Annotated in this window: 56 protein-coding genes and 1 pseudogene (1 of these 57 running past the window's edge); 25 read left to right on the top strand and 32 right to left on the bottom strand. The window is 71.9% G+C overall.

Going from position 1 to position 56,170, the window contains the following annotated elements:
• Positions 1–39 precede the first annotated feature (39 nt).
• The gene (locus tag ABGB21_RS24390) at positions 40–1,458 is read left to right on the top strand and encodes a glycosyl hydrolase family 18 protein (RefSeq protein ID WP_347654972.1); all 1,419 of its coding nucleotides are present in this window, start codon (positions 40–42) and stop codon (positions 1,456–1,458) included.
• A 56-nt stretch (positions 1,459–1,514) separates the two neighbouring features.
• Here ABGB21_RS24390 and ABGB21_RS24385 read toward each other — a convergent pair whose 3' ends face one another.
• On the bottom strand, positions 1,515–1,760 hold the full coding sequence (locus ABGB21_RS24385; protein WP_347654973.1) for a hypothetical protein: 246 nt from the start codon (positions 1,758–1,760) through the stop codon (positions 1,515–1,517).
• A 559-nt stretch (positions 1,761–2,319) separates the two neighbouring features.
• Here ABGB21_RS24385 and ABGB21_RS24380 point away from each other — a divergent pair.
• Positions 2,320–3,900 (top strand): alkaline phosphatase D family protein, encoded by a 1,581-nt coding sequence (locus ABGB21_RS24380; protein ID WP_347654974.1) that lies wholly within the window; start codon positions 2,320–2,322, stop codon positions 3,898–3,900.
• Positions 3,901–3,945: 45 nt separating this feature from the next.
• Here the strand turns inward: ABGB21_RS24380 and ABGB21_RS24375 are convergent, their stop codons facing one another.
• The 9 genes and pseudogenes from ABGB21_RS24375 to ABGB21_RS24335 all read right to left on the bottom strand — a co-directional run bounded on the left by ABGB21_RS24375 (position 3,946) and on the right by ABGB21_RS24335 (position 12,331).
• A complete protein-coding gene (locus tag ABGB21_RS24375) occupies positions 3,946–4,260 on the bottom strand; it encodes an antibiotic biosynthesis monooxygenase family protein (protein WP_347654975.1) in 315 nt (104 codons plus the stop codon).
• A gap of 20 nt (positions 4,261–4,280) precedes the next feature.
• Positions 4,281–5,498, bottom strand: a complete 1,218-nt coding sequence (locus ABGB21_RS24370; RefSeq protein WP_347654976.1) for a beta-ketoacyl synthase N-terminal-like domain-containing protein — start codon at positions 5,496–5,498, stop codon at positions 4,281–4,283.
• A 62-nt stretch (positions 5,499–5,560) separates the two neighbouring features.
• Positions 5,561–6,832 carry a beta-ketoacyl-[acyl-carrier-protein] synthase family protein gene (locus tag ABGB21_RS24365; RefSeq protein WP_347654977.1) on the bottom strand — a complete coding sequence of 424 codons (1,272 nt, stop codon included), beginning with the start codon at positions 6,830–6,832 and terminating at the stop codon, positions 5,561–5,563.
• A complete protein-coding gene (locus tag ABGB21_RS24360) occupies positions 6,829–7,269 on the bottom strand; it encodes a cupin domain-containing protein (RefSeq protein ID WP_347654978.1) in 441 nt (146 codons plus the stop codon). Before ABGB21_RS24360 ends, ABGB21_RS24365 begins: the two co-directional genes overlap by 4 nt.
• On the bottom strand, positions 7,262–8,149 hold the full coding sequence (locus tag ABGB21_RS24355) for an SRPBCC family protein (RefSeq protein ID WP_347679726.1): 888 nt from the start codon (positions 8,147–8,149) through the stop codon (positions 7,262–7,264). Before ABGB21_RS24355 ends, ABGB21_RS24360 begins: the two co-directional genes overlap by 8 nt.
• Complete coding sequence (locus ABGB21_RS24350) at positions 8,146–9,558, bottom strand: acetyl-CoA carboxylase biotin carboxylase subunit (RefSeq protein ID WP_347654980.1); 1,413 nt, start codon at positions 9,556–9,558, stop codon at positions 8,146–8,148. Before ABGB21_RS24350 ends, ABGB21_RS24355 begins: the two co-directional genes overlap by 4 nt.
• 18 nt (positions 9,559–9,576) lie before the next feature.
• On the bottom strand, positions 9,577–10,104 hold the full coding sequence (gene accB / locus ABGB21_RS24345; RefSeq protein WP_347654981.1) for an acetyl-CoA carboxylase biotin carboxyl carrier protein: 528 nt from the start codon (positions 10,102–10,104) through the stop codon (positions 9,577–9,579).
• Positions 10,105–10,268: 164 nt separating this feature from the next.
• Positions 10,269–11,981, bottom strand: a pseudogene (locus ABGB21_RS24340) (acetyl-CoA carboxylase carboxyltransferase subunit alpha); the annotation flags it as partial.
• Complete coding sequence (locus ABGB21_RS24335) at positions 11,978–12,331, bottom strand: TcmI family type II polyketide cyclase (RefSeq protein WP_347654982.1); 354 nt, start codon at positions 12,329–12,331, stop codon at positions 11,978–11,980. The gene ABGB21_RS24335 and the pseudogene ABGB21_RS24340, both read right to left, overlap by 4 nt.
• Positions 12,332–12,928: 597 nt before the next feature.
• Here ABGB21_RS24335 and ABGB21_RS24330 point away from each other — a divergent pair.
• From ABGB21_RS24330 to ABGB21_RS24320, 3 genes are all read left to right on the top strand, one after another.
• The gene (locus ABGB21_RS24330) at positions 12,929–13,792 is read left to right on the top strand and encodes a bacterial transcriptional activator domain-containing protein (protein WP_347655029.1); all 864 of its coding nucleotides are present in this window, start codon (positions 12,929–12,931) and stop codon (positions 13,790–13,792) included.
• Between the two features lie 173 nt (positions 13,793–13,965).
• The gene (locus ABGB21_RS24325; RefSeq protein WP_347654983.1) at positions 13,966–14,310 is read left to right on the top strand and encodes a TcmI family type II polyketide cyclase; all 345 of its coding nucleotides are present in this window, start codon (positions 13,966–13,968) and stop codon (positions 14,308–14,310) included.
• A gap of 22 nt (positions 14,311–14,332) precedes the next feature.
• Positions 14,333–15,679: an NAD(P)/FAD-dependent oxidoreductase gene (locus tag ABGB21_RS24320; protein ID WP_347679724.1), complete on the top strand. Its 1,347-nt coding sequence runs from the start codon at positions 14,333–14,335 to the stop codon at positions 15,677–15,679.
• 90 nt (positions 15,680–15,769) lie between these two features.
• Here ABGB21_RS24320 and ABGB21_RS24315 read toward each other — a convergent pair whose 3' ends face one another.
• Positions 15,770–16,708, bottom strand: a complete 939-nt coding sequence (locus ABGB21_RS24315; protein WP_347679722.1) for an oxidoreductase — start codon at positions 16,706–16,708, stop codon at positions 15,770–15,772.
• Between the two features lie 109 nt (positions 16,709–16,817).
• Between ABGB21_RS24315 and ABGB21_RS24310 the strand changes: the two genes are divergently transcribed.
• Positions 16,818–17,252 carry a MarR family transcriptional regulator gene (locus ABGB21_RS24310; protein WP_347679720.1) on the top strand — a complete coding sequence of 145 codons (435 nt, stop codon included), beginning with the start codon at positions 16,818–16,820 and terminating at the stop codon, positions 17,250–17,252.
• 291 nt (positions 17,253–17,543) lie between these two features.
• On the opposite strand, the gene ABGB21_RS24305 is transcribed toward ABGB21_RS24310, so the two are convergent.
• The 3 genes from ABGB21_RS24305 to ABGB21_RS24295 form a co-directional block, all read right to left on the bottom strand.
• The gene (locus ABGB21_RS24305) at positions 17,544–18,458 is read right to left on the bottom strand and encodes an oxidoreductase (protein ID WP_347654987.1); all 915 of its coding nucleotides are present in this window, start codon (positions 18,456–18,458) and stop codon (positions 17,544–17,546) included.
• 55 nt (positions 18,459–18,513) lie between these two features.
• A complete protein-coding gene (locus tag ABGB21_RS24300; protein WP_347679718.1) occupies positions 18,514–19,023 on the bottom strand; it encodes a GNAT family N-acetyltransferase in 510 nt (169 codons plus the stop codon).
• 121 nt (positions 19,024–19,144) lie between these two features.
• Complete coding sequence (locus ABGB21_RS24295; RefSeq protein ID WP_347654989.1) at positions 19,145–19,603, bottom strand: SRPBCC family protein; 459 nt, start codon at positions 19,601–19,603, stop codon at positions 19,145–19,147.
• Between the two features lie 302 nt (positions 19,604–19,905).
• Here ABGB21_RS24295 and ABGB21_RS24290 point away from each other — a divergent pair, with 302 nt between their 5' ends.
• The 11 genes from ABGB21_RS24290 to ABGB21_RS24240 all read left to right on the top strand — a co-directional run bounded on the left by ABGB21_RS24290 (position 19,906) and on the right by ABGB21_RS24240 (position 30,605).
• A complete protein-coding gene (locus ABGB21_RS24290; RefSeq protein ID WP_347654990.1) occupies positions 19,906–20,136 on the top strand; it encodes a hypothetical protein in 231 nt (76 codons plus the stop codon).
• 45 nt (positions 20,137–20,181) lie between these two features.
• Entirely contained in the window at positions 20,182–20,613 is a 432-nt protein-coding gene (locus tag ABGB21_RS24285; protein ID WP_347654991.1) for a hypothetical protein, read from the top strand.
• A 457-nt stretch (positions 20,614–21,070) separates the two neighbouring features.
• Positions 21,071–22,009, top strand: coding sequence for a PmoA family protein (locus ABGB21_RS24280; protein WP_347679716.1), 939 nt, complete (start codon positions 21,071–21,073; stop codon positions 22,007–22,009).
• On the top strand, positions 22,006–22,764 hold the full coding sequence (locus ABGB21_RS24275; protein ID WP_347654993.1) for a cupin domain-containing protein: 759 nt from the start codon (positions 22,006–22,008) through the stop codon (positions 22,762–22,764). The genes ABGB21_RS24280 and ABGB21_RS24275 overlap by 4 nt, the downstream gene beginning before the upstream one ends.
• Positions 22,765–22,792: 28 nt before the next feature.
• Positions 22,793–23,872: a Gfo/Idh/MocA family oxidoreductase gene (locus ABGB21_RS24270; RefSeq protein WP_347654994.1), complete on the top strand. Its 1,080-nt coding sequence runs from the start codon at positions 22,793–22,795 to the stop codon at positions 23,870–23,872.
• Positions 23,866–24,921 (top strand): PmoA family protein, encoded by a 1,056-nt coding sequence (locus ABGB21_RS24265; RefSeq protein ID WP_347654995.1) that lies wholly within the window; start codon positions 23,866–23,868, stop codon positions 24,919–24,921. Before ABGB21_RS24270 ends, ABGB21_RS24265 begins: the two co-directional genes overlap by 7 nt.
• Positions 24,914–26,332 carry a glycoside hydrolase family 5 protein gene (locus tag ABGB21_RS24260; RefSeq protein ID WP_347654996.1) on the top strand — a complete coding sequence of 473 codons (1,419 nt, stop codon included), beginning with the start codon at positions 24,914–24,916 and terminating at the stop codon, positions 26,330–26,332. The genes ABGB21_RS24265 and ABGB21_RS24260 overlap by 8 nt, the downstream gene beginning before the upstream one ends.
• Positions 26,319–27,251 (top strand): sugar phosphate isomerase/epimerase family protein, encoded by a 933-nt coding sequence (locus tag ABGB21_RS24255; protein WP_347654997.1) that lies wholly within the window; start codon positions 26,319–26,321, stop codon positions 27,249–27,251. The genes ABGB21_RS24260 and ABGB21_RS24255 overlap by 14 nt, the downstream gene beginning before the upstream one ends.
• Positions 27,248–28,240: an NAD(P)-dependent oxidoreductase gene (locus ABGB21_RS24250; RefSeq protein ID WP_347679714.1), complete on the top strand. Its 993-nt coding sequence runs from the start codon at positions 27,248–27,250 to the stop codon at positions 28,238–28,240. The genes ABGB21_RS24255 and ABGB21_RS24250 overlap by 4 nt, the downstream gene beginning before the upstream one ends.
• Positions 28,237–30,093 carry a dihydroxyacetone kinase family protein gene (locus ABGB21_RS24245; RefSeq protein ID WP_347679712.1) on the top strand — a complete coding sequence of 619 codons (1,857 nt, stop codon included), beginning with the start codon at positions 28,237–28,239 and terminating at the stop codon, positions 30,091–30,093. The genes ABGB21_RS24250 and ABGB21_RS24245 overlap by 4 nt, the downstream gene beginning before the upstream one ends.
• A complete protein-coding gene (locus ABGB21_RS24240; protein WP_347655000.1) occupies positions 30,090–30,605 on the top strand; it encodes a ribose-5-phosphate isomerase in 516 nt (171 codons plus the stop codon). Before ABGB21_RS24245 ends, ABGB21_RS24240 begins: the two co-directional genes overlap by 4 nt.
• Before the next feature lie 19 nt (positions 30,606–30,624).
• Here ABGB21_RS24240 and ABGB21_RS24235 read toward each other — a convergent pair whose 3' ends face one another.
• Both ABGB21_RS24235 and ABGB21_RS24230 read right to left on the bottom strand, forming a co-directional pair.
• Positions 30,625–31,869 carry a sigma-70 family RNA polymerase sigma factor gene (locus ABGB21_RS24235; protein WP_347655031.1) on the bottom strand — a complete coding sequence of 415 codons (1,245 nt, stop codon included), beginning with the start codon at positions 31,867–31,869 and terminating at the stop codon, positions 30,625–30,627.
• Positions 31,870–31,904: 35 nt separating this feature from the next.
• Positions 31,905–32,306: a YciI family protein gene (locus ABGB21_RS24230; protein WP_347655001.1), complete on the bottom strand. Its 402-nt coding sequence runs from the start codon at positions 32,304–32,306 to the stop codon at positions 31,905–31,907.
• Between the two features lie 217 nt (positions 32,307–32,523).
• Here ABGB21_RS24230 and ABGB21_RS24225 point away from each other — a divergent pair, with 217 nt between their 5' ends.
• On the top strand, positions 32,524–33,099 hold the full coding sequence (locus ABGB21_RS24225; protein ID WP_347655002.1) for a TetR/AcrR family transcriptional regulator: 576 nt from the start codon (positions 32,524–32,526) through the stop codon (positions 33,097–33,099).
• On the opposite strand, the gene ABGB21_RS24220 is transcribed toward ABGB21_RS24225, so the two are convergent.
• The 12 genes from ABGB21_RS24220 to ABGB21_RS24165 all read right to left on the bottom strand — a co-directional run bounded on the left by ABGB21_RS24220 (position 33,071) and on the right by ABGB21_RS24165 (position 43,875).
• Positions 33,071–33,985: an NAD(P)-dependent oxidoreductase gene (locus ABGB21_RS24220; RefSeq protein WP_347679710.1), complete on the bottom strand. Its 915-nt coding sequence runs from the start codon at positions 33,983–33,985 to the stop codon at positions 33,071–33,073. The two genes, ABGB21_RS24225 and ABGB21_RS24220, sit on opposite strands and share 29 nt — an antisense overlap.
• 86 nt (positions 33,986–34,071) lie before the next feature.
• Positions 34,072–34,497, bottom strand: a complete 426-nt coding sequence (locus ABGB21_RS24215) for a VOC family protein (protein WP_347655004.1) — start codon at positions 34,495–34,497, stop codon at positions 34,072–34,074.
• 126 nt (positions 34,498–34,623) lie between these two features.
• Positions 34,624–35,118 (bottom strand): hypothetical protein, encoded by a 495-nt coding sequence (locus ABGB21_RS24210; RefSeq protein ID WP_347655005.1) that lies wholly within the window; start codon positions 35,116–35,118, stop codon positions 34,624–34,626.
• Between the two features lie 117 nt (positions 35,119–35,235).
• Positions 35,236–36,096, bottom strand: coding sequence for a biotin-dependent carboxyltransferase family protein (locus ABGB21_RS24205; protein ID WP_347679708.1), 861 nt, complete (start codon positions 36,094–36,096; stop codon positions 35,236–35,238).
• The gene (gene pxpB / locus ABGB21_RS24200) at positions 36,093–36,716 is read right to left on the bottom strand and encodes a 5-oxoprolinase subunit PxpB (RefSeq protein ID WP_347679706.1); all 624 of its coding nucleotides are present in this window, start codon (positions 36,714–36,716) and stop codon (positions 36,093–36,095) included. Before pxpB ends, ABGB21_RS24205 begins: the two co-directional genes overlap by 4 nt.
• Positions 36,717–36,735: 19 nt before the next feature.
• Positions 36,736–37,437 (bottom strand): ABC transporter ATP-binding protein, encoded by a 702-nt coding sequence (locus ABGB21_RS24195; RefSeq protein WP_347655008.1) that lies wholly within the window; start codon positions 37,435–37,437, stop codon positions 36,736–36,738.
• Entirely contained in the window at positions 37,438–38,157 is a 720-nt protein-coding gene (locus ABGB21_RS24190; RefSeq protein ID WP_347655009.1) for an ABC transporter ATP-binding protein, read from the bottom strand.
• The gene (locus tag ABGB21_RS24185) at positions 38,154–39,242 is read right to left on the bottom strand and encodes a branched-chain amino acid ABC transporter permease (protein ID WP_347655010.1); all 1,089 of its coding nucleotides are present in this window, start codon (positions 39,240–39,242) and stop codon (positions 38,154–38,156) included. The genes ABGB21_RS24190 and ABGB21_RS24185 overlap by 4 nt, the downstream gene beginning before the upstream one ends.
• A complete protein-coding gene (locus ABGB21_RS24180; RefSeq protein WP_347679703.1) occupies positions 39,239–40,099 on the bottom strand; it encodes a branched-chain amino acid ABC transporter permease in 861 nt (286 codons plus the stop codon). The genes ABGB21_RS24185 and ABGB21_RS24180 overlap by 4 nt, the downstream gene beginning before the upstream one ends.
• 13 nt (positions 40,100–40,112) lie before the next feature.
• Positions 40,113–41,375, bottom strand: a complete 1,263-nt coding sequence (locus ABGB21_RS24175; protein WP_347655012.1) for an ABC transporter substrate-binding protein — start codon at positions 41,373–41,375, stop codon at positions 40,113–40,115.
• 139 nt (positions 41,376–41,514) lie between these two features.
• A complete protein-coding gene (locus tag ABGB21_RS24170) occupies positions 41,515–42,831 on the bottom strand; it encodes a hypothetical protein (RefSeq protein ID WP_347679701.1) in 1,317 nt (438 codons plus the stop codon).
• A gap of 282 nt (positions 42,832–43,113) precedes the next feature.
• Positions 43,114–43,875: a 5-oxoprolinase subunit PxpA gene (locus tag ABGB21_RS24165; protein WP_347655014.1), complete on the bottom strand. Its 762-nt coding sequence runs from the start codon at positions 43,873–43,875 to the stop codon at positions 43,114–43,116.
• Between the two features lie 151 nt (positions 43,876–44,026).
• On the opposite strand from ABGB21_RS24165, the gene ABGB21_RS24160 reads away from it, so the two are divergent.
• Complete coding sequence (locus ABGB21_RS24160; RefSeq protein ID WP_347655015.1) at positions 44,027–44,734, top strand: GntR family transcriptional regulator; 708 nt, start codon at positions 44,027–44,029, stop codon at positions 44,732–44,734.
• A 99-nt stretch (positions 44,735–44,833) separates the two neighbouring features.
• Here ABGB21_RS24160 and ABGB21_RS24155 read toward each other — a convergent pair whose 3' ends face one another.
• From ABGB21_RS24155 to ABGB21_RS24145, 3 genes are all read right to left on the bottom strand, one after another.
• Positions 44,834–46,027 (bottom strand): hypothetical protein, encoded by a 1,194-nt coding sequence (locus ABGB21_RS24155; protein WP_347679699.1) that lies wholly within the window; start codon positions 46,025–46,027, stop codon positions 44,834–44,836.
• Positions 46,028–46,122: 95 nt separating this feature from the next.
• Positions 46,123–46,524, bottom strand: a complete 402-nt coding sequence (locus tag ABGB21_RS24150) for a ChaB family protein (protein ID WP_347679697.1) — start codon at positions 46,522–46,524, stop codon at positions 46,123–46,125.
• A gap of 136 nt (positions 46,525–46,660) precedes the next feature.
• Positions 46,661–47,038, bottom strand: a complete 378-nt coding sequence (locus ABGB21_RS24145; protein ID WP_347655018.1) for a VOC family protein — start codon at positions 47,036–47,038, stop codon at positions 46,661–46,663.
• A gap of 247 nt (positions 47,039–47,285) precedes the next feature.
• On the opposite strand from ABGB21_RS24145, the gene ABGB21_RS24140 reads away from it, so the two are divergent.
• The 6 genes from ABGB21_RS24140 (at position 47,286) to ABGB21_RS24115 (ending at position 54,643) form a co-directional block, all read left to right on the top strand.
• Positions 47,286–48,002, top strand: a complete 717-nt coding sequence (locus tag ABGB21_RS24140) for a DUF6766 family protein (RefSeq protein ID WP_347679695.1) — start codon at positions 47,286–47,288, stop codon at positions 48,000–48,002.
• A gap of 193 nt (positions 48,003–48,195) precedes the next feature.
• Positions 48,196–48,600, top strand: a complete 405-nt coding sequence (locus ABGB21_RS24135; RefSeq protein ID WP_347655020.1) for a DUF1992 domain-containing protein — start codon at positions 48,196–48,198, stop codon at positions 48,598–48,600.
• 531 nt (positions 48,601–49,131) lie between these two features.
• Positions 49,132–50,412, top strand: a complete 1,281-nt coding sequence (locus ABGB21_RS24130) for an ABC transporter substrate-binding protein (RefSeq protein WP_347655021.1) — start codon at positions 49,132–49,134, stop codon at positions 50,410–50,412.
• A gap of 67 nt (positions 50,413–50,479) precedes the next feature.
• Positions 50,480–51,493 carry a sugar ABC transporter permease gene (locus ABGB21_RS24125; RefSeq protein ID WP_347679693.1) on the top strand — a complete coding sequence of 338 codons (1,014 nt, stop codon included), beginning with the start codon at positions 50,480–50,482 and terminating at the stop codon, positions 51,491–51,493.
• A complete protein-coding gene (locus tag ABGB21_RS24120) occupies positions 51,490–52,440 on the top strand; it encodes a carbohydrate ABC transporter permease (RefSeq protein ID WP_347657732.1) in 951 nt (316 codons plus the stop codon). The genes ABGB21_RS24125 and ABGB21_RS24120 overlap by 4 nt, the downstream gene beginning before the upstream one ends.
• A 121-nt stretch (positions 52,441–52,561) precedes the next feature.
• A complete protein-coding gene (locus ABGB21_RS24115; protein ID WP_347679691.1) occupies positions 52,562–54,643 on the top strand; it encodes an arabinofuranosyltransferase in 2,082 nt (693 codons plus the stop codon).
• A gap of 17 nt (positions 54,644–54,660) precedes the next feature.
• On the opposite strand, the gene ABGB21_RS24110 is transcribed toward ABGB21_RS24115, so the two are convergent.
• A protein-coding gene (locus tag ABGB21_RS24110; RefSeq protein ID WP_347679689.1) for a copper resistance protein CopC crosses the window boundary here: on the bottom strand, positions 54,661–56,170 show its 3' portion. The gene runs 731 nt beyond the window's last position; the window shows 1,510 of its 2,241 coding nt (coding positions 732–2,241); its start codon lies off the right edge, out of view; it ends in the stop codon at positions 54,661–54,663.

Here is a 56,170-nt window from a genome sequence, read left to right as displayed (position 1 = left end):
GCGCGTGCTGACGTGCCTCCCCCGCAGAAGGGACCGACCATGTCACCCACCGCAAGCCCGGACCGGCCGTACCCGTCACGCGGTCGCCGCCTCCGGTCCGTTCTCGCCGCCGGCGGACTGGCCCTGGCCACCACCGTCGCCGGCACCGCCGTCGCCCTCGCCCCCCAGTCCCCGGCAGCGGCCGTCGTGCTGCCGAACAACTTCAAGAACGTCGGATACCTGCCGTCCTGGGCCGGCGACGTCAACGCCATCCAGTACAACAAGCTGACCCACATCAACTACGCGTTCGTGCTGCCGAACTCGAACGGCACGCTGCGCGCGGTGGAGAACCCGGGCAAACTCTCCACCCTGGTGTCCCGCGCGCACAGCAGCAACGTCAAGGTGTCGATCGCGATCGGCGGCTGGAACGACGGCGACGACTCGGCGTTCGAGGCGCTGGCCGCCAACGCCTCGACCCGGACCACGTTCGTGAACAGCGTGGTCAACTTCGTCAACCAGTACGGCCTCGACGGGGTCGACATGGACTGGGAGTACCCGGACGCGGGTACGTCGGCCAACAACTTCACCGCGCTGATGCAGCAGCTCAGCAACGCCCTACGCCCGCAGGGCAAACTGCTGACCGCGGCGGTCGTCTCCGAGGGCGGCACGGTCAACGGCGTACAACCGGCGGTCTTCGGTTACGTCGACTGGCTGAACATCATGGCGTACGACGGCGGCAGCCCGCACGCCAACTACGACTGGTCGGTCAACAGCGTGAACCTCTGGAAGTCACGGGGCCTGCCGGCCAGCAAGGCGGTGTTCGGCCTGCCGTTCTACAGCCGCCCCGGCTACTACACCTACAGCCAGCTCGTCGGGATGGACCCGGCGAACGCCAACCGGGACTGCGTCACCGTCGGCGGCGCGCAGCAGTGCTACAACGGCATCCCGACGATCAAGCGAAAGACCCAGTGGGCGATGGCCAACGCCGGCGGTGTGATGATCTGGGAGTTGTCCCAGGACCGTAACGACTCCTACTCGCTGGTCAGCGCCATCTACGACACGGTGATGGGCGGCGGCACTCCCCCGCCGGGTGGCCGGACCGGCCAGATCACCGGCATCGGCGGCAAGTGCGTCGACGTGGCCGGCGCCGCCACCGCCAACGGCACGCCGATCCAGCTCTGGACCTGCAACGGCACCGCCGCCCAGCAGTGGACGGTCGGCACCGACGGCACGCTGCGGGCGCTCGGCAAGTGCGCCGACATCACCGCGGCCGCCACCACCAACGGCGCGAAGGTGCAGCTGTACGACTGCAACGGCACCGGTGCGCAGGTCTGGCAGGCGCAGAGCAACGGGACGCTGCGCAACCCGGCGTCGAACAAGTGCCTGGACGCCACCGACAACAGCTCGGCCGACGGCACCCGGCTGCAGATCTGGGACTGCTTCGCCGGCGCCAACCAGCGCTGGCAGCTGCCCGCCTGATCGCACTGTTTCCGGAGGGGCCTTCCGCGAAGCGGCGGAGGGCCCCTCCGCACCCCTCAGCCGAGGCGGAGGTCGAGGATCCGGATCGGTGACGGCGTGGTACCGGTCGAGGCGCGCTGGTACATGATCGAGAGAATGCCGCCGCTCTCCACCCGGGTCCGGTCGACCAGCACCTCGCCGAAGGCGCCCAGCCCGGCCGCGTCGAACCGCAGCATCCAGTCCCTGTAGCCGCTGGCCCGGCTGGCCCCGAGGATCCGCCCGTACGGCAGCACGACGTAGGCGTTGTCGGCCGAGTCCAGCACCAGGCCGGCGCGGAGAGCAGGCCGGCCTCGGACCTCACGTAGTGGATGTCGCTGTCGTGGGTGTCCATCGCGACGTGCAGCCGGCCGTCGTTGGGGGAAACGCCCAGGGAGGTGGAGTTGTGCGAGTCGTTCGTGCTCAGTTGGTGCGGTAGCCGCAGCGTCTGCCAGGCGCCGCCGGGCAACTGCCGACGGGTCAGCCGCGTGCCGGGACGAGGTGTACCAGGCCGCGTACTGGTATCCGGCATGGCTGATGATGCCGTCGGCGTACGAGGCGTTGTTGACCAGCCCGTCGTAGGAGACGAAGTAGAGCGCGGCCGGGCCGGGCCGGCGGCCCGGCCGCAGCGGATCGTCAGGGCGGACACGTTCTCTCCCCTGCGCCGGGCGCCACCGGGCGAGGCCAGCTGAACGAGACCACGATACATCCACGATTTTCGATTAAAAAGCCGCGGGTACCGGCCCCGTCGTGTGGCGACTGTGTTCACCACACGTTCCGACGGGTGTCATGTCGGACCGTTGGGATGAGGGCGACCATCCGCACCACCGACCTCGGAAGGCCCCCATGTCGTCGTCCCCGCTGATGCTGCCCCGCCGTCGCTTCCTCGCCCTCGGCGGCGTCGCCGCGGGCGCGGCCGTACTCGCCGCCGACCCCGCCTCGGCGACGTCCGCCGCCGGCAGGGACCGGACCACCCTGCCGGGCTACGCGTTCACCCTCGGCGTCGCGTCCGGCGACCCGACCCCCGACGGGGTGGTGCTCTGGACCCGGCTGGCCCCGGACCCGCTGGCCCCGGACGGACTCGGCGGCATGCCCGACCGCCCGGTCACCGTCCGCTGGGAGGTGGCCGAGGACGAACGGTTCCGCCGGGTGGTACGCCACGGCGTCGAACGGGCCGGCGCCCGGTGGGCGCACTCGGTGCACGCCGAGGTGCACGGCCTACGGCCGGACCACGTCTACTTCTACCGGTTCCGGGTCGCCGACCAGGTCAGCCCGGTGGGCCGGACCCGTACCGCACCCCGGGCCGGAGCGGCGCTGACGTCCCTGAGTTTCGCCTTCGCGAGCTGCCAGGCGTACACCGACGGGTACTTCACCGCGTACGAGCACCTGGCCCGGGAGGACCTGGACCTGGTCGTACACCTCGGCGACTACATCTACGAGGGCGGGGGCGCCGGCTCGATCGGCCGCGCCCACCTGCCGGCCACCGAGACGTTCTCGCTCACCGACTACCGGATCCGGTACGCCCAGTACAAACTCGACCCGGCACTGCAGGCGGCACACGCCGCCGCCCCCTGGGTCGTCGCACCGGACGACCACGACGTGGAGAACAACTGGGCCGGTGACCACTCGCAGCCGGACAGCGAGCCGGACCAGGACCCGGCGGTGTTCCGGCTCCGCCGGGCCGCCGCCTACCAGGCGTACTACGAGAACCTGCCGCTGCGCGCGTCGTCCATGCCACAGGGCCCGGAGATGCAGGTCTACCGGCGGTTGGCCTTCGGCGACCTGCTGCAGCTCGACGTGCTCGACACCCGCCGGTTCCGCGACCAGCAGCTCAGCGACCCGTCACAGCGCTGGGAGCCGACGCGCCAGATGCTCGGCGCCAAGCAGGAGGCGTGGCTGCTGGCCGGACTCGGCGCGTCGCACGCCCGGTGGAACGTGCTCGCCAACCAGGTCTTCGCGATGGAGGCCGACCACACCGCCGGCCCGGCCGAGTCGTTCGGCATGGACACCTGGGACGGGTACGCCGCCGCACGTCAGCGGCTCTTCGACGGCGTGGCGGAGCGGCGCCTCGACAACTTCCTCATCGTCACCGGCGACGCGCACCGCAGCGTGGCCGCCGACCTGAAACTCGACTTCGCCGACCCGGACTCGCGGACCGTCGGCACCGAGTTCCTCGGCACCTCGATCAGCTCCGGCGGCAACGGCACCGACCTGGACACCCTCGGCACCACCTGGCTGGCCGAGAACCCGCACATGCGGTTCCACAACTCCCAGCGCGGCTACCAGGTCTGCCACCTCGGGCGTGACGAGATGCGCACCGACTACCGGGTGGTGCCGTTCGTCGACGCACCGGGCGCTCCGGTCACCACCCGGGCCAGCGTCCACGTACAGAGTGGCCGGCCCGGGGTGGCGCACGTGTCGGCGTGACGTCCGCGCCGGGGGAACGGGTCGGCCCGCCGACCGCGTCGGCGGTCAGCCACGCACCGCCGACGTCTCCTCCCGGACGACAAACCGGATCGACCGCGCCTCGGTCATACACGCCCGCATCGGCGCGACCAGCTCACGATGCTCCGGGCTGCGTTCCCACGCCTCGAAGTGGTTGAGCGACACCCACTCGCTGGTGATCAACCACTGTTCCGGGTCGGTGGTCGACTCGCAGACCTGGTCCACCAGATGCCCCGGCACCCCCTCGGCGACCTGGTAGCGGATCTGCTCGTACGCCTTCAGGAAGTCCTCGGTGCGGTCACGCGGGACCCGCATCAGGAACAGCACCCTGGCCTTGGCCATCGTCGATCCTCCTTGCCGTGTCAGGCCGGGACCCGGCGCAACAGCACCGCGCTGTTGAAGCCGTCGAAACCGCGGGCGCCGACCAGTGCGGTGGCGACCCGCCTCGGGTTGACGTCCCGGACGAAGTCGAGGTCACAGCCGACCGCCGGCCGGTCCAGGCCGGCGGTCGGCGGCAGCACGCCGTGTCGCATGGCGAGCAGCGCGGTCGCCACGTCCAACGCCGCACCGCCCTGGTGCGCCCGGCCGGTCAACGCCTTCTGGCTGCTGATCGGCGGCGGACGGGTGCCGAAGACGGTACGCAGCGCGTCCGCCTCGCTCCGGTCGTAGCGGGGCACCCCGAGTGCGTCCGGCACCACCACGTCCACCGCCGCCGGATCGACCGAGGCCCGGTCCAACGCCAGCCGCATCGCCCGGGCGTACTGGGCACTGTCCACCCCGTCCGGGGAGCCGGTGTGCCGGGCGTCGTGGCTGGCCCCCCAGCCGGCCACCTCGGCGTAGACGGTGTCGACACCCCGGGCCCGGGCATGTGCCAACTCCTCCACCACGAAGACGGCGCCGCCCTCGGCGGGTACGTACCCGCTCGCCGCCACGTCGAACGGCCGGTACGCCCGCTCCGGATCGGGACAGGTGCTCAGCAGTCCACTCCGGAGCTGGCAGGTCAGCGCGTACGGGCTCAGCGGGCACTCGGTGCCGCCGGCCAGCACCACCGGGGTGCCCCGCCGGACCAGCCGTACGGCGTGCGCCAGGCTGTCCAGACCACCGGCGGTCTCGGCGGCGAGCACCCCGCACGGGCCCTTGAACTGGTGCCGGATCGACAGTTGCCCGACGCTGGCCGCGTAGAACCAGGCGATCGACTGGTACGCCCCGACGGTGCGCCCCGGTCCCCGCCAGAGCCGCTGCAGCTCCCGCTGGCCGAACAGGTTGCCACCGGAGGCGCTGGCCAGGGTGACCGCGTAACCGTACGGGTCGTCGGCGAGTTCGGGCAGGCCGGCGTCGGCGAGCGCGAGCCGGGTGGCGGCGAAACCGAGATGGGTCCACCGGTCGGTCTGCACCATCCGCCGGTTGTCGACGTGCTGCAGGGCGTCGAAGTCGGCGACCTCGCCGGCCAGGGTCACCGGGTAGCTGCTCGGGTCGAAGAGGCTGATCCGGCCGATCCGGTTCTGCCCGGCGAGCAGACACTTCCAGTGCGCGTCCGCGCCGATGCCGCTCGGTGCCACCACCCCGATCCCGGTGATCACCGCCCGACGTTCGGATCCGTCGCCGACCGGCCCGTACGGTGCTCCGGCATCCGCCGGCCCGGTCACCGTCGGCCCCCGTCGTGGCGGGTGAAGACCATGGCCGACTGGAAGCCGCCGAAGCCGCTGCCGACCGAGAGTGCCACGTCGACCTGGGCCTCCCGGGCCACGTTCGGGACGTAGTCCAGGTCGCACTCCTCGTCGCGGTTGGCCCAGTTCGCGGTCGGCGGCACGACCCCGTGCTCGATCGCGAGCGCGCAGGCGGCCATCTCGATCGCGCCGATCGCGCCGAGCGAGTGCCCGATCATCGACTTGATCGAGCTGATCGGCACGTCGTACGCGGCGCCGCCCAGTGCCCGCTTGAACGCCGCCGTCTCGTGCCGGTCGTTCTGCCGGGTTCCCGAGCCGTGGGCGCTGATGTACGACACCTCCCCCGGGTCCCGCCGGGCCTGCGCCATCGCGTCCCCGATCGCCAGCCCCATCTCCACCCCGTCCGGTCGCAGTCCGGTCATGTGGTAGCCGTTGCTCCGGTTGGCGTAGCCGGCGACCTCGCAGTAGATCCGCGCCCCACGCCGCCGGGCCTGCTCCGCCTCCTCCAGGACGAGCACCGCGGCCCCCTCGGCCAGCACGAATCCCTGCCGGTTTCGGTCGAACGGTCGGGAGGCGTGCGCCGGGTCGTCGTTGCACGGCGTGGTCGCCTTGATCGCGTCGAAGGAGGCGACGGTGACCGGCGAGATCGGACTGTCCGACGCGCCGGCGAGCACCACGTCCGCCTCGCCATCCTCGATCAACTGGTGGGCGTAGCCGATCGCGTCGATGCCGGAGGTGCAGCCCGTGGAGACGACCTGGGCCGGACCGTGCAGCCCGTGCCGGCAGGCGACGTCGGCGGCCAGGCTGCTCGGCATCAGCGCCTGGTACAGGAACGGGCCGGCCCGCTCCGGGTCGACCAACCACCGCGCGCCGCCGTCGCTGACCCGGACGTACTCCTGCTCCAGCAGCATGGTGCCGCCGACCGCCGAGCCGAGTACCACCCCGGTCCGGTCCCGCAGCGCGTCGGTGAAGTCCAGTCCGCTGTCGGCGAGTGCCTCGATCGAGGCGGCCAGCGCGAACTGGACGTACCGGTCGGCGCGCCGTTGCTCGGGCACGGTGAGCCCGGCGCGGACCGGGTCGAAGTCGCACTCGGCGGCGATCTGGGACCGGAACGGCGACGGGTCGAAGAAGGTGATCCGCCGGGTCGCCGTCCGGCCGGCGGTGATGGTGGCCCAGAACTCGTCGCGGGTGACCCCGCCGGGGGCCACCACCCCGATCCCGGTCACCACCGTACGCCGCCGGTTCATGGCGCGGCTCCCGCCGGCGCGTTGGTCGGGCCGGGCCCGAGCACCGGGGCGGCGCCCGGCTCGGTGTCGACGTGGCCGAGTTCCGGGCGCGGGGCGAGCGGGCCGAGGTGGAACACCACCTCCGCCGGTTCGCTGGCGACGTTGCGCAACCGGTGCCGGACGTTCACCGGGACGTAGAGGGCCTCGCCGGCGGCCACCGGCACCGGTTCGTCGTCGAGGTCGACCACCAGCGCGCCCCGGGCCACGTACAGGAACTCCTCGCTGTACGGGTGGTAGTGCTCGGCGATCCGTTCGCCCGGGTCGAGGTGCGCCACCCCCATGAAACCGGAGCTGCTGCCCACGGTGCGCGGGCCGAGCAGGACCCGGAGTTCGGCGCCGCGCCGCCGGTCCGGCGGTACGTCGCCGGTCGCGACCAGGCGGCGTCCCGGCTCACTCATCGCCGGATCCGTCGGCCGGGGTGGCGGCGAGTTCGACCGCGATCCGCTCGATCTTGTCGCGGATGATGTCGAGCTGGATCCGGCTGTTCGCGTTGATCCGGTCGGTCATCTGGGCGGTGTTGACCGGAGCGGTCGGTCGCATCTCGAAGTCCTGGGTCCAGGTCATCCGGGTGCCGCCCGGCACCTCGTGGTAGCGCCAGTGGATCCGCATGTACTCGAAGGGCCCGGTCTCCACCCGGTGGGCGTTCACCTCGCGCCGGACCGGGTCGGCGGTACGTTCGCTGACCCAGCTCCACACCACGCCGTTGTCGTCCGGGTACATGGTGAGCCGGAACCGAACGGTGTCGCCGTGCTGCTCGAGGATCTGCACCGACTGGTACTCGGTGAACAGCCCGGTCCAGCCGGCGACATCGTTGGTCAGGTCCCAGACCAGATCCAGCGGCGCGGCGATCAGCACGCTGTTCTCGGTGTGGCCGGGCCGACCGGTGGCGCCGGACCGTGGGGCCGGCGCCGCCGTACCCGCCGGGCCGGAGCCGCCGAGCGCACCGGCGTCCGACGAGCCGGCGCGCGGGCGTTCGGCGGCGTCGAGTTGCCCGGCGACCAGCTCGGCGATCTCGGTGATGCTGAGTCGGGTGGCCTGTTCCGGGATGTCCGCACGGTAGCGGTCCGCGACCACGGCCTGGAGTTCGAGCAGGGCCAGCGAGTCCATGCCGAGTTCCTCCAGGGAGGCGGTCGGCGCGGAGGCCGCCGCCTCGGCGTCCAGCCCGCAGTGCCGGACCAGGATGTCGGTGATCTCCACGGCGGTGACCGTGGAGCCGCCGTCGTGCGTGGTGCTGGGTTCCGGCCCGGTGGCTACCGGATCCTCGTGCCTGACGGTCATCTGGTTCTCCTCATGGGAATCGCGGAACTCGACGGTGACGGTTCCCCGCCGGGTGGATCGGCTGTGCCCAGCAGGCGGTCGACCAGGCCGGTCGTGTACCGCCCCTTGCGGAATCCCGGGTCCTCGAGGACCCGCCGGGCGAACGGGATGGTGGTGTGCACGCCGGGACCGGCCACCTCGAACTCGCGCAGTGCCCGTTCCATCCGGCCCAGCGCCAGGTCCCGGTCGGGTGCCCAGACGACGACCTTGGCCAGCAGCGAGTCGTAGTACGGGCCGACCAGGTATCCGGGATGGCCGTGGGTGTCGACCCGGGTGAACGGCCCGGTCGGCGGCACGAACCGGGTCAGCCGGCCCGGGGTCGGTACGAAGCCCCGCGCCGGGTCCTCGACGTTGATCCGGCACTCGATCGCGACTCCGGAGGCGCGGACGTCCTCCTGCCGCAGCCGCAGCGGCACCCCGCCGGCGATGTGCAGCTGCTCGTGCACCAGGTCGACACCCGTGATCATCTCGGTGACCGGGTGCTCGACCTGGATCCGACAGTTGATCTCGATGAAGTGGAAGCGTTCCGCCTCGTCGACCAGGAACTCGAAGGTCCCCGCACCGGTGTAACCGACCCGCAGCGCGCCGCGCAGCGCGGTCGTGGCCAACGCGTCGAGGGTCGCGCTGGAGAGCGCGGGCGCCGGCCCCTCCTCGACCAGTTTCTGGTGCCGCCGCTGCACCGAGCAGTCCCGGGTGCCGAGGTGCACCCCGTTGCCGTACCCGTCGCAGAGGACCTGCACCTCGACGTGTCGGGCCTGGGTGAGGTAGCGCTCGACGTAGACGCGGTCGTCGCCGAACGCGGCCTGCGCCGCGATCCGGGTCCGCTCGTACGCCGGCACGAACTCCGCGGCGGACCAGACCACGGTCATCCCCCGGCCACCGCCGCCGGCCGCCCCCTTGATGATCACCGGGTAGCCGATCTCGTCGGCGACCGCCCTGGCCTGGGCGGCCGTACCGACGGTCGCCAGGCTGCCGGGGGACAGTGGCAGGCCGGCCTCGGCCATCAGCGCCTTCGCCCGCGACTTGTCGCCGAGGGCCGACATCACCTCGGGCCGGGGGCCGACGAAGACCAGGCCGTTGTCGGCGCAGATCTCGGCGAAGTCCGGATCCTCGGAGAGGAAACCGTAGCCGGGGTGCACCGCCTCCGCACCGGTCTGCCGGGCCGCCTCGACGATCGCCGCCGCGTTCAGGTAACTGTGCCGGCTGTCCGGCGGTCCGATGCAGACCGCCTCGTCGGCCAGCCGTACCACCGCCGAGTCCCGGTCCGCGGCCGAGTACACGGCGACGCTGCGGATGCCCAGTTCCCGGCAGGCCCGCGCGACCCGGACCGCGATCTCGCCCCGGTTGGCGATCAGGACCTTCTCGAACACCGTCGCACCGTCCTCGACTCACGCCGGTACCAGGGCGAGCAGCGGCTGTCCGAACTCCACCGGATCGCCGTCGCCGACGAGCACCTCGACGACCCTTCCGGCCTGTTCGGCCACCACCTCGTTCATCAGCTTCATCGCCTCGACGATGCAGACCACCTGTCCGGCCTCGACCCTGTCGCCGACCTCGACGAACGGCGGTCCGCCGGGCTCCGGCGACCGGTAGAAGGTGCCGACCAACGGCGCCGGCAGGATCCGGCGTACGTCGGTGACGTCCTCCTCCCGGACCGTTCCGTTCGACGGCGGCACGGCGGGCACCGGCGCGACGTCGAACGGCGACGTTCCGACCCCATCCCCCGGCGTCACCGGTTCGGCCTGCCATTCGATCTCCAGCACCGCGTCACCCCGGCGCAGGTGGATCCGGCGCAGTGGACCGGACGTCTCGGCGAGCAGCCGGGACGCCTGTCGACGCAGTTCGGCGAGTTCCGTCCGGTCGCCCTCGGCGCCGGCGTCGACGCCGTTGACGGCGTCGGGCGACACGGTGACCATCAGGACCTCGTTCCGGTCGGCAGCACAACCACCTCGGTCCGGGACGTCCCGGACCACAGCCCCGCGGGTACGACGGCCGGAGCGGCACCCGGTACGGCAGCCGGTACGACGCCCGAGGCGGCAGCCGGTATGACGCTCGAGGCGGCAGCCGGTATGACGCTCGAGGCGGCTCCGTACCGGCGGAACCGGCGGCGCCGACGCCGGACCAGTTCGTCGGCGGGCACCTCGGACAGGGGGGCCAGGGTCTCCAGCAGGGCCTGGCGGAGCAGCGCGGCGGCACCGGCCGGATCCCGGTGCGCGCCCTCGGCCGGCTCCGCGACGATCCCGTCGGCGACGCCGAGCCGGAGCAGGTCGGGTGCGGTGAGCCGGAGGGCGTTGGCGGCCCGGGGTACCGCCGCCCGGTCGTTCCAGAGGATCGCCGCACAGCCCTCGGGGCTGATCACCGAGTAGACCGCGTTGCGCAGCATCAGTACCCGGTCGGCGACAGCCAGGGCGAGGGCCCCGCCGCTGCCGCCCTCGCCGATGATCACCGCGACGACCGGGGTCCGCAGGCCGGTCATGGTCAGGATGCTCTGGGCGATCGCCGCCGCCTGGCCCTGCCGTTCGGCCTCGACCCCCGGGTACGCCCCGGGCGTGTCGATCAGGGTGACCACCGGCAGCCGCAGGCCGGCCGCGAGCCGCATCACCCGCATCGCCTTGCGGTAGCCGGCCGGACTCGCCATGCCGAAATTACGTTCCCGCAACTCCCGGGGATGGTGGCCCTTCTGGTGTCCGACCACGGCGACGTACCGGTCGCCGAGCCGGGCCAGGCCGGCGACGATCGCCGGGCAGTCGACGCCGAGCCGGTCGCCGTGCAGTTCGACGAAGCCGTCGAACGCGGTGGCCAGATAGTCCAGGGTGGTCGGCCGGTCGGTATGCCGGGCGGAACGGACGATCCGCCAGGCCTCCGGCTCCGTCGCCGGACCAACCGGGCCGGAGCCGCCTGCGGTCAGCGTCGATCCGACCGCCGGCGGTCCGGCCGGGCCCGCGGGGACGGCGGGGACGGCGGGGACGGCGTTCCCGGCCCGTCCGGTACCGGTGGCGGCGAGCAGCCACCGCAGCCGCGCCGGCAGGTTCCGGCGCTGCACCACCATGTCGACCTGACCGTGCCGCAGCAGGAAGTCGCTGCGCTGGAAGCCGTCCGGCAACGTCTGGTGGATGGTCTGCCGGATGACCCGGGGACCGGCGAATCCGAGTCGGGAACCGCTCTCGGCCACCACGACGTCGGTGCAGGTGGCGAAGGAGGCGGCCACTCCCCCGTACGTCGGGTCGGTGATCAGGCTGATGGTCGGCAGGCCCGCCTCGCGCAGGGCCGCGATCGCCTGACTGATCGTGGCCATCTGCATCAGCGCGAGCACCCCCTCCTGCATCCGCGCGCCGCCGGAGGCGGTGACGAGCAGGAGTGGCAGACGCTCGGCCAGCGCCCGCTCCGCGGCCCGGGTGATCAGTTCCCCGGTCACCGAGCCGAGACTGCCGCCGAGGAACCGGAAGTCCATCACCGCCAGGACGAGCCGGTGACCGCCGAGCGTGGCGGTACCGCAGAGCACCGCCTCGGCCAGCCCGGTCGCGGCCCGCGCGGCGGCCAGCCGCTGCGGGTACGGCACGGAGTCGACAAATCCGATCGGGTCGACCTGGACCGCCGGATCGGGCAGCGGGTCGAAGCTGCCCGGGTCGACCAGCTGACGGATCCGCTCCGGCGCGTCGAGCCGCCGGTGGTCCCCACACTCCGGACAGACGTCGAGGTTGCGCCGCAGCCGCTTGCGGTAGAGCAGGGCCGGGCAGGCCTGGCACCTGATCCACGACGGCCGGTCGGGGTCGGTGAACGCCTCCGGGGTCATCGCCCACCTCCGGTCGAGCCGGCGGTCCCGGCCGGGGCGTCCCAGCGGTAGAAGCAGCGGGCCATCGCGTCCGCCGGACCGCGCCAGGTCGCCAGGTACGGCGTGACGTGCGGAGACAGCCGCTCGCTCACCCGGACGAACTCCGGGTGCCGGCGTACGCTCTCCACCGCGGCGGCGCCCGGATGCTCGGTCTCGATCAGGTGGACGTACAGGTCGTGCAACCGGAAGAGCGAGCGGTGCCGTACGCCGACGAGGCGCGGCAACTCGGTCCGGTCCGACTCGGCGAAGATCCGCGCCACCTGTTGTTCCGCGGCCGGAACGACCTTCGCGACGATCAGTGAGCGATCCATGGGGCAGCCTCCCTGGGCCCAAGTCCCGCACTCCGGGATCACTGGCAAGCGGATCCGGGCCGCACGGCGAGGACTGCCCTGGTGGCGGTCCCCCGACTGCGGCCTCGTCCGGACGACTGGGAACCACCCTGCTGGTGGCCTGTCACCGCGTCGTCACCCGAGCAGGTCCCCGGATGAATTCCACTGGTGACGCTCTGGTGACGGAAGACCGGCACAATACGCCCGCTCGGGCGCTCCGAGCTCTGCCGAACGGACCGGTCGACGCGGGCTTATTAGCAGCTCAGCCGGGATGTCATCGGATCACCCGAGCGGGTCGGATTGCTGACCAGCCAGTTGACCGAGCGTAACGACGATTGATAGCGTTCGTCACGCTCTGAAATATCCGGCTGGCCGAATCCGACGCCGGCCGGCCGGGCGGCGTCCGGAGCGCCGCCGGCGGGGCAGGACGGCGGAACGCGGCGCCGTCCAGCGGAGCGGGCTCCGGGACGCTGACTTCCGGGTGCAGGAGGGTGGGCCGTGACCTCTCGGCAGAGCACGCGGCACGGCGATGCGCACGGGCCACCGGCCCGTCAGTCCGACCCGTCGTCGCCCCGCTCGATCCAGCTGCTGCTGCTCGACGGATTCGGCCTGCTGCACGACGGGGTGCCGGTCGCCGTACCCCGGGGTCTGCAGCGGATCGTCGCGCTGATCGGGTTGCGGCCGGGCGCGACCCGGGCGCACCTGGCCGGGCTGCTCTGGCCCGACACCTCCGACGACCGGGCGATGTCCTCGCTGCGGACCGCACTGTGGCGACTGCGCCAGGACGGCAACTGCCCGCTGCTGGTCACCGGCGACACGGTCCGGCTCGACCCGGTCGTCGCGCTCGACGTCGACGAACTCGTCCGGACCGCCGACGAGGTCCGGGACGGCGGCGACCCGCGCCGGGCCGCGAAAACCATCACCAGCGGCCGACACGACCTGCTGCCCGGCTGGTACGACGACTGGGTCCTGCTGGAACGCGAACGGCTGCGCCAGTTGCGGTTGCACATGCTGGAGGAGATCGCCCGTGGTCATCTCCGGGCGGGACAGCACGGCGAGGCGTTGCAGGCGGCGCTGGAGGCGGTCCGGGCCGAACCGTTGCGCGAGACGCCACACCGGTTGATCGTGGAGACGCATCTGGCCGAGGGAAACGCCTACGAGGCGTTGCAGGCCTTCTACGTCTACCGGGACCTGCTGCTGCGCGAACTGCAACTGGAGCCGTCCCCGGCGATGTCCGAGCTGCTCAGTGATCTGCTCGCGCCGATCCCCCGGCCGACCATCACCCGTTCGCCCCGGCCCCGCCCGTATCCGGCCCGGCCCGGCCCGTACGACGCGGCCCAGCCGGCCCCGCCCACCCCGGGTCGGGCGGTGTCCCCCGGTACGGCCCGGCCCGCGACAGCCACCGACCGGTCGCCGCTGTCGGCGATCCCCGGCCGACGCTGACCCGCACCAGCGGCCGACGCCGACCTGCCCACGATGGGCTCATCGTGTCCGGTCCGGCGTCACCCACGCGTCAACCGACGGCAACGGGCCGCGGCCGACGGATGATGGCCGGGTGACGTGGTCGGGGCGATGGTGACCGGGCCGACCGCCCTTCCCACCACTGAGGAGCCGACATGAACCGTGTGCTGATCGTGGGCCGGATCGTCCCGGGCACCGAGGAGGAGATCGCGAAGATCTTCGCCGAGACGGACGAGACCGACCTGCACACCGTCACCGGGGTGCGGCACCGCTCGCTCTACTGTCTCGACGATCTCTGTCTGCATCTGATGGAGACCGAGGACGACGCGCCGGCCCGGCTGGCCCAGGCGAACCGGCACCCGCTCTTCGTCACCGTCCAGGAGCGGCTCGGCGCCTTCGTCTCGCCGTACTCGCCGACCTGGCGGTCGCCCCGCGACGCGATGGCCCGGTGCTTCTACCAGTGGAACGGTCCCGGGTCGGCGACCGGCGACGTCCGCTGATCCCGGCGACGGGAGAGTTCCGATGACCGACGAACCGTTGCACGTGCTCATCATCGGCGCCGGCACCGGCGGCATGTGCCTGGCGCACGGACTGCGCCGCGCGGGGATCAGCGTGGCGGTGTACGAGCGGTACCGCACCCGCAGCGACGGCCTGCACGGCTACCGGGTGGGGATCAACCCGACGGGCTGCCGGGCGCTGCGGGAGTGCCTGCCGCCGGAGCTGTTCCAGACGTTTCTGGCCACCACCGCCCGGCCGCCCCGGTACTTCAACGTGCTCACCGAGCAGCTGCACCGGACGGCCTCGTTCCCGCTGCGGCCGGACGCCGACCCGACCAGCATCGACCAGTCGGTCTCCCGGATGACGCTGCGCCAGGTGCTGCTCACCGACCTGGAGGACGTCGTCCACTTCGGCCGGACCTTCACCCACTTCCAGCAGCGCGACGGCCGGGTCACCGCGTACTTCGCCGACGGCACGTCGGCCACCGGGGACCTGCTGGTCGCGGCGGACGGCACGCACTCGGCGGTCCGCCGGCAGTACCTGCCGCACGCGGTGGTCAAGGACGCCGGCAGCATCAACATCGCCAGCAAGATCCCGCTCACCGAGTACACCCGGAGTCTGCTCTCCGACGAGGTGCGGCAGGGCATCTCCCTGATCTTCGGGGCCGGCGGTGTGATGGGCGTGCTGCACGTGATGGAGTTCAAGTGGGATCGGCGCGGTGAGATCAAGCCGGGGATCGGGGTCACCGACGCCAGCATGATCTCCAGCTGGCCGGGCCTGCTCTACGACAACACCCGGGACCACATCAACCTGATCATCTGGACCACGGCGAGCCGGTTTCCGGCGAACGTCATGGAGCTGCGCGGCGAGCCGTTGGCGCAGATCGCCCTGGAGCTGACCCGCAACTGGCACCCGAACCTGCGGGAGCTGCTCCGGCACAGCGATCCGGGCAGTGTCGTACCGGTCAAGGTGGCCACCTCGGTGCCGGTCGAACCGTGGCCGAGCAGTCACGTCACGCTGCTCGGCGACGCGATCCACACCATGACGCCGGGTCGGGGGGTGGGCGCGAACACCGCGCTGCGGGACGCCGCGCTGCTGCGCCGGGAACTGGTCGCCTGCGCCGCCGGTGCCAAGTCGCTGCTGTCCGCGGTCGCCGACTACGAGGCGGAGATGATCCGGTACGGCTTCGCCCGGGTCGCCGACTCGCTGCGGACCAACGGCACCAACGGCGACGACCGGATCTACAAACCGGTCATCGGTCGGCTCGCCATGCTCGCCGCGCGGGGCTACTTCAGTGTGACCAGTCGGGTGCCGCCGCTGCGCCGCAAGTTCGTCGACCAGCTCTACGAGTACCGGGGCGCGGACGGCTGACCCGGACCGCGGTCGGGGCGGCGCCGTCCACCGGGGCCGCGCGGGCCTCCCCCGCCCACCGGGGCGAGAGCCGGAGCCCGGCCAGCCTGGTCAGGCCACCGGGGTGAGCCGGAGTCCGGTGACCCGCTCCGAGACGTCCCAGAGCCGTCGGGCGAGCGCCGGGTCGTCGGCGGGCGGGACCAGCGGGACCGGCCCGGGCCGCATCCGCCCCGTCCGCCGCTGTGGACCGACGTAACTGCCGCCGGGCAGGTCCGGGACGGTGGCCGCGTAGAGCAGCGGCAGCGCCCCCTGCTCGGCGTCCCGGCCCAGCACCGCGCCGATGACGGCGACCACCAGACGCTCGACGGGCGTCCGGGCATTGTCCTGCATCGGGGTACGCGCCATGCCGGGGTGGGCGAGCAGGCTGCGGACCGGCGAGCCGCTGGCGCGCAGCCGCCGGTCGAGTTCCACCCCGAACAGCGCGTTGGCCAGCTTGGAACCGACGTAGGCCCGGCCGGGCGAGTAGCCGCGTTCACCGGCCAGGTCGTCGAGGTCCAGCCTGCCCCACGGATAGAGGGCGGAGGTGACGGTGACGATCCGGGGGTCGGTGCCCCGGGTCAGGCTCTCCATCAGCCGCAGGCTGAGGGCGAAGTGACCGAGGTGGTTGGTGGCGAACTGGCTCTCGTACCCCTGTGGGCTCAGCCGGTGCGGCTGGGTGGCGATGCCGGCGTTGTTGATCAGGACGTCCGCCGGCCGCTCCTCGCCGGCGAGCGGGTCGGCGAAGGCCCGTACCGAGTCCAGGTCCAGCAGGTCCAGCGCTCTGAGTTCCAGGTCGGCCGCGGGAAGGAGTTCGCGGAGCGTGCTGGCGGCCCGCTCCCCCTTCGCCAGGTCCCGGACCGCCATGACCACCGACGCGCCGCGGGCCGCCAACTGCCGGGTGGTGATCAGACCGAGTCCGCTGCTGGCGCCGGTGACCACGATCCGGCGGCCGGACAGGTCCGGCAGGTCGTCGGCGGTCCACGTCTCTGAGCGGGTCCGTGGTGTTGACATCGGTGCCTCCTGGGCACGTCAGGACGCCGACAGCCGGCGTACACCCTTGAAATTCTCAAGCATTTCCATGACAAACTCAAGGAGACTCTCAAGGAGTTATACTGATCACGTGGCCGATACGCAGCTCACCGGCACCCTGGTGGACCAGGTCGTCACGTTGGCCCAACGGACCCTCGACGACCTGCGGGACATCCTGCGTACGCTCGACCTGACCGAGCCGGTCGCCAACCTGCTGTGGCTGGTGGACCCCGCCGCGGACCCAGCACCCCTGCGCCAGCTCGCCGAACGGCTGCACTGCGACCCGTCGAACATTTCGCTGATGGCGACCAAGCTGGAGGAACGGGGTCTAGCCGAGCGCCGGCCACACCCCCGGGACGGCCGGGTCCGCACCCTGGTCCTGACCGATGCTGGGGAACGGGTCCGGGCCCGGCTCGCCGACCGGATGGAGACGGCGTCACCGCTGGCCGCGCTCAGCACCACCGAGCAGCGGCAACTGCACCAGCTGCTGTCCAAGGCCCTGGGCACCCACCGCAGCGGGCGGTAGCCGGTAACCACCCGACCCGTCCCTGGGCCGACCGGATCAGCGGCCTCACCCTGGTTCGGCTGCTCGGCCGCACCGCCGGCCTGGTCGCCGCGCTGGCGCTGCTGCACCCCGATCCCGCCGCGTCGGCTCCGGCCACCGCCGACGCCGGCAGCGGCACGCCGCGCCCGGCGACGCGGTACTCCCGGCCGCATCCGAGCGCTCGCCGGGCCGACGGCCCGGCCACCGCACAGCGGCCGGGCCACGGTACAGCGCGGACCGGGCCGGTCGCCCGGGTCGGAACCGGCGGGTGCGTCAGGAGGAGGCGACATCCTCCATTGGATCGCGGTGGATGGAATCCAGCAGGGCCAGATCCTCGCCACTGAGGCGCAGCGCACCGGCGGCGACGTTCTGCCGCAGATGGTCCGGGTCGCCGGTGCCCGGAATCGCCAGCACGTGCGCCCCCTGGTGCAGCGTCCACGCGATGCGAATTTGGGCCGGGGTCACGCCGTGCGCCCGGGCGACGGAGTGGACCGCCGCGTTGTCGATGCCGCTCGAACCAGACTCACGGCCGGCGGCGGCGATCGCGAAGAACGGTACGAAGGCCACGCCCCGCTCGCCGCAGACGCGTACGAAGTTGTCGTGGTTGCGCCGGTAGTCGATCCCGTACGGGTTCTGCACACAGACCACCGGGGCGATGGCCTGGGCCTGGTCGAGGTGCTCCGGTCTGACGTTGGAGATACCGAGATGCCGGATCAGCCCGGCGTCACGGAGTTCGGCCAGGGCGCCGAAGTGCTCGGCGATCGACTCGAGACCGTTCTGGCGCAGGTTGACGACGTCGAGGTGGTCGCGGCCGAGCTGACGCAGGTTCTCCTCGACCTGGCCGCGGAGCTGGTCGGGCCGGGCCAACGGCAGCCACCCGCCGGACGGGTCCCGGCCGGGACCGACCTTGGTGGTGATCACCAGGTCGTCGGGGTACGGGGCCAGTGCCGTGTTGATCAGTTCGTTGGCGGAACGGAGCGCCGAGAAGTAGAAGGCAGCAGTATCAATGTGGTTCACGCCCAGCTCGACGGCCCGTCGCAACACGGCTGTGGCCCGGTCCCGGTCGCTGGGGGTGCCGTCGGCGGCGGCGGTCAGCCGCATCGCACCGAAACCGAGCCGGTTCACCGTCAGGTCGCCGAGCGTCCAGGTGCCCGATGCCCCGGCGGTAGTGATCAGGTCCGAAGTCATCTGCAAAGCCTGCCAGTTCATCGCAGCCCGCCCCGAGGGGGAGTACGTTCCGAGGTCAGGGAAGATCGCGGCGCATGCAGACCCGGGGCCACTCGTCCAGTCCGAGTGCCGCCTCGTGTGCACGGATCGCCCGTAGTCCCGGGGTCAACTCGGAGTTGTCAAGGACCCGGAAACCGCACCGCCGGTAGTAGGGCGCGTTCCACGGCACCTCAAGGAAGGTGGTCAGGGTCAGCGCCGGTACGCCGTCGGCCACCGACCGGCCGGCGACGTACTCGATCAGGGACCGGCCGATGCCGCGCCGCGCGTACCCGGGATGCACCGACACCTGCTCGACGTGGACGTTGCCGTCGACCTCGTCGGTGAGCAGGTAGGCCACCGGATGGTCGTCCGGATCGGCCGCCGTCCAGATCCGACCGGCCTGCCGGAACCCGGACAGCGCCTCGACCGTCGGCGGCTCGTGGTCGGCGACCTCCGGCATGCCGTACTCCCGGAAGGCCTCACCCGCCGCCAGTTCGATCTCCCGCAGGAGTTCCAGCTCGTTCTCCGCAGCCTGTCGAATCCGCACCGCGCCATTCTGCGCCGGAGCCATCACCAGGGCCCGCGAATATCGGTCCCCGCCGGGCGTACCTTCCGCTGCGACGTGCCCATCCGCTGACCGGTCCAACGCCCTTGACCAGTCGGGAGCGTCAGGTGGCCAGCGACGTGGCGAGGAAGGCGTTACGACGGGCGATCAGCTGGCTGAGGTAGCCGGAGAGGCCCAGCCTGGCCACCAGGACTCCGACGACTCCGACGGGCGCGGTGAAGTCGATGGCGTCCCGCATGATGGTGCGGGCGGGGTCGGAAGGGTCGGGCGTGAAGGTGTGCTCGTGCCACCACCGGGTGAACGGCCCGCGCAGCTGCTCGTCGACAAACCGGTACGGCCGCTGATACTCAGTGACCTGCACGGTCATCCGCCACGGAACACCACAATGCCGGGCCCGCCAGGTGACGACATCCCGTGCGCCGAGCCGGCCGGTGGTGACCCCGGCGACCGCCCGCTCCCGACTGCCTGTCATTGATCTGGTGTGCAGATCCACGTCGAGGCAGGCGTCGAACACCGACTCCAGGTCGGCCATGACGGTGGTGGTCAGCTCGATCCGGGCCATGGCGGCGATCGTACCGACAGGTCACCGCGAGCCTCTGGTGACGGCCTCGGCCGACACCGACCGGTGGCCGTACCCGGTCCGGACGCCGGTGGGGCATGCTGTCGCGTGAGATGGTTCGAGGAGCCCGGGGCGATCCTGCGCAAGGATCCCGGGACGTGATTGTGGGTCCGTGCGACGTCGAAGGACGGGATCTCGGCGGTGCGGCGGGCGTTGCCCGGCGAGTGGTTGCTGGACGGGCGGTAGGCTCGCCGGCCAGTTGGCGAGACCTTTGACGTGCTCATCGACGGGGAGGAGCCGCGCAGATGGCGATCCTGGTGGAGTTCGAACTGGTCCGGAAGGACGGCCGAGAGGTGGAATACGCCTTCGGCCACCCCCCGGACCTGGACCGTCGGCTGGTCATCGAGAAGGCGACCGGCGAGGGGGCGCCGCGCGACGGGCGGCGGGACATGGCGTACGCCGCAGCGTTCCGGAAGATCATACGGTTCCACCACAGTGAGCAGCGGTGGCCCTCGAGAGGCGGCTATGCGGCATGACCCCGATCGGAGGATTCCGTGACACCGACGGGATCACGGTGACCGGTGCGGCGGCTGTTCGACCGCCCGTCGCAGCTCCCCGAGCAGCTGGTGGAGGTGGGTCGGGGACGACGGCTCTACCTGCACGCCATGCACAGTGTCGTCGACTGGCTGGCGTTCGCGGTCTGGGAGGACGGCCGACTGGTCCGGTCCCTGAGTCTCTCGCCTGGCGGCGGCATCGCCGAGGAGATCGGCGACCGGCTCCCATTCGAACGCCCCTACTGGGCAGGGCAGTTTCCGGTGGAGCCCGATCCGTACCACGAGGACGACCAGCCGTACGCGCTGCCGTTCCATCCGCTCGACCTGGGCGAGCGGGCGATGCTGGAATTCTTCGGCTTCTGCGTCGAGGGGTGCTCCACGGGCGAGGATGTCCCCGAGCCGGTCGTGGACGTCTGGGGCGTCGAACTGCAGGGCTTCCGGCTGACGCCGGCCGGGTGACGGCGGGGTCGCCGTAGCGGAACCGCGTCGCGGGGCGAAAGGCCGGGCCGGACCGGGCCGCGCTACCTGCGGATGCCGGGGGGCTCGCAGTTGTACCAGGTCGCGCTGGTCCTGGCCGGCGGCCGAAAGTTTCGGCCTAATGCCGAAACATCCAGTCCGTCACCAGAGGATCGGCGAACCCCGGCCGGGGAGCGCCGGCTACGAATGTTCATGCAGGTCAACACGGATTCGCCAACGTTGCGCAGTGGAGGGCTCCACCTCGGGTGACGCCGTGACATCCGAGCTGAACCGGTTTGGATCTTGACGTGGCGACCGGAACGGGGTTAGCTCGGGAAAACGGTTACCGATAACCCTGACCCTGGCTGTCCACTATCGACACTGGTCACCGCGCGGCCCTGACCGGCGGCAGCGGGACCGGCGGTCGCGGCATCCCGCCGAGCGAAAGGCACCCGAGCTCATGACCTCCGCAGACGGTACGGCCGACCGGGCCGGCACCCTGACCGTCACCCACGAACACGGGCACCGGATCGTGGTCGACGTCGCCGGGGTCGAGATCGCCACCTACGTCTACGACGACAGCCGGATCGACCCGTACGAGTCACCGAAGCCGTACCTGCACCCGTTGCGCACCCTCGGCGGCGCGCTGGTGTCGGCGTACCGGCCGAACGACCACCGGTGGCACAAGGGCATCCAGATGACGATCTCGCACCTCTCGGGGCAGAACTTCTGGGGCGGACACTCGTACGTCCGCAACCAGGGCTACACCCGACTGGACAACATCGGACGGATGCGGCACGACTCGTTCGAACTGGTCGACGTCACCCCGACCGAGCTGACCCTGCGCGAGACGCTCACCTGGCTCACCTCGACCGGCGAACACTGGGTCGCGGAACACCGCGAGCTGCGGCTCCACGGTGTCGACCGGGCACGCGGCAGCTGGATGCTCGACTTCGGCACCGAGCTGCGCAACATCCGGGGCGCCGACCTGTCGATCGGCAGCCCGACCACGCACGGTCGGCCGAACGCCGGCTACACCGGGTTCTTCTGGCGCGGGCCGCGTGGCTGGGCCGGCGGTCAGATCGTCACCCCGGACGGCGGCGGCGACCCGGAGAGCATGGGCACGGTGTCACCGTGGCTGGCGTACACCGGGGAGCACGACGAGGTCGACGGCGGCGGCACCGTGCTGGTCTTCGCCGGCAGCTCCAGCGCGGACGTCCCGCTGAAGTGGTTCGTCCGGAACACCCCGTTCCCGGCGATCAACCCGTCACCCGCCTTCGACCAGGAAATCCCGCTCGCTCCCGACGAGACGCTGCGGCTGCGACACCGGGTGGTGATCGCCGACCGGGCCTGGGACCGGGCCGAGATCGAGTCCTTCGCCGCGGAACACCAGCCGTGACCGACGCACCTGCCCCACCTCCCGGCGGGGCGCCACCGCCGTTTCCCGGCGCGGTCGGCATCACCGGGTTGGAGGTCTATCCCTGGCGGACCGACGACGGGCTGCACGGCGGCTCGCCGCACGTCCACCTCTGCTGCACCGAGTGCTACGTGGTGACCGGCGGCCGGGGCCGGCTGCAGACCCTGACCCCGGGCGGCTTCACCGAGTCGCCACTCGCCCCCGGCGACGTCGTCTGGTTCACCCCCGGCACCATCCACCGGGCGGTGAACGACGGCGACCTCCAGGTGGTGGTCGTCATGCAGAACGGCGGCCTGCCGGAGGCCGGCGACGCCGTCCTCACCCTGCCGCCCGAACACCTGGTGGACTCCGAGACGTACCGGCGGGCGGTGTCGCTGACCGACGGCTCCGGGGAACCGTCGGCCGACCGGGCCCGGGCCCGCCGCGACCTGGCGATCGAGGGCTTCGCGGAGCTGCGGCGACACGTCGAGGCCGGCGACACCGGGCCGCTCGACGCCTTCTACGCGGCGGCGACCGCCCTGGTCCGACCCCAACTCGACACCTGGTCCCGACGTTGGACCGACGGGCCGGTGGCGGTCAGCCGGCGCACCGGGGAGCAGATCGAGGCACTGCGGCGCGGCGACCACCGGCACCTGACCGGGGCGACCGTCTCCCGGATCGCCCGACCCGAGCAGACCACCCTCGGCATGTGCGGCTTCCTGCACGCGTACGACCCGCTGCGCACCGGCCCCGACTGACCCCGAACCCCACCTGAGGAGCTGTGCCGTGGAACCCCTCCGCGTCGCCGTCGTCGGCACCGGCAACATCGCCCGCATCCACGCCGAGTCGCTGCGGGAGCTCGGCGATGACGTACGCCTGGTCGGCGCCGTCGACGTCAACGCCGACCGGCTCACGGCGTTCGCCGACCGGTACGACGTACCGGCCCGGCACGCCGACCTGACGAGCCTGCTGGAGAAGGACCGCCCCGACCTGGTGCACCTCTGCACCCCGCCCGGCTCGCACCACCCGCTCGCCCTGGCCTGCCTCACCGCCGGCAGCAACGTCCTGGTGGAGAAGCCGCCGACGCTGAGCCTGGCCCAACTGGACGAACTGGTCGAGGCCGAGAAGAGGTACGGCGCCACGGTGGCGACCGTCTTCCAGCACCGGTTCGGGACCGGGGCGCTGCGGCTGCGGGCGCTGCTCGACTCCGGGGTGCTCGGACGTCCGCTGGTCGCGGTCTGCCACACCACCTGGTTCCGCGACCAGGCGTACTTCGACGTCGAGTGGCGGGGTCGGTGGGACACCGAGGGCGGCGGGCCGACGATGGGGCACGGCATCCACCAGATGGACCTGCTCTGCGCGATCCTCGGCGACTGGACCGAGGTGTCCGCGATCGCCCGGCAGCAGGCCCGACGAATGGAGACCGAGGACGTCAGCATGGCGCACGTCAGCTTCGCCAACGGTGCGGTGGCCAGCGTGGTGAACAGTCTGGTCTCGGTCCGGGAGGAGAGCTACCTGCGCTTCGACTTCGAACGGGCCACCGTCGAGGTCACCCACCTGTACGGGTACGGCGACGACGACTGGCGGATCACCGCCGCCCCGGAGCACGCCGACGAGGTGCTGGCCGCCTGGCGGGCCGGCCCGGCCGGGGTACGCAGCGCCCACCGGGCCCAGTTCGCCGAGGTGGTCCGGGCGCTACGGGCCGGTACGCCGCCCCCGGTCGACTCGGCGGAGAGCCGGCGGACCATGGGACTCGTCGCCGGGGTGTACGCCTCCGCGTTCACCCGCTCCCCCGTCCGCGCGGCCGACCTGACCGCCGACTCACCGTTCTACCGCAAGATGGAAGGCAACGGACCCCGATGGTGAACATCTCCGCCCCCGTCGTACCGGCTCCGGCCCCCGCACCGGCCCCGCTGCCGGGCGGTACGCCGGCCGGGTCCGGCCGGTCCGGCGGGCCCGGCAGCGGGCTGACCGTCAACCACGACGTCGGCCGGTCGGTACGGGTCGGCTGGCATGGCGCCGAACTTCTCCGCTACGTCTACACCCCGGAGGAGCCGGCGGAGGAGTCGCCGCGCCCGTACCTGCACCCGCTGCGGACCCTGGCCGGCAACGAGGTCAGCCTGTACCGGCCGCACGACCACCGGTGGCACAAGGGACTCTGCTTCGGCATCTCGAACTTCGGGCCGGACAACTTCTGGGGCGGCGGGACGTACGTCCGGGGCCGGGGTTACCAGGCACTGGACAACATCGGGCGGGTCGAACACCACGACTTCCCGGTGCTGCGCCGGGACGCCGACGCCGTACGGCTGACCGAGCGGCTACGCTGGGTCGCCGCGCACGGTCACCCGGTCGCCATCGAAGAGCGCCGGCTCGCGGTGGCGGTCTGGGCCAACCTCAGTGCCTGGCTGCTGCAGTTCTCCACGGTGCTGCGCAACAACACCAACGAGACGATCACGATCGGCAGCCCGACCACCCAGGGTCGGGAGAACGCCGGGTACGGCGGAATGCTCTGGCACGGACCCCGCTCGTTCATCGGCGGCCGGGTGGTCACCGAGGACCGGACCGGCGCCGACGAACTGATGGGCTGGCGTGGCCGCTGGCTCGGTTTTGTCGGTCAGCACGACGGTTACGGGCCGCCCGGCACGCTCGCCTCCACGCTGGTCTTCCGGAACCATCCGACGAACCTGGGCGCCGAGACGACCCGCTGGTTCGTCCGTACCGAACCGTACGCCTGCCTCGGCCCGGCACCGTTCTTCGACCGCGAGTACCCGCTCGCGCCCGGCGCCGAACTCCGGCTGCGCTACGACGTGGTGATCGCCGACGGCGAGCGGGACGTGGCCGGCTGTGGCCGGCTCGCGGACCGCGCCGGCGGCACCGACCTGTTCGCCCGCGACCCTGAGGAGCACCATGGCTGACATCCCCTCCCCCCGGCACGGCTTCGTCCGGGTCGACGGTGACCGGCTGGTCACCGACGACGGCAGCACGGTGGTGCTGCGCGGCGTGGGCCTCGGCGGCTGGATGAACATGGAGAACTTCATCACCGGCTACCCGGGGACCGAGTCGCAGCAGCGGCGGGCGCTGCGGGCGACCCTCGGCGCGGAGGGCTACGAACGGTTCTTCGACCGGTTCCTCAGTGTCTTCTTCGCCGACGCCGACGCCGACTACCTCGCCTCGCTCGGCCTGAACTCGGTCCGGGTGCCGTTCAACTACCGGCACTTCGAGGACGACGACCGGCCGTTCGAGTTGAAGGAGGAGGGGTTCCGCCGGCTGGACCAGGTGGTCGACGCCTGTGCCCGGCACGGCATATACACCATCCTCGACCTGCACGCGGTGCCCGGCTACCAGAACCAGCACTGGCACAGCGACAATCCCACGCACTGGGCGCACTTCTGGACCCACCGGCACTTCCAGGACCGGGTCGTGCACCTGTGGGAGGCGCTCGCCGACCGGTACAAGGACAACCCGTGGGTGGCCGGCTACAACCCGGTCAACGAGCCCGGTGACGCGGTCGGCGAGGCGATCGGCCCGTTCTACCGTCGGCTGGAGGCGGCGATCCGGGCCGTCGACCCCCGGCACGTGCTCTTCCTCGACGGCAACCGCTACTCCACCCAGTTCGACCAGCTCGGCGACCCGCTGCCGAACACCGTCTACACCGCGCACGACTACACCCTGCCCGGCTTCGTCGACGGCGGCCCCTACCCCGGGATCTCCCGGGGCGAGTACGTCGACCGGGACGTCCTGGAGCGGACCTTCCTGGCCCGGACCGCGTACATGCGCGACACCGGCACCCCGATCTGGGTCGGCGAGTTCGGGCCGGTCTACACCGGTGACCCGGAGCGGGACACGCAACGCCGGCAGATTCTCGCCGACCAGCTGGAGATCTACGCCGAGCACGGGGCGAGCTGGGCACTGTGGACGTACAAGGACATCGGGTTGCAGGGGCTGGTGCACGCCGACCCGGACGGTCCGTACCTGCGCCGGATCGCTCCGGTGCTGGAGAAGAAGGCCCGCCTCGGGGTCGACTCCTGGGGCTCGGTGGACACCGGGGTACGACACGTCATGGAGCCGATCGAGCGGCTCTTCGCGGAGGAGTTCCCGGACTTCCAGCCGTACCCGTGGGGACAGCACGGCTGGGTCCGGGGTCTGGTCCGGCACATCCTGCTCGCCGAGCCGATGGTCGGCGACTTCGCCCGCTGCTTCGAGGGGCTGACCCCGGAGGAGGCCGAGGCGCTCGCCGACTCGTTCGCCTTCGACCGGTGTCTGCGCCGCGAGCCACTGGCCGAGCTGCTGCGTGACGCGCCGGGGAGGCACCGTGTCGACGGCTGACTCCGGCTGGGCGCTGGCCGCCGCGATGCTGCCCTTCCCGGCCGAACTGCGGCCCGGCGTACCGGTGCAGGACGCACCGGCCCAGACCTGGCGGGACATCCTGGCCGAGGTCGCCGCGGAGGGTTTCACCGAGGTCGACCTGACCGACTCGTGGGTCCGGGTCGCCGACCTCCCGCCGGCCCGGTTGACCGAACTCGGCGAGGCGGTCCGGGCGGCCGGGTTACGCGCCGAGGCGGTCTCGGTGATCCGGCGCAGCGTCATCGACCCGGTGGCCGGGGAGGAGAACCTCGCGTACAGCCACCGGGCGATCGAGGCGGCCGCGGCGCTCGGCTGCTCGGTGGTCAGCGTCGGCCTGCACCGGCCGCTGACCGAGCGGCAGCGTGCGGTGCTGTGGTTCTGGACCGTGGACGGGCCGCGTGACGCGGACGACCCGGAGAACCGCCGGCTGGCCGCGGCCCGGCTGCGCGAGCTGGGTCGGCACGCGGCCGAGGTCGGCGTCGCGCTGTCGCTGGAGATGTACGAGGACACCCTGCTCGGCACCGCCGACTCGGCCGTCCGTCTCGTCGAGGAGATCGGACACCCGAACGTCGGACTCAACCCCGACCTCGGCAACCTGGTCCGGCTGCACCGCCCGATCGAGCCGATCGAGGTGATGCTCGAGAAGTGCCTGCCGCTGACCAACTACTGGCACGTCAAGAACTACCACCGGTTCGAGGACGGCACGACGGGTGCGGTGCTGAGCACGCCGACGTCGATGGAGCTCGGCGTGATCAACTACCGACGGGCGGTCCGGGACGCGATCGGGTACGGCTTCACCGGCGCGTTCTGTCTGGAGCAGTACGGCGGGGACGGCCTCGGGGTGATGGCCACGAACCGCCGCTACCTGGCCTCGATCCTGCCCCCGAAGGAGGCGCCGTGAACCGCGATCCGGTCGACCACAGTGGAGCCGCGACGGCTGCCCCGGGACGGGACGGCGCCAGCACGACGGTCGCCGTCCTGGGCCTGGGCGCGATGGGGCTGCCGATGGCACTCCGGCTCGGCGGTGAGTTGCCGGTGTGGGCCTTCGACGTCTCCCCGGAGCGTCGGGCCCTCGCGGTCGAGGGCGGTACGCACGCCGCGGCCAGCCCCGCCGAGGCGTGCCGGAGCGCGGACGTCGCGGTGCTGGCGGTGCGCGACGAGGAGCAGTTGAGGTCGGCTCTGTTCGGTGCCGACGGCGCGGTCCACACCCTGCGGCCGGGCGCGGTGGTCGTGCTGACCAGCACGGTCGGCCCGGAGGCGGCCCGCGCCGTCGCGGCGAGCCTGGCCGAGGGCGGCGTCGACCTGGTGGACGCGCCGGTCAGCGGCGGGCCGGTCCGGGCGGGCACCGGCGATCTGCTGATCATGGTCGGCGCGGCGGACCGGGCACTCGCGAACGCCCGCCGGGTGCTCGACCTGCTGGCCTCCACCGTGTACGTCGTCGGCCCGAACCCCGGTGACGGCCAGACGATGAAAACGGTGAACCAACTGCTCTGCGGCATCCACACCGCCGCCGCGGCCGAGGCGTTGGCGCTGGCCCGCGCACTCGGTCTCGACCTGGACACCGTGGTGCAGGTGCTCGGTTCGGGGGCGGCGGCGTCGTTCATGTTGGCGGATCGAGGGCCACGGATGGCGCGCGCGTACACTGGCGACGTCGAACTGCGGTCCCGGCTGGACGTGATCAACAAGGACATGCACATCGTCGGCAGGGTCGCCTCGGCGGCCGGGGTACCGACACCGGTCGCTGCCGCCGCCACCGCGCTCTACACGCTGGCGATGCGCCAGGGTATGGCGGCCGAGGACGACTCCCGGCTCGTCACGCTGCTGGCGCCGGAGGACGGCACAGCCGGGCCGGGGCCGGCCCGCGCCCGAGGCGAAGGAGCTGACCGTTGACCCGACTCTTCAACGATCCCGCCGCGTTCAGCGACGACATGCTCGCCGGTTTCCTCGACCTGCACCACCGCTACGTCCGGGGTGTCCCCGGCGGAGTGGTCCGGGCCGGCCAGACCCGCGCCGGCAAGGTGGCGGTCGTGGTCGGCGGCGGATCCGGACACTATCCGGCGTTCTGCGGCGTGGTGGGTCCCGGCTTCGCCGACGGTGCGGTGGTCGGCAACATCTTCACCTCGCCGTCGGCACAGCAGGCGTACGAGGTGGCCCGGGCCGCCGACAACGGCGCCGGGGTGCTCTTCCTCTTCGGCAACTACGCCGGGGACGTGATGAACTTCGGGCTGGCCGAGCAGCGGCTGCGCGCGGAGGGGATCGACACCCGCACGGTACTGGTCACCGACGACATCGCGAGTGCCGGGCCGGCCGAGACGGAGAAGCGCCGGGGCATCGCCGGCGACTTCGTGGTGTTCAAGACCGCCGCCGCGGCGGCCGAGGCCGGCTATCCGCTGGCCGAGGTCGAGCGGGTGGCCCGGGCCACCAACGACCGGACCCGCACCCTCGGCGTGGCGTTCGCCGGCTGCACCCTGCCGGGCCAGGACCATCCGCTGTTCACCGTGCCGGCCGGCACGATGGGGCTCGGACTCGGCATCCACGGCGAGCCGGGCGTCTCCTCCGACGACCTGCCGACCGCCGCCGAACTCGCCCGGACCCTCGTCCGGGGTGTCCTCGCCGAACAGCCGGCCGGGGCCGGTTCCCGGGTCGCCGTCATCCTCAACGGGCTCGGCGCCACCAAGTACGAGGAGCTGTTCGTCGTCTGGAAGACGGTCTCCGAGGAGCTCTCCGGTGCCGGCCTGACGGTGCTGGACCCGGAGGTCGGCGAGCTGGTGACCAGCCTGGACATGGCCGGGTGCTCGCTGACGCTCTGCTGGTTGGACGAGGAACTGGAGCGTTTCTGGTGCGCGCCGGCCGACACTCCGGCGTACCGGAAGAACCCGCACCTGGTCGAGGTGTCCGCCGGTTCGGCGCCGCCGGCCGGGAACGGGGCGGCCCGGGTGCCGGGCAGCCGTACGAGCGGTGACCGGGCGGCCGCGAGCGGACGCCACGATCCCGGCGGCGGGCCACCGGAAGCGCCTCGGAGCAGTGCCGACTCCCGCGCGTACGGTCGGGCGGTCGCCGAGGCGCTGACCGAGGTCGTCGCGGCGATCGCGGACGCCGAGGCGGAGCTGGGTCGGCTCGACGCGGTCGCCGGCGACGGTGACCACGGACGCGGCATGCTGCGCGGGGTGACGGCCGCGCTCGAGGCGGCCAGGGTGGCGGTCGACGATGGACACGGGCTGGCCTCGGTGCTCGGTGCGGCCGGCGATGCCTGGGCGGCCCGGGCCGGCGGCACCTCCGGGGTGTTGTGGGGGGCGGCGCTGCGGTCGGCCGGCGAGCATCTGGGCGACGAGCGGAGCCCGGTCGGCATCGCCGATCTCCGGGACGCGGTCGGGGCGGCGGTCGAGACCATCCGGGGGCTCGGCGGCGCGGAACCCGGCGACAAGACGCTGTTGGACGCTCTGGTGCCGTTCCACGACGCGCTCGACGCGGCGGCCGGTGCCGGCGACAGCGTCGGGGCGGCCTGGCGTGAGGCGGCGGCGGTGGCCACCCGGGCGGCGGACGACACCGCCGGGCTGCGTCCCCGGGTGGGCCGGGCCCGGCCGTTGGCCGAGCGGAGCGTCGGCACCCCGGACCCCGGGGCGGTGTCGCTGGCGCTCTGTCTCCGGACGGTGGCGACGACAGTCGACCGGCACCTCTCTGAGGTGTCATCCGACCGGCACCTCTCTGAGGTGTCCGACCCGGAACAGGAGCCGGCCAGATGACCGACAACCGGCTGCGTGTCGTCGTCGGCTGCGACGACGCCGGCCTGCAGTACAAGGAGATCCTCCGGGCCGACCTGGAGGCGGACGACCGGGTGGCCTCGGTCGAGGACGTCGGCGTCGGCCGGGGGGACGACACGGCGTACCCGCATGTCGCCGTCGCCGCGGCGCGACTGGTCGCCCAGGGCCGGGCGGACCGGGCCTTGCTGATCTGCGGCACCGGCCTGGGAATGGCGATCGCGGCCAACAAGGTGCCGGGGATCCGGGCGGTGACCGCCCACGACAGCTTCTCGGTGGAACGCGCGGTGCTCAGCAACGACGCCCAGGTGCTGGCCATGGGGCAGCGGGTGATCGGGCTGGAACTGGCTCGCCGGCTGGCCCGGGAGTGGCTGGGCTATCGCTTCGACACGGCGTCGAACTCGGCCGCGAAGGTCGCCGCGATCAGCCGGTACGAGTCGAGCGTCGACGGCGGCGCCGGCCTTCCGGACGACAACCCCGGAGCCGGCTGCGACTGACCGGTCCGGGCCGCTCGGCTCAGGCCAGCCGGGCGGCCCGGAGGGTGAGGTAGTGCCGTTCCGGCAGGCTGGCCGTCCGGTTGGCCGCCGCCCGGTAGTGCGCGATCGCGGCGGCCCGGTCGCCGGCCATCTCCAGCAGGTGGGCGCGGGTGGCGTCGAGCCGGTGCTGGCCGGCCAGCCGGGGGTCGGAGCCCGTCTCCGCGAGGACGGCGAGGCCGGCCAGCGGGCCGTGCACCATGGCGACCGCCACCGCCCGGTTGAGTGCCACCACGGGATTGGCCGAGTACCGCTCCAACACCTGGTAGAGGGCGAGGATCTGCGGCCAGTCGGTCTCCTCGGCCGTCGCCGCCTCGTCGTGTACGGCGGCGATCGCGGCCTGGATCTGGTAGGGCCCGAGCGGTCCGCGCGGCAGCGCCCGGGTGACCAGCGCGATCCCCTCGGTGATGGCGGCCCGGTCCCAGCGGCTGCGGTCCTGGTCGGCCAGGGAGACCAGCACACCGTCCGGCCCGATCCGGGCCGGACGGCGGGCATCGGTGAGCAGCATCAGCGCGAGCAGTCCGGTGACCTCGCTGTCGTCGGGCAGCAGCGCGTGCACGGCCCGGGTCAGCCGGATCGCCTCGCTGGACAGTTCGATCCGGTACAGGTCCGCGCCGCCGCTGCTGGTGTGCCCCTCGCTGAAGATCAGGTAGAGCACGTGCAGCACCTGGCCGAGTGCGTCGGCGCGGTCCGGTCCCTCCGGCATCCGGAACCGGCCGCCGGAGGCGCTGATCCGTTGCTTGGCGCGGCTGATCCGCTGCGCCATCGTCGCCTCCGGCACCAGGAAGGCCCGGGCGATCTCGGCTGTGGTCAGCCCGCCGACCGCGCGCAGGGTGAGCGCGATCCGCGAGGTCGCCGACAGCGCGGGATGGCAGCACAGGAAGAGCAGGAGCAGGGTGTCGTCCCGGTCGGCCGGGGTCGGTACGTCCGCCGCCGGCGCCGACTGCCGGTCCGCCGGCTCCCGTTGGGCGACCACCGCCTCCCGGCGGCGTCGGGCCTGCTCGTTACGCACCTGTTCGATCATCCGGCGGGAGGCGACCTGGATCAGCCAGCCGCGCGGGTTGTCCGGCGTCCCGTCCCGCGGCCACTGCGTCGCCGCGGCGAGCAGCGACTCCTGTACCGCGTCCTCGGCCGTGTCGAAGTCGCCGAACCGGCGGACGAGCACGCCGAGGACCCGCGGCGCCAGATCGCGCAGCAGGTCCTCGGCGGTGCGGTCGAGGGTGTTCAGGACCCGTCACTCCCCCGCGACGTGGTGGTCAACCGTCACAGCTCCTGCGGCGGGGCCGACATCACCGGGCGGACCTCGATCGGCATGTTCAGCGGACGCCCGCCGGGCCCGGGGGCGGTGGAGATGTACGCGGCGAGTTCGACCGCCCGCTCCGGGGTGTCGGTGTCGACGATCCAGTAGCCGGCGAGCCACTCCTTCGTCTCGGCGAAGGGACCTTCGGTGACCACGGGCCCGCCGCCGTCCCCGGCCCGGACGATCTTCGCCTGGTCCGGCATCGCCAGGCCCTGGCCGTCCACGAACTCGCCGGAGGCGACGAGCTTGCCGTTGACGTCGCCCATGAACCCGATGTGCGCCTGGATCTCCTCCGGCGTCCAGGCGTGGATCGGCGGGAACTCGGCCGCGGCCTCGCTGAACTGCATCAACAGCATGTACTTCATCGCTGGCTCCCTACGCCTTCGCGCCCGTCTCGGCGCTCTCACCCTCAGGTAGAAGCCGGCGCACGGTTCTCGACATCCTCGACCGAAGAATGCCAGAAAATCTTGCCGGACCGGTGGCGGAGGGCGGACGGGCCGGTCGCCGGCCCGGCATAGGATCTAGTCTTCCGGGATCGCTGAGCTGCCGTGACGCGGCTGTCAGCAGGAACGAGAGGCGGCCATGTCCGGCGAGACGCGACCTCCGCGCGAACGCATGGTCTACAGCGCGGCGCAGTTGGTGCGGGCCCGTGGGGTGGCCGCCACCGGGGTACGCGACGTGGTCGAACACGCGGCGGCTCCCCGGGGCTCGTTCCAGCACTACTTCCCCCGGGGCAAGGACCAACTCGTCGGCGAGGCGCTGATCTGGTCGGCGGAGTTCGCCGCGGCCTGGGCCACCGCGTACCGGCGGACCGCGGACGTACCGTCGCCGGCCGGTCTCTTCGCCCACCTCGCGGCCTGGTGGCGGGAGGACCTGACGACCCGCGGGTACGCGCGCGGCTGCCCGGTGATGGCCGTCGCCGCCGACCTGGCCGGCAGCGACTCGCCGGTCACCGAGCCGCTGCGGACGGCGACGGACCGGTGGGAGGGTGCGGTACGGGACGAACTCGCGCGGATGGGCCTGCCGCCGGAGCGGGCGCGGGGGTTGGCCACGCTGATGATCAGCTCCCTGGAGGGCGCGATCATGCTGGCCCGGATCCGGCGCGACGTCGGGCAGCTCGACACGGTGGTCAGGGAACTCTCGCTGGTGCTGGGTTAGTCGGCCTGGCACGGCCGCTGTCGGTCCGGCTCTCGATGGCGTGGATGACGGCCGCCATGTCGGCTCCGTCGTGCCCCAGCGCCACGGTCTCGGAGTAGAGCTGGTGGCAGACGTCCAGCAGTGGGGAGGCCAGCCCCGCCTCGCGGGCGGCCTCGGCGACCAGCCGGCTGTTCGTCAGCACGTCGGCGACGGCCGCCTGGGCCGCGAAGTCGTGGTCGACGAGCTTGCGTGCCTTGACCCGGGAGACGGCGCTCGCCATCGGCCCCGCGTCGAGCACGGCCAGCAACCGCCGCAGGTCCAGGCCGTGTCGGTCGGCGAAGTGCACCGCCTCGGCGAGTCCGGTGACCATCGTGATCAGGTACAGGTTGACCGCGAGTTTCATCCGCAGCGCGTTCGGTACCGGCCCGCAGTCGACCGTCTCCCGGCAGATCGGCGCGAGCAGCGTACGGACCGCCCGGGTCGCCGACGGGTCGCCGGCGAGCATCGCCACCAGTTCGCCGGCCTCGGCCGGCTTGCGTGACCCGGAGACCGGCGCCTCGACGTACCGCCCGCCGGCCCGGCGGATGTCGGTCTCCAACGCCTGCGAGTACCCGGGCGCGGTTGTGTCCATGTGCACGACGGTGTGCCCGGCCACGGCCGGTCCGAAGTCGTCGGTGCCCCGGCCGAGCACCCGGTCGACGGCCTCCTCGTTGGCGAGCATGAGCAGCACGGTCTCCGCCCCGGCGAACACCTCGGCCGGGGTGCCGGCCACCCGGGCGCCCGCCGCGCGCAGCTCGGCGCACTTCGCGGCGGTCCGGTTCCACACCAGCAGCGGGGTCCCGGCCCGGGCCAGGTTGAGTGCCATCGGCTGGCCCATCAGTCCCAGCCCGAGGAAACCGATCGCCACGCGTCCTCCCGCCCCGGCAGCGCTCCGCCACCGGGCGGAGTATGACAGTCGTCATGATACGTACAGTCATGACGACTGTCATAGTCCTACCTGGCGAAGATCTGCGACTCGTCGCGGAACGCCTTGAACTCCAGCGCGTTGCCGGCCGGATCGCGGAAGAACATCGTCCACTGCTCCCCCGGCTCGCCGGCGAACCGCAGGTACGGCTCGATGACAAACTCGCCGCCGGCGGCGCGGATCCGGTCGGCCAGGGTGTGGAAGTCCTCGATCGACAGGATGAGCCCGAAGTGCGGCACCGGTACGTCGTGCCCGTCGACGGGGTTGCGGCCCGCGTCGGACTGCCGCGCCACCGGTACGACGTGGGTCACCACCTGGTGACCGTAGAAGTTCCAGTCGACCCAGGCGTCGGCCGAGCGTCCCTCGGCGAGCCCGAGCACACCCCCGTAGAAGGCGCGGGCCCGGGCCAGGTCGTCGACCGGGATCGCGAGGTGGAAGGCGGGGCGGACGGTCATCGGGGTACTCCCTCCCATCGGGCACGCCCGGTCGGGCGTACCGGTCCAAGCATGATCGTCCGCGGCCGGGGTCACCAACCGGGGGCCGGCCCGGAAGGAGCCGGGCTGCCTGGCGCCGTCCGGCGGTCAGCGGTAGCTGAGGTCCAGGGTGTCGGTACGGCCCGACCAACTGAGGGTGAGGTGCCAGCACCCGGGTTGCGGCAGGTCGACGATGGAGGGGCCGGGCCCACCGGTCACCCGCTGGGTCACCGAGGTGTCCGAACCGTCGAGTTCCGCCTCGATGAGCAGGTCGCCGGGCGGGTCCGCGGCCCTGGACACCCAGAGGATCTTGTTGGTGGGGCCCTCGGGCCGGGAGACGGTGAGCGGGTAGCCGAAGATCGCGGCCACGATCTCGCCCCGGTCCCCCAGCACGTGCGGCATGCGCGCGTCGCCGGAGAACCCGGTCCGGGCCCACTCCGGCAGCGGACCGGTCTCGACCGGGGAGCCACAGCCCGGTCTGGCCGGTGGGGACGTCTCTGGAGTGGACGCCGCCGTCCCGGTGGGCGCGTTCCCGGCCGTGCAGCCGGTGACGAGGGCGACCACCGTGCAGACGAGCAGGACAGCCGATTGCGAAGATCTCATGCAGACGGAGAGTCGCCGCGTCGACCTCGGGTTCCGACAGACTCGCCCCGGCCCCTGTCGGACGCCGGATGACGCCAGGGCGGAGCCGGTGGGAGCGAAAGCCGGTGGGAGCGACCGTCACAGTACGAAGCGGACGGGGGTGCCGGGGGCGGCCTGGGCGGTACGTGGCAGGTCGTCCGGGTGCACCACCCCGATCACCGGGTAGCCGCCCATCGTGGGATGGTCGGCGAGGAAGATCACCGGGGTGCCGGCGGCAGGCACCTGGACCGCGCCCAGCACCACCCCCTCACTGCGCAGTTCCGTGGTGATCCGGCGCGGCAACGGCGGACCGTCCAGCCGCATGCCGATCCGGTTGCTGGCGGTGGAGACGACGTACCGGCCGGTGGTGAGGATCCGGGGGGCCTCGTCGGTGAACCAGTCGGCGCGGGGGCCGAGCACGATCCGCAGCGCCAGTTCCTCGGGCAGGGTCCCGGTCGGCGCGACGTCGACCGGGCCGGGCGGCCCCGTGACCTCGCCGAGTGGCAGCCGTTCGCCGACGGCGAGCGGAGTCGGCCCCAGCCCGGAGAGCAGGTCGGTGGCGCGGCTGCCGAGCACCGGCGCGACGGCGATCCCGCCGGAGACGGCGAGGTAGCTGCGGACGCCACGCCGCGCGGTGGCCACGTCGACCTGGGCACCGGCCGGCACGGACACCGGCGCCGACCAACTCGCCGGGCGTCCGTTGACGGTCACCGGCGCCCACGCCCCGGTGACCGCGACCGTGCCGGCCTGGCCGAGCCGGACCGAGACGCCGGTGAGGGTGGTCTCGATCGTGGCCGCCTCCGGCGGGTTGCCGACCAGCCGGTTCGCCAGCAGGTGTGCCGGCAGGTCGAGCGCGCCCGACCGGGGCACCCCGAGGTGGGCGTGTCCGGGGCGGCCCAGGTCCTGCACGGTGCTGAGCGCCCCGGGGCGGACCACCTCGACGTATCGGGTGCGGGTCATCTGCCGAGGTTCCGGAACCGGACCCGGACGCCCGGGGTGAGCAGGGCGACCGGATCCCGGTCCGGGTCGAAGAGCACCACGTCGGTACGGCCGAGCAGCTGCCAGCCGCCGGGCGAGTCACGGGGGTAGATCCCGGCGTAGCCGCCGGCGACCGCGACCGACCCGGCCGGCACCCGGGTCCGGGGCACCGGTCGCCGGGGCAGGTGGTAGTGCTCCGGCAGCCCGGTCAGGTAACCGAAGCCGGGGGCGAAGCCGCAGAACGCGACCCGGTACTCCGGGGTGCTGTGGATCCGTCCGACCTCCTCCTCCGGCACCTGCCAGAGCCGGGCGACGTCGGCCACGTCGGCGCCGTCGTACCGGACCGGGATCTCGACGAGCGGGCCGTCCGGCGGCCGGACCGAGGCGGGTCGCCAGGCGGCGAGCCGCCCCGCCAGGTCGGCGGGGTCGGCGACGCCGTCGACGAGCACGGTCAGCTCGCCCGGGACCACGTCGTCCACCCCGGTCAGGGCACCGTCGGTACGTCGCCGCTCCAGATCCGCCACCAGCGCCTGGACGTGCGCCGGGGTCGGCAGCTCGACCAGCAGCGCCCGCAGTCCGACCGGAATGATCCGCACCCTCATCCACTCCCCGCCGGTCGACTCACAGTCCGAGGTACGAGCGTCGTACCTCGTCGGACTCGGCGAGTTCCGCCGCCGGGCCGGACATCACCACCCGTCCGGTCTGCAACACGTACGCCCGGTCGGCCAGGTCCAGCGCGGCCCGCAGGTTCTGCTCGACCAGCAGCATGGTGGTGCCGGTACGTCGGATCTCGGCCAGCACCTCGAAGATCATCTTGGTGAACTTCGGTGAGATGCCGAGTGACGGCTCGTCGAGCATCAGCAGCTTCGGCCGGCTCATCAGGGCCCGGCCGAGCGCGACCATCTGCTGCTCACCCCCGGAGAGGGTCCCGGCCCGCTGACCGGAGCGCTCGGCGAGGATCGGGAAGAGGTCGTAGACCCGTTTCAGGTCGGCCTGCCGTTCCGCCTCGGTCCGGTGGTAGCCGCCGAGCATCAGGTTCTGCAGCACCGTCTGGTGCCCGAACAGCCGCCGTCCCTCCGGCACCAGCACGGCCCCCCGGCGGGCGATCCGGTACGCCGGCAGCCCGCTGACGTTCTCGTCGAGGAAGGTCACCGTGCCGCGTACCGGTCGGTGCAGCCCGGAGACGGCGGCGAGCAGGGTGCTCTTGCCGGCACCGTTCGCGCCGACCAGTGCGACGAGTTCGCCGGCCCGCACGGTCAGGTCGACGCCGCGCAGCGCGACGACTCCGGCGTAGTCCACGTGGAGATCACTGACGGTCAGCATCTAGAGCGCCTTCCCCAGGTACGCCTCGACCACTGTCGGGTCGTGCGCGACCTGCTCCGGCGTGCCCTCGCTGATCTTCTCCCCGTAGTGCAGCACGACCAGCCGACCGCAGAGCGGCATGATCACCTCCATCACGTGTTCCACCATCAGGATGGTGACGCCGTCCCGGTTGATCGCCCGGACGATCTCCACCGCCTCCCGGGCCTCGGTCGGCGTCAGGCCCGACAGCACCTCGTCGAGCAGCAGGAGTTTCGGCTCGGTGGCCAGCGCCCGCCCCATCTCCAGCCGCTTCTTCCAGGCAGCGGTCAGCGAGGCGGCCGGGGCGTCCAGGACCGGCCCGAGACCGGCCAGGTCGGCGACCTCGGCGGCCCGACGTCGGGCGTCCCGCAGCCGGGGGTGCCGGACGAACGCCGCCGTGGTCAGGTTCTCCAGCACGCTCATCGAGCCGAAGACCCGCATCAACTGGAAGGTCCGCCCGACCCCGGCCCGGGCCGCCGCGTGCGGCGCCCACCCGGTCACGTCCCGCCCGTCGAACTCCAGCCGGCCGGCGGTCGGCCGCTGCGCTCCGGCCACCATGGAGAAGAGGGTGCTCTTGCCGGCGCCGTTCGGACCGATCAGCCCGACGATGGCGCCCTGTTCCACCTCGAAGCTCACCTCCCGGTTGGCCCACAGTCCGCCGAACCGGCAGGAGAGCTTGTCGATTCTCAGCAGGCTGGTCATGCCCTCACCTCACCAGATCCGGTCGGCTCCGGGGCCGACCTTCGGCGCAGCCGACGGGCGATCGGGGCCCAGATCCGCTGCAGGATCGCGAGCAGGCCGCCCGGCTCGGTGATCGAGATCAGGACGATCAGCGCGCCGTAGAGCAGCAGGTCGACCGAGCGGCCGGTGCCGGAGAACTCCTGCCGGGTGACGTCCTGGACGAAGACCAGCACCCAGGCGCCGAGCAGCGGCCCCCAGAACCGGCCGACCCCGCCGAGCACCGCCATCAGGGTGAACGACACCGACAGGTCCAGGCCCAGCCCGGAGGGCGGGTCGACGAAGAGGACGTACATCACGTAGAAGCCGCCGGCCAGTGCGGTGATCGCGCCGGAGAGCGCGGCCGCCGCCAGCTTGTACCGGTGCACGTTGATCCCGACCGCCGCCGCCGCGGCCTGGTCGTCGCGGATCGCCCGGACGTAGTTGCCGGCCCGGCCCCGCAGGAAGAGCCAGACCGCCACCGCCGCGAGGCAGAAGAAGCCGAGCGCCACGTAGTAGTAGGGCCGTTTGTCCAGCAGCGAGAACTGCAGGTTCGCCAGGGACGGCTCGACCACCGGCAACTCCCAGCCGTTCGCCTGGCCGAGCCCGGGCAGGTTGGTGACCAGGATGAAGACGATCTCGGCGACGGCGATGGTGGCGATCGAGTAGTAGTGGTGCCGCAGCCGGAAGCAGGGCCAGCCGACCGCGGCGGCGAGCACCGCGGCCACCGGCAGCGCGATCCCGATCGCCAGCCACGGCGACCAGCCCTGCCGGACCAGCAGCGCGGTGGTGTAGGCGCCGGCACCGAAGTAGAGCGCGTGCCCGAAGGAGATCTGTCCGGTGTAGCCGCCGAGCAGGTTCCAGCCGGTCGCGGCGATCCCGAAGGTCAACGCCAGGATGCCGATGTTGTGCGCCGCCGAGTCCAGGAAGACCAGCGGGTACGCCGCCAGGGCCGCCACCACCAGCACGGCGGTGGTCCACGGCGGCAGCCGCCGGGCCCGCGACGGACGGTCCCCGGCCGGCGCCGACGCGGCCGGGGCGGGTGTGGTGGGTGTGCTCGTGGTGCTCATCGTGTCCCCAGCAATCCCTGCGGTCGTACCAGGACGACCACCAGATACAGGCCGAGCGCGGCGGCCAGCGTGTAGCTCGGGGCGTAGAGGCCGACCAGCCCCTGGGCGACCCCGACCAGCAGCCCGGCCAGGGCCGCGCCGGTGATGCTGCCGAAGCCGCCGAACGCCACCACCACGAACGCCATCAGCGCGAAGCTCACCCCGGCGGTCGGCGAGGCGGAGTACGAGTTCATCAGCAGCGCCCCGGCGACCCCGGTGGCGAGTCCGGCGATCACCCAGCAGAGCGCGTACATCTTCCGGGGGTCGATGCCCATCAGTGACGCCGCCGCCGGGTCCTCCCCGGCGGCGCGCACCGCGCCGCCGAGGCGGGTCCGGTTCATGAAGTACGCGACCGCGCCGGTGGCGAGCAGTGCGCCCACCGCCATGATCACCTGTGGGCCGCCGATCACCACCGGGCCGATCTCCCAGCGCAGGTCGGCCGCCCAGGGTCGGGGCACCGTCCGGGTGTTCGGCGTCCAGAGGAACTGGGCCAGGCCGCGCAGGAAGACCTGCAGCCCGAAGGTGACGATCACCTGGGCCAGCGGGGACCTGCCGAGCACCCGGCCGACCGCACCGACGTACATCAGCGCGCCGGTGAGCGCGATCGACACCCCGGCCAACGGAATGGAGAGCAACGGGTCGAGGCCGAGCAGCGACCAGGCGAAGAACGAGGTGTACATGCCGAGCATGACCATCTCGCCGTGCGCGAAGTTGACCACGTCCATGACCCCGTAGATGAGGGTCAGTCCGACCGCGACCAGCGCGAACACCGCGCCGATCAGCAGTCCGTTGACGATCGACTGGAGCAGGTCGCTCATGCCGTCCCCCGGGTCACTTCCGGGCCCCGTTCATCGGCCAGACCGGCTGCACGGAGGAGAGTTCGGCCGGGAAGACCACCCGGTACCGCCCGTCGATCATCTGCTCGACCACGCCGGCCGCACCGGTGTTCTGGCCCTTGTCGTCGAACCTGATCCCGGTCCACGGCATGATCGTCTGCTCGCCGGGGATGTCCAGGGCGCGCAGTGCGTCCCGGATCTTCGCCGGCTCGACCGACTTGGCGTTGTCGATCGCCTGGGCCAGCGCCAGTACGGCGGTGAAGGCCCGGGCCGAGTTCTCGGTCATCGGTGCCCCGTACCGCTGCTGGAACAGGTCGGCGACGGTCTTCGCGGCCGGTCGCTTCTCGGCGATCTCACCGGACCAGGCGGCCCGACTCGAGGCGCCGTCGGCCAGCGCGCCGAGACCGGTGACGAACGCCGGGTCGGCGAAGCCGCTGCCGTACGCGAGCAGTGCCGGCGGGTGGTAGTCGAGCTGGTCCAGCGTCTTCATCAGCTTGATCGCGGCGTCGGTGTAGGCGAGCACGAAGAGCACGTCGGGGTTCTTCCCGCGTACCTGGGCGACCTGGGAGCCGAGGTCGGCGGCGGTCGGGTCGAACGCCACGTTGACCGTGACCGGCAGGCCCACCTCGGCGGCGACCTTCTCGGTGACCCCGGCGCCGTCGTTGCCGAACTGGTCGTTGCTGTGGAAGATGCCGACCGTCCGGACCTGCTCGCCGGCGGCCTGCCGGGCCTTGAGGTAGTCGAACATCGACCGGGCGAACGTCTCGTCGGTCGGCCCGGTCCGGAAGAACCACTTCAGGCCACGTTCGGTGAGCGCCACCGAGGACGACGCCTCGTTGACGAACGGCACGCCGAGCCGCTCGGCGCGCTGGCTCGCGGTCAGCGTCACCCCGGACTGGTACGACCCGATCACCGCGGCCACCTTCTCGCTGGTGACCAGCCGGTCCACCTCACCGGCGCCGATCTCCGGCTTGCCCTGGGTGTCACCGGTGATCAGCTTGACCGGCGCGCCGCCCAGGCCGGGCAGGCCCTTGCCCGGTCCGAGTGGCAGGGCCAGTCCGGGGTGGTCGTTGTTGACGACGTCGACGGCGAGTTCCGCGCCGTGCAGGACGTCGGTTCCCTGGGTGGCGTTCGGTCCGCTCAGCGGCCACAACCCGGCGAGCTTCACCTCGTCGGTCGAACCGGAGTCGGACCCCCCGCACCCGCCGAGTCCGACGGCGAGCACGAGGGCGGCGCCAAAACTGACGATCTTGCGCATGGTCAGGCCTTTCTACTGACGGATGCAGGTGTGCGGACGGGCCCCTTGTTTTCGCTTCCGCGATCAGGAAGGGGTCCTTCCGATCGGCCGGGGCGGCCGGGGGCGGGGGCGGTCGTCACCCCCGGCCCCGGCCGGCGGCTCAGGAGACGGCCGCGCCGGCGGCCTTCACCAGGGCGACGGTCTGCTCGATCGTCTGGGCGCGGTCGGAGGCGAACGCGGGGTCGATGATGTCGAGCGGGTTCTGCGGGTAGACCAGCGAGGAGATGTGCAGGTGCCCGCCGGGTACGTCGGTCGCGCCGAGCGCGAGCCGCAGCCGGTTGGAGCGGTACATGCTCTCGTTCGAGAGGTAGTTGCCGCCACCGCCCTGCTGCGCCTGGGCGTCCGGGGACGGCCCGTTGTCGTGGCAGGAGACCTTGGCCGGGTCCGGCCGGGTGTTGCCGGTCCACTCGCAGATCCGCGGGTTGAGGGCCACCGGCCACGGCGTCGTACCCGCGTCGATCATCTGCTGGTACGGCAGCGTGGTCTCGATGAACTCGGGGTTCGGCTGCGGCTGCGGCCAGTTCGTCACCTGCGGTACGACCTCGGGCGTGCCCTCGTTGTTGTTGTCCGCGCTGCCGCCCCGCCAGGCGCCGGCCCACTGCTCGATCGCCATCCGGGCCCGGCCACCCTGGCTGATCGTCATGATCAGGTCGGCGCGTTCCCGGCTGTTCCGGGTCAGGTGCGGCCCGAAGGTGTCCTCGACGTAACCGAGGTCGAAGCCGCTCCAGGTCACCGGCAGCGAGACCGCCTGGATCTGCACGGTACGGTCACCGACCTGGTACTCCTGGCCGTCGAGCTGCAGCGCCGAGGCGCCGGACGGGTTGGAGCGGCGGATCTCCCCGTTGAGCTGGTACGGGTCGAAGCCGCTGACCAGTACCCGGGTCACGTTCCGGCTGGTCGAGAAGTCGGTCGACGAGATGCCCCGGGAGGCGTACTCGAAGGTCTTGAGCAGGGCGGCCCGGGCGGTGTCGGTCAGCCGGAACGCCGGCTGCCACTGGCGCAGGTCGCGGGTGCCGATCAGGCGGGCCCAGTAGAGCGGTCGGTCGTCGTACCGTTCGATGCTGCCCATCCACCGCTTGCCCTGGGCCCGCTCGGCCGCGGTCCGCCACAGCTGGGCGCCCCGGGTCTGGAGCAGATTGTCGGCCTGCTTGACCGAACGCACCTCGCACAGTTCGCGGGTCAACCGCGCGACGTACGGGGTGAAGCCGCCGATCTCGACCAGGGTGGTCGGCACCTGGACCCCGCCCGGGGCCGCCGGGGTGTCGATCCGGGTCTCCTCGTACGTCGTCGGGGCACTCCGGTCGTAACACTGTCCGGGGGTGCCGCCGTGACCGGCGAGGGGTGCCGGGCCGGCGTCGGCCGTTCCCGGCATCAGCACCAGCGAGGCGCCGATGGCGGTGGCGGCGATCAGCCTCATCCGCCCCCGTACACTGTCGGTTAGCTTCTGCACATTCAAAGTGATCCTGACCCTTCCTGGATAACCGCGTCGGTTCCGTCGTCCGGGCCCAACCAGGGGGACGGAGCCGGCGCGCTGACGGGTTGGTGCAGTTCCGCCCGGGGGATCGGGCGGCGTTTCGAGGTGCGGGAGTCGGTCACCGTCGGCGGGGCGGGCCTGCCCGGCCGTCGGTGACCGGTCCGGAGGCGCGGGTCGGAGGCCGCCGGTCAGAGCTGCTGGGTGTGGGCCGGGGGTGACGTCGCCTCAGCTGAACGCGGCGAGCCGTACCCCGGCGTCCTGTAGCGCGTCGCGGACCTGGCGGGCCAGGTCCACCGCGCCCGGGGTGTCTCCGTGTACGCAGAGCGAGCGGGGGTTGACGGTGACGCTGCTGCCGTCGACGGCGGTCACCCGACCGGTCGTCGCCATCTCGACGCAGCGCGCGGCCACCTCGGTCGGATCGGTGACCAGTGCACCCGGGCTGCCCCGCTTCGCCAGGCTGCCGTCGGGTCGGTAACCCCGGTCGGCGAACGCCTCGGGCTCGGCCGGCAGCCCGGCCTCCTCCGCCTGTCGCAGCAGGTGCGAGCCGGGCAGGCCGAGGATCGGCAGGCTCGGGTCGTACGCGACGACGGCGGCGACGACGGCGGCGGCCTGCGCCTGGTCGGTCACCGTACGGTTGTAGAGCGCGCCGTGCGGTTTGACGTACCGCACCCGGCCACCCTCGGCGCGGGCGATGCCGTCCAGCGCGGCGAGCTGGTAGAGCACGTCGTCGGCGAGTCGGTCGGGCTCGATGTCCATCGCCCGGCGGCCGAAGCCGGCCAGGTCCCGGTAGCCGACGTGGGCGCCGACGGAGACGTTGCGGCGCACCGCCTCGGCGCAGACGCGTCGCATGATCGTCGGATCGCCGCCGTGGAATCCGCAGGCGACGTTGGCGCTGGTCACGATCTGCAGGAGGGCGAGGTCGTCGCCGAGCTGCCAGACCCCGAAGCCCTCTCCGAGGTCGCTGTTCAGGTCGAGGGTGATCGACATTGCGCCTCCCGGGGGATGTGTGGTGAGGACCGCAGGTTCAGGTTGGCAGACTGTTGAACAATCCGTCAATGGTCATGTTGACTTGTAACCTCGTCGTAGCACGAACCCTTCTGCCGATTGAGGGCGCGAGAGAATGACGGACAATGACCGCGTGACGTGGCTGACGAAGCTGCAGGACGACCGGGCGCTGATCAGCCGGGCCAGCACCGCGCAACGGGTTGCCGAGATCCTGCGCGCGCGGATCACCGAGGGAGCTCTGCTCCCGGGCACCCGGCTCTCCGAGGAGATGATCGGCTCCGCGCTCGGTGTCTCCCGCAACACGCTGCGGGAGTCGTTCCGGCTGCTGATCCACGAACGACTCGTCGTACACGAGCTCAACCGGGGTGTCTTCGTCCGGGTCCTCGACGTCGAGGACGTGATCGACATCTACCGGGTGCGCCGGGTGCTCGAGTGCGCGGCGGTCCGCAACGCCCGGCAGAGCCCGCCGGGCGCGACGGAGGCGATCGAGGCCGCCCTGCTCCAGGGCGAACAGGCCGCCGCCGACCAGCGGTGGTTCGACGTCGGCACCGCCAACATGCAGTTCCACCAGGCCATCGCCGGCCTGGCCGGCAGCCCGCGGGTCGAGGAGATCATGCGGCAGACGCTCGCCGAGATCCGGCTGGCCTTCCACGTGATGGCCGCCCCGCAGACCTTCCACCAGCCCTATCTGGACCGGCACCGGGAACTGCTGCGGCTGATCCGCTCCGGGGACGTGGAACGCGCCCACGAGGTGCTCGACGACTACCTGCGCACCGCCGAACGCCAGCTCGTCGAGGCGTACCGCGAACGGATGGTGGCGGCCGTTCCGACCCCGCGGTAACGGCGCGGCCACCTCGCCGGCGAGCGACAGCGGCGGCCGGTCGTCCGGCCGCGGGTCCACCACGGGCGCGGACGTCACCTGCCGCGCCGGCCGCGCGCCTCACACGCTGTGCAGGGCGTAGACCCCACCGTCGGTGCCGGCACCGGCCGGGCCGCTCAGCGCGGCCCAGGTGGCGCCGTCCCAGGCGGCGACATGCGCCGCCGCCACCCCGCCGGCGGTCGTGAAGAACCCGCCGGCGACCAGCCGTCCGTCGTGGACCGCGAGCGACAGGACGGTGTCGTCGGTGCCGGTGCCGCCGGGGCCGGCCAGCCCGGCCCAGGCCGTGCCGGTCCACCGCGCGAGGTAGTTCGTCACGGCGCCGCCCGCCTCGCTGAAATGTCCGCCGACGACCAGCGCCCCGTCGTGTACGGCGAGCGCGCGCCCCTCGGCGTCCAGCCCTCCGCCGAGCGCCGCCCAGGCACCACCATCCCACCGGGCGATCCGGGCCGCCGGCACACCCCCGGCCTCGGTGAACCCGCCCGTCGCCACCAGCGCACCGGAGAAGACGGCCAGCGCCAGCACCTCGCCGTTGAACCCGGTGCCCAGGGTCGACCACGCCTGCCCGGTCCACCGGGCGATCCGGTTGGTGGCGAGCCCGCCGGCCTGGCTGAAGCCGCCCGCGACGATCAGCGCACCGTCGTGTACGACCAGGTCCGAGACCGGACCCACGTCGACGCCGGTGCCGGCGGCGCCGGTCAGTGGGTGCCACCGGGTGCCGTCCCAGCGGGCCACGTGGTTCGCGGCCACCCCGCCGGCGGTGAGGAACTGCCCGCCGACGACCAGGTCCCCGTCGAAGACCGTGAGTGCGTCGACGAAGTCGAGCGGGGTGCTCATCACCCCGGTGCCGGCCGGCCCGGTCAGCGGCGCCCAGGCACTGCCGTCCCACCGGGCTATCCCGTTCACCCGTACCCCGCCGGCGGTCAGGAAACTGCCGCCGACGACGAGGTCACCCTGGTAGACGGTGAACGCGGTGACCGGACCGTCCGGTCCGGCGCCCGGCACGCCGGACCACGCCGTACCGGACCAGACCGCGACCCGGTCGACGGTCGTCCCGCCGGCCCGGGTGAAGGTGCCGCCGGCGTACAGCCCGGGTGCGGCGGCGACCGCCCGACCAGCGGCCGCCGCCGGGGCACCGTCGGTGGGGCCGGCCGCGGCGACGCCCACGGCACCGAGGACGAGCGTGTGGGCGGCGACCAGCGCCAGAACGCGGCGTCCGCACCGGCGACGCGCCGGGGATGTGCCGGGTTCGCTCATGGCCGCTCCCTCCGCCAGGTCCGCCCGACCGGGGTCGGATCCTGCCACGAAAGATATATGAATATCTATTTGTCGGCAATTCCGGCCGGGCCGGATCACCGGTTCCGGACCGCCCGGGTACGACGGTTGTTCGCCTTCCGGATCGCGTCGACGAGTTCCGCCTTGGTCATCCGGGAGCGGCCCCGTACGTCAAGCCGCCTCGCCACGTCCATCAGGTGTTCCTTGGTCGCGTTCGCGTCCACCCCACCAGCGGTACCGGTGGACCCGGCCGGCCTGCGCCGGGCCGTCTGGGCGTCGCTCGGCCCCTTGCGCCCCTTGGCCTCCCAGTGGTCGCCGACCTTCTCGAACGAGTGCTTCACCGCGGCGAACGCGGTACGGTGCGCCCGCTCCCCCTCCCCGTACGACTCGACCGCCGAGTCGTGTGCCTTCGCCCAGGTGTCCCGGGCCTTCTTCGGTGACCGTCTCAGGGTGCTGGGCATCTCCTCACGAGCCGGCATCACTGCCTCCTCCGGATCTGTCGGCCCTGCCCTCCGGCAGGGCCCGTACCCGGTGAACGGTGCCCTACCACCGACCGGGATAAACCGCCCGGCGCGCCTGCGGCCCGAGCGGTCAACCGTCCCCGGGGTCGAACGGTCAGCCGCCCCGGGTCGGGTGGTCGAGGAGACAGAACTCGTTGCCCTCCGGGTCGGCGAGCACCACGAACGGCTCGTCGCCGCGCTGTCCCACGTCGGCCCGACGCGCACCCAACCCGATCAGCCGCGCGACCTCGTCGGCCGCCACGCCGTCCCGTACGGCGAGGTCCAGGTGGAGCCGGTTCTTGCCCGCCTTCACCGGCGCCGTCGGCTGCAGCCAGACCGACGGCACCGTCGGCGGCGCACCGTCGGGTGGGCAGAGCTTGACGCTGCCGTCGTCCTTCGGCACGCACCGGTAGCCCAGCGCCCGGGACCAGAACCGGGCCATCAGGTCAACATCCCGTACGTCCAGCGTGTACTGGCTGACGAATGCCGCCACGCCACACCTCCTCGATCTGTCGATGGCCCCCGCTCCGGTCCTCGTACCCGGCCCGGCGGCGATCCATCCCGATCCGTCGCCGGGCCGTCGACCACCGGCCCCGGCGGGCAGCCGCGTCACCGTCCGGTCCGACCGCCCGGCTCCGCACCGCCTGACCAGGTTTTCCGCCGGTACGCCGAGGGAACGGAGAGCCCTGGGAAGGGACTCCCGATCCGGGACAACAACCCTGATGAGCGGAGATCTCCACATGGCGCGACAGATCGTTGAGGAGAAGATGTCGTCGAACCGTCGGGAGGAGCCGTCGACACGGCGGTGGCTACGTAACAACGCCCTCGCTCTGACGATGTTCGGCGCGTTCCTGCTCTTCCTCGTCCTGCAGAGCATCTTCGGCTGGCAGACCCACAACGAGGAGCTGACCCAGTTCGGCGCGGCGCCCCAGGGCTACCTGCACTATCTCGGCACCGGGCACTTCGCGGAGGCGGTCTTCGAGAACTGGGAGTCGGAGTTCCTCCAGATGGGCGGCTACGTGCTGCTCACCGCCTATCTGATCCAACGCGGCTCGTCGGAGTCGAAACCCGAGCCGGACACCGACCGGCCCGAGGACCACGCCCGCAACGCCAAGCCGAACTCCCCCTGGCCGGTGCACGTCCGGGGCGTGGCGCTCACCCTGTACCGCAACAGTCTCTCCATCGCCCTGCTGCTGCTCTTCGCGCTCTCCTTCGTCTTCCACCTGCTCGGCGGCACCGCCGAATTCAACGAGCAGCAGCGCCTGGAAAGCGGCGCGCCGGCGATCAGCGCCTGGCAGTTCCTGCAGACCAGTGACTTCTGGTTCCAGTCGATGCAGAACTGGCAGAGCGAGTTCCTCGCCGTCGGCGCGCTCGTCGTGCTCAGTGTCTTCCTGCGTCAACACGGCTCACCGGAGTCCAAACCGGTCACCACCCCGCACCACGAGACGGGCGCCTGACCCCGACGGCGGGGCCGGGCCGCCGGACGGGCGGTCGGGTCACGCCGCGCGCCCCACCAGGTTGGCGAGTTGATCGACAATCGGGGATGGGCGGGTCCGCCTCCGTCACCGGCCACCGTCCGGGCACGACCAGCGGCCGACCTACGATGGAACCGGCCAGGGGGGCGGAGGGCGACGGCGGGAGGGCTGACCGGTGCCGAGTTGGTACGAGTCCCGGATCGAACGCCAGATCCGCGAGGCGCAGGAGCGAGGCGAGTTCGACAACCTCCCCGGTGCCGGCAAACCCCTGCCCGGCTACGGTACGGGCTACGACGAGAACTGGTGGATCAGGGACTGGATCCGTCGGGAGGAACTGACCGGGCTGGCGCCGACCTCACTGAAGATCCGCAAGGAGGTCGAGGAGCTGCCGCGGCGCCTGGCGAAGGAGTCGACCGAACAGGCGGTCCGGGCTGTCGTCGCCGAACTCAACCAGCGGATCCTGCTGGCCCGTCGTGGCCTGGTCGACGGACCTGCGGTGGTGCTGCCGACCCTCGACGTCGAACGGGCGGTCGAGGCCTGGCGCCGCCGTCGGAACGGCACGGACCGGCCGAAACGCTAGGAGAACGGGCCGGCCCTCCGCACAGCGGGCCGGACCTCCCCCGGCCAGGGCACGCCTCGGGGAGCAGCCGGGGCGATCCGGTCGATACGCCGGACGCCGCAGGCAATTGCCGGCCACCGAGCGGCATATTCCGCATCGCCGGCGGCCCCTACCCACCAAGACTCCGCGACACGGCCGCAAGTCACAGTGTCGGTTGTCGTTGGCTCGCGGTATCGCGACGCCGATGCCGAACCTGACGCAGGCAATCCGCCCAGGCCGATTGTCTGAACCGGTTCATGGCCCTGTCTGCACCACCCACGATGACGAGGCAATCTCTCCTTCAACGCCAGGAGCAGCCCAAATAGGGTCTGCACCCTGAACCGGTTCACGCGCTTAACAGTTCAGTTCCCCCGCATCGTTGTCACGTCGTTGACACGGCCGTAACCCACAGGTACTTTCCCTGCAAGTCGCGCTGCCCTCCCCTTCCTCGCGGAAGCGCGAAACGACGCATCGCGCAACGTCTTTGTGGACACCGAGAGGTGGGACGCGCATATGAGGAAGTACGCATTCGCCGGTGTGGCACTCGTACTGTCGCTGGCCCTGGCGGGCTGCGGCGGGGACGACGGCGGCTCCGACGACACGGTGTCCGGCGAGATCACGGTGCTGACCCAGCGCACCGACATCGTCAACACCGTCTTCCAGGAGTACAAGAAGACGTTCGAGGCGAAGTACCCGGGGACGACGGTCAAGTTCGAGGCGATCACCGACTACGAGGGTGAGATCCGGATCCGGATGAACACCCGGGAGTACGGCGACGTCCTGCTCATCCCGAACTCCGTCACCGCCGACATGCTGCCGACCTTCTTCGAGCCGCTCGGCAGCGTCGACGACCTTGACGATAAGTACCGGTTCGTCCGCAGCGAACAGAGCTTCGAAGGCACCGTCTACGGCCTCGCCATCACCGGCAACGCCCAGGGCTTCGTCTACAACAAGAAGGTGTGGCAGCAGGCGGGCATCACCGCGCCACCGAAGACCCCGGCCGAGTTTCTCGCCGCGCTGGCCGCCATCCGGGACAGGACCGACGCGATCCCGCTCTACACCAACTACAAGGACAAGTGGCCGCTCGGCCAGTGGGAGGGCGGCCGCGGTGTGATCAGCGGCGACCCGGAGGCGGCGATCAAGCTGGGTCGGGACGACGCGCCCTGGGCACCCGGGCAGGAGCACTTCGTCCTCGACTCGCTGCTCTTCGACGCCGTGGCCCAGGGGCTGACCGAGCCCGACCCGACCACCACGAACTGGGAACAGTCGAAGGGCCTGCTCGGCACCGGCAAGGTTGCCACCATGATGCTCGGCTCGTGGTCGATCGTGCAGATGCAGGACGCGGCCCCGAACAGGGCCGACATCGGCTACCTGCCCTTCCCGAACCAGGTGAACGGCAAGTTCCACACCGTGATGGGTGGGGACTACAAGAACGCGATCAATACCAACTCGAAGAACAAGGCGACGGCCCGGGCCTGGATCGACTGGTTCGCCAACGAGTCGAACTACGCCGTGGACCAGGGCGGGATCTCGCCGGTGATCAGCCAGGCGATGCCGACGACGCTGGCCGACCTGACCGCCGCCGGCACCGAGTTCATCGAACTGGCTCCCGCGCCGAGGGGCGAGGAGGGGTTGGCCGACAAGATCGGCAACGAGGCCGAGATCGCCCTCTACGACGGGGCGTACCGGCAACGGATCGTGGACGCGGCCCGGGGGGCGAGAAACGAGACCAAGGAGCAGATCTTCGCCGACCTCAACAAGAAGTGGGCGCAGACCAGGGCCAAACTCCGGTAGCCGGTCGTCCCTGGTGCTGACGGCCGGCGAGGGTGTGCGGGGTTCCGGGCCCCGTACAGCGCACCACGTGGCCGATGCAGTCCCGGCCCGGGACCTGACCGGAAGGTGGGCGTACCAGATGGTGACTCCGACGAACACCGCGAGCCGGGTGCCCGGGCCACCCGCCGGGCGGTGGCGCCTCGGACCGACCGGGCCCCGACGGCAGCCGCCACGACGCCGCAAGCGGGTCGTCACCCCGTACCTGTTCCTGCTGCTTCCGGTGGCGCTGCTGGCGACCTTCACCTACATCCCGGTCGCCAACATGTTCTGGTACAGCGCCACCTCGTGGAACGGGCTCAGCCCGACCAAGGAGTTCGTCGGCGTGGGAAACTACGTCGAGATCCTCACCCGGCCCGAGCTCTTCGGCGTGCTGCGGGTCAGCCTCTACTACATCGGCGCGTCCGTACTGCAGATCGCCCTGGCGCTCTACTTCGCGACCGTCCTCAGCTTCAACGTCAGGTTCCGGAACCTCTTCAAGGGGATCATCTTCTTTCCGTACCTGATCAACGGGGTCGCGATCGCGATGGTCTTCCTGTACTTCTTCCAGCCCGGCGGGACCCTGGACTCGGCGCTCCGGCTCCTCGGACTCGGTGGACTGTCCCAGCAGTGGCTCGGCGACCCAGAGGTGATCAACTATTCGCTGGCCGGGACGTCGGTCTGGCGTTACCTGGGGCTGAACTTCGTGCTCTTCCTCGGCGCCATCCAGTCGATACCCGCCCAGCTCCACGAGGCGGCCGAAATCGACGGCGCGAACCGCTGGCACCAGTTCCGCTACCTGATCCTGCCCGGCATCCGGCCGATCATCGGACTCTCGTTCATCCTGGCCATCTCCGGCTCGCTCGCCGTCTTCGAGATTCCGTGGATCATGACCGGCGGGGCCAACGGCAGCGAGACCTTCGTGATCCAGACCGTCAACATGGCGTTCCGTTACCACAAGGTGGGGCTGGCCTCGGCGATGGCCGTGATCCTGCTCCTGATCGTCCTGCTGGTCACCTGGGTGCAACGCCGGGTCGTTCCCGACGAGAGGGTGAACCTGTCGTGAGCCTGACCGACGATCGCGCGGTGGACCGGATCGGCCGTGCTGGCCGACGGCTGGCCCGGGTCGGCCGTCGAGATCGGCCGGCGCGGCGACCGACGCCCGGCCGACGGCACCGGCCCGAGGGGATCGCAGCCCGGCTGGCCGTCGTCCTGAAGTACCTCTCCCTGCTCGGGGCCGCGCTGCTCGTCCTGCTGCCACTGCTGGTGCTCTTCATGGCCTCGCTGAAGACGAACGACGAGTTCGTCAACGGCGCCCCGTTCGACGCCCCCGGCAACTGGTTCAACCTCGACAACTACGTCACGGCGTTCACCCAGGGCGGCATGCTGCGCGCCTTCGCCAACACCAGCCTGATCCTGCTCGTCTCACTCGCCGGCACGGTCCTGATCGGCTCGATGGCGGCGTACGCGCTCGACCGATTCGAGTTCCGGCTGCGTCGTACGGTCATCGGGTTGTTCCTGCTCGCCACCCTGGTGCCCGGAGTGACCACCCAGGTGGCGACCTTCCAGGTGGTCAACCAGCTCGGCCTGTTCAACACCCGCTGGTCGGCGATCGCCCTGTTCCTGGGCACCGACATCATCTCGATCTACATCTTCCAACAGTTCCTCCGCAGCATCCCCCGGGAACTCGACGAATCCGCCGCCATCGAGGGCGCGGGCCACCTGACCATCTACTTCAGGATCATCCTGCCGCTGCTGAAACCCGCGATCGCCACCGTGGTCATCGTCAAGGGCATCGCCATCTACAACGAGTTCTACATCCCGTTCCTCTACATGCCGGACAGCGAACTCGGGGTGATCTCGACCTCGCTGTTCCGGTTCAAGGGACCGTTCGGCGCGCAGTGGGAGGTGATCTCCGCCGGGGTGATCCTGGTCATCGTCCCCACCCTGATCGTCTTCCTGCTGCTGCAACGCTTCATCTACAACGGGTTCACCAGCGGAGCGACCAAGTGACGGCATCCGCCGTGACGGCCGGGCCGGCCGATCGGCGGCGACCGGGCACCGGCCCCGGAAACCGGGCGACCTCCGCTACCCTACGACGGCCCGCTTCCGTTCACTGATCTCTGGAGCAGCCGTGGCACGCGTTCTTGATGCGACGGACGGACACCCCGACCCGGCGTCCTCCCCCGCCGGCTCCGCCGCGCCCGAGGAGGATGGCGCGGACGCCACCGAGGACAGCGCCTCCGGCCGGCACGACGACGACAGCCCCGACGCCGGCGCGGGAACCACGGCGGGTACGGGCGGCCCGGCCGGACCGGCGCAGGTCCCGGCCGCCGTGGCACCCGTCTCCGACGCGTACGACCCCGGGGTACGCGCCGACCGGCTGCGTCGGGGCCTGGTCGCGGTACGTCCGCTGCTCATCGCCGCCGCCGTCGGACTCGTGGTGCTCGGCATCCAACTGCTCGCCATCCTCGCCGGGGACTACCACCCGTTCTCCGGGCGGGTCCAGTACGGGTTGCGGGCCGGCTCGCTCGTGGTCGGGGCCGTGGCGGTCACCGCGGTCTGGTGGGCCCGGCGTCGTGGACAGTCCTGGGACGCCGACCTGATCCCGGCCCTGTTCGGCGGTCTCGGCGCGCTGACGCTGCTGGTCGGACTGCACGGCACCCCGTACGACCTGTACGCCCTCGACGGCGACCAGTTGTTCCGGACCGCGGCGGTCACCCGGTTCGGAGACTCCTGGTGGGGCGGTGACTACACCTACCGTGGTCTGCCGGCGTACTACGCGCCGACGTACTTCTGGGTGCTGGGCCGGGCCGGGGACCTGGCCGGCGTCGTGCCGTGGCACATGCTCAAGTACGGCACCATCGCGGTCACGTTCCTCGCCCCGATCGTGTCCTACCTGCTGTGGCGGCGAATCGTCACCGCCCGGGTCGCCGCGCTCATCTCCGTGGTGCCCTTCCTCGTCCCCGGTCTCGGCGAGACCTACGCCTGGATCGTCCTCGTGGCGTTCGTGCCCTGGTGGCTGCAGGTGGGGCACGGGTTGACCCGGTCCGGGCTACGGCGTTGGCACCCGCTGGTGCTCGGCGCCATCGGCGCGGTCCTGTTCACGGTCTACTACTATTTCTTTTTCATCATTCCGGTCGCGCTCGTCCTGCACCTGCTGTGGAACCGCCGGCAGGGCCGGATCGCCTGGGGCGACCTGACCCGGCCGCTGGCCGTGCTCGGCGTCTCGGCCCTCGGCTCGAGTCCCTACTGGGCACCGCTCGCCTGGAACTTCCTGACCTCGGCACACTTCGAGTCGTTGAACAACCGGTGGATAACCCTGCAGTCGGGGCGGCTCGCCCTACCGATGCTGGAGCCCTCGGTAATCGGGGTGCTCTGTCTAATCGGTCTGGTCTTCCTGGTGGTGACGGCCCGCGAGGCACTGTCCCGGGCGCTGCTGGTCCTCCTGGTGTCGACGTACGTCTGGCACGCGGTCGGTTTCCTCTTCCTGGTCGTGTCGAAGCCATTGATGTCGTTCCGGATGCGTGAACTGGTGCCGGTGATCCTGCTCGCGGCGGCGGCGATGGCCCTGGTGCGCGTGGCCGGCTACGCCCACCGCCACCTGACCGCCGCCGTGGTCGGGCGGCTCGCGGCCACCGGCGGGGTGCTGCTCGCGGTCTTCGCCGGCGACCGGTTCGTCGACGTCGTCCTGGCGGACATCCACCACGCGCACAACCGGACCCTGCCGAACGGGCAGCTGCCGGGATTCCACCGGCCCGAGGCGGTGGCCTGGAAACCCGCGCCGGCCCGGTTGAGCGAGATCATCGACGCCCGCTACCAGGGGCCGGGCCGGCCGGTGGTGCTCACCGCCAACTCGGACCTGATGGCCCTCTACCCCTACTACGGCTTTGTGCAGTTCAACGCCAACTACAGCCATCCCACCGGCCGGTTCAAGCAACGCCTGGCCTTCCTCACCGAGCTGGGCCGGTCCGCAAGCCCCGCCGAGTTCGCCGCGCGCCTGCGGGACAACCCGTACGACCGGGTCGACGTCATCGTGCTGCCGGTCAAGGACGACAAGCTGCTCTTCAGGTACCGCGCCGACGAGTTCCCGTTCGGCACCAACCCGCAGGAGATCAGCCTTCCGAGGAACCTGGTGCAGCCGGAACAGTTCGACATCACGATGGTGGATGGCACCCTGGTCGCGGTACTCCGGCCGCCGGCAACTGGCGGATAATCCGACGGCCGGCCCGGTCACGGCGAGATCGTGACCGGGATCCGTACCGTCGTCTGGTCGACGTCGGACGTCCGGATCGTCACCGCCGCCTCCCACGCACCGGGCAACGGCACCGTGACCGTGCCGAGGTGATGACCGGGCCCGGCGGCCCGCAGTGACACGTCGAGCGGACCCAGGTCGCGCTCTGCCAGCCGGAGCGCGACCCGGATCTCCGGCACCTCCTTCGGCCGGCCGGCCGGATCCAGGATCGACACGTGTGCGGTGACGTCGCCGACCCGGCGCGGCAGCAGGTCGAAGAGGAGCAGTCCCTCGGCGGCGGGGCCGGAGCCGGCGTCGAACCGGACCGGCCCCCGGTTGGTCTCGGCCGTAGCCGCGGTGCCCGCCGGCGCGGCCGGTCCGGCGGCGCCGGCCGGTGGGCCGGCCAGCCGGTCCGCGTACGCGCCCCGGGCGGGCGGGGTCGCGACCAGCGCCGCGGTCACGCCCAGGACGGCCAGCCCCAGGACGATCTCGAACGAGATCCGGCGTCCGAAGTGGTAGAGCTGGTGCGGATCCGGATCGGACGGCCCGACCCGGCGGGTCGGAGCGGTCGCCGGTCCGCCTCCCGAACCGGTCCGACCACCCGTCGACGCGCCGACCTTCATGTCCGGGGTGCCCGTCGACGCGCCGGTCCGCCCCGCCGGGCCGCCCGCCGCCCCGTCCGCCGCAGTGCCGGCCTTCAACACCGCAGCGCCGGCCGTCACCACCGGAGCGCCGGCCTTCAGCGCCGGAGCGCCCGTCGACGCGCCGACCTTCACCGCCCGGGGACCGACCCGTACCGCTGGGGTGTGGTCCGGCCTGGTCGGGGCTGCCCCCGGCGGCCGGGCGGTGCGGCGAACGACCGGAACGGCGGCGGCCGGGCGGCCCGGATAGTGCCGCCGCACCCAGGACCGGGCCAGCGTGCCCAGTGCGAGCAGCACCAGGACGAGGCTCAGTTTCACCAGCAGCAGCCGTCCGTAGGGCGTCTCCAGCAGCGCGGGCAGGCTGCCCACCTGTCGCCAGAGCTGGAACATCCCGGTGACGACCAGCAGTCCGACGCTGACCTGGGCGCTGCGGGAGAAGGCCGGTACGGCGGTACGCATCGCCGAGACGTCCCTGGCCGGCAGCAGCACCCCGGCCAGCACGACCAGGCCGCCGAGCCAGACGGCCATCGCGACCAGGTGGACCACGTCGGAGACCAGCGCGGGCACCCGGTACTCCCCCGCCGCGCTGTGGTTGGCGACTCCCCAGGTGACCGCGAGTCCGGCGCCGACGAGCAGGACGGCAACCGGAGGCAGCACCCGGGCCGCCGGCCGACGCGGGCCGCTCCCCGCCCCGGTGCCGGTGCTGGGCCGGCGGGTCAGCACCAGCAGGGCCGGGATCAGCAGGATCAGCAGCCCGGTCCGGACGATCAGCGCCACGCCGAGCCGGGTGTCGAGGGTGGTGGCCAGGAGCGCGCCGTCGAACGCGCGGCGAAGCGGCAGGTCGGCGACGTACGGGCCGTACGCGAGA

The organism is Plantactinospora sp. B24E8, from assembly GCF_039871735.1.
Taxonomy (GTDB): domain Bacteria; phylum Actinomycetota; class Actinomycetes; order Mycobacteriales; family Micromonosporaceae; genus Plantactinospora.
Note: the sequence above shows the minus strand (reverse complement) of the source record. Positions and strands in the feature narration are given on the sequence as shown.

Bases quoted from the DNA above. Each gene is read 5' to 3' on its own strand.
- ABGB21_RS24390 (WP_347654972.1), top strand. From the start codon at position 40: ATGTCACCCACCGCAAGCCCGGACCGGCCGTACCCGTCACGCGGTCGC.
- ABGB21_RS24380 (WP_347654974.1), top strand. From the start codon at position 2,320: ATGTCGTCGTCCCCGCTGATGCTGCCCCGCCGTCGCTTCCTCGCCCTC.
- ABGB21_RS24375 (WP_347654975.1), bottom strand. From the start codon at position 4,260: ATGGCCAAGGCCAGGGTGCTGTTCCTGATGCGGGTCCCGCGTGACCGC.
- ABGB21_RS24365 (WP_347654977.1), bottom strand. From the start codon at position 6,832: ATGAACCGGCGGCGTACGGTGGTGACCGGGATCGGGGTGGTGGCCCCC.
- ABGB21_RS24360 (WP_347654978.1), bottom strand. From the start codon at position 7,269: ATGAGTGAGCCGGGACGCCGCCTGGTCGCGACCGGCGACGTACCGCCG.
- ABGB21_RS24355 (WP_347679726.1), bottom strand. From the start codon at position 8,149: ATGACCGTCAGGCACGAGGATCCGGTAGCCACCGGGCCGGAACCCAGC.
- accB (WP_347654981.1), bottom strand. From the start codon at position 10,104: ATGGTCACCGTGTCGCCCGACGCCGTCAACGGCGTCGACGCCGGCGCC.
- ABGB21_RS24335 (WP_347654982.1), bottom strand. From the start codon at position 12,331: ATGGATCGCTCACTGATCGTCGCGAAGGTCGTTCCGGCCGCGGAACAA.
- ABGB21_RS24325 (WP_347654983.1), top strand. From the start codon at position 13,966: ATGAACCGTGTGCTGATCGTGGGCCGGATCGTCCCGGGCACCGAGGAG.
- ABGB21_RS24320 (WP_347679724.1), top strand. From the start codon at position 14,333: ATGACCGACGAACCGTTGCACGTGCTCATCATCGGCGCCGGCACCGGC.
- ABGB21_RS24315 (WP_347679722.1), bottom strand. From the start codon at position 16,708: ATGTCAACACCACGGACCCGCTCAGAGACGTGGACCGCCGACGACCTG.
- ABGB21_RS24305 (WP_347654987.1), bottom strand. From the start codon at position 18,458: ATGACTTCGGACCTGATCACTACCGCCGGGGCATCGGGCACCTGGACG.
- ABGB21_RS24295 (WP_347654989.1), bottom strand. From the start codon at position 19,603: ATGGCCCGGATCGAGCTGACCACCACCGTCATGGCCGACCTGGAGTCG.
- ABGB21_RS24290 (WP_347654990.1), top strand. From the start codon at position 19,906: ATGGCGATCCTGGTGGAGTTCGAACTGGTCCGGAAGGACGGCCGAGAG.
- ABGB21_RS24280 (WP_347679716.1), top strand. From the start codon at position 21,071: ATGACCTCCGCAGACGGTACGGCCGACCGGGCCGGCACCCTGACCGTC.
- ABGB21_RS24265 (WP_347654995.1), top strand. From the start codon at position 23,866: ATGGTGAACATCTCCGCCCCCGTCGTACCGGCTCCGGCCCCCGCACCG.
- ABGB21_RS24260 (WP_347654996.1), top strand. From the start codon at position 24,914: ATGGCTGACATCCCCTCCCCCCGGCACGGCTTCGTCCGGGTCGACGGT.
- ABGB21_RS24240 (WP_347655000.1), top strand. From the start codon at position 30,090: ATGACCGACAACCGGCTGCGTGTCGTCGTCGGCTGCGACGACGCCGGC.
- ABGB21_RS24230 (WP_347655001.1), bottom strand. From the start codon at position 32,306: ATGAAGTACATGCTGTTGATGCAGTTCAGCGAGGCCGCGGCCGAGTTC.
- ABGB21_RS24225 (WP_347655002.1), top strand. From the start codon at position 32,524: ATGTCCGGCGAGACGCGACCTCCGCGCGAACGCATGGTCTACAGCGCG.
- ABGB21_RS24215 (WP_347655004.1), bottom strand. From the start codon at position 34,497: ATGACCGTCCGCCCCGCCTTCCACCTCGCGATCCCGGTCGACGACCTG.
- ABGB21_RS24210 (WP_347655005.1), bottom strand. From the start codon at position 35,118: ATGAGATCTTCGCAATCGGCTGTCCTGCTCGTCTGCACGGTGGTCGCC.
- ABGB21_RS24205 (WP_347679708.1), bottom strand. From the start codon at position 36,096: ATGACCCGCACCCGATACGTCGAGGTGGTCCGCCCCGGGGCGCTCAGC.
- pxpB (WP_347679706.1), bottom strand. From the start codon at position 36,716: ATGAGGGTGCGGATCATTCCGGTCGGACTGCGGGCGCTGCTGGTCGAG.
- ABGB21_RS24195 (WP_347655008.1), bottom strand. From the start codon at position 37,437: ATGCTGACCGTCAGTGATCTCCACGTGGACTACGCCGGAGTCGTCGCG.
- ABGB21_RS24190 (WP_347655009.1), bottom strand. From the start codon at position 38,157: ATGACCAGCCTGCTGAGAATCGACAAGCTCTCCTGCCGGTTCGGCGGA.
- ABGB21_RS24185 (WP_347655010.1), bottom strand. From the start codon at position 39,242: ATGAGCACCACGAGCACACCCACCACACCCGCCCCGGCCGCGTCGGCG.
- ABGB21_RS24180 (WP_347679703.1), bottom strand. From the start codon at position 40,099: ATGAGCGACCTGCTCCAGTCGATCGTCAACGGACTGCTGATCGGCGCG.
- ABGB21_RS24175 (WP_347655012.1), bottom strand. From the start codon at position 41,375: ATGCGCAAGATCGTCAGTTTTGGCGCCGCCCTCGTGCTCGCCGTCGGA.
- ABGB21_RS24170 (WP_347679701.1), bottom strand. From the start codon at position 42,831: ATGAGGCTGATCGCCGCCACCGCCATCGGCGCCTCGCTGGTGCTGATG.
- ABGB21_RS24165 (WP_347655014.1), bottom strand. From the start codon at position 43,875: ATGTCGATCACCCTCGACCTGAACAGCGACCTCGGAGAGGGCTTCGGG.
- ABGB21_RS24155 (WP_347679699.1), bottom strand. From the start codon at position 46,027: ATGAGCGAACCCGGCACATCCCCGGCGCGTCGCCGGTGCGGACGCCGC.
- ABGB21_RS24150 (WP_347679697.1), bottom strand. From the start codon at position 46,524: ATGCCGGCTCGTGAGGAGATGCCCAGCACCCTGAGACGGTCACCGAAG.
- ABGB21_RS24140 (WP_347679695.1), top strand. From the start codon at position 47,286: ATGGCGCGACAGATCGTTGAGGAGAAGATGTCGTCGAACCGTCGGGAG.
- ABGB21_RS24130 (WP_347655021.1), top strand. From the start codon at position 49,132: ATGAGGAAGTACGCATTCGCCGGTGTGGCACTCGTACTGTCGCTGGCC.